The following is a 43,089-nucleotide window of genomic DNA, read 5'->3' as shown; positions in this document are numbered from 1 at the left end:
GAGCTATTCTTTGGTGATTTGTGGTGTGTGGTCTGGGGTTATGGTGGCATGCGGACACACTTTTCTTTACTTAACCCCTTGTTCTTATAGCGGCGGCTTGGGAGCTTGCTGCATTTTTGGTCCTGGTGTTGGGGTTTTGGGCCATAAAGGTGGCGCCGCTGTTGCCTAAAGCGGGCTTGCGCTTCACCAGAAGTAGTTTGCTGCACAGTAACCGGCTACTGGCGAAGCGCAAGCCGTCCTAATGGCCCTAATGACTCTAATGCCCCGGTGGTCCTGTCGATTTTGGTGGCTCTGGCGGTCTTTACTGCCGTTGACAGCCTATCTTTCTGCCCATATGATTGGTGACATGACAACAAAGAATCAGGCTAATCACGTAGAGGATTCCGCACACTCCGCCGGTGGGGTGTACTCCCAGAAGGGCAAGGACTTTAACCGCGACACCCGCTATATCAATGACCGGGTTGTTAAGGACGGTCGCGAAGTAGGCGAGGGGATTAAGACGTGGCCCGTTGAAGCCGGTCGCTACCGCCTTGTTGCAGCTCGCGCCTGCCCGTGGGCGCATCGCACGCTTATCGTTCGCAGGCTGCTCGGCTTGGAAGATGCAATTTCAGTCGGAATTCCAGGGCCAGTGCACGATGCCCGCTCCTGGACATTCGACAAAGGGCCAGGTGGTCGCGACGAAGTACTCGGCTACGAGCGCCTGCAGGAGGCATTCCTCAAGCGTTTCCCGGACTACCAGCGCGGTATTACTGTTCCGGCCATCGTCGAGATCGAGTCGGGCGAGGTCGTGACCAATGACTTCCCCCGGATCACCTTGGACTTCATTACCGAGTGGACCGAGTTTCACCGTGACGGCGCCCCGGATCTCTACCCGGAGGAGCTGCGTGCGGAAATGGATGAGCTTATGCAGTTCATCTACACCGAGATCAATAACGGTGTCTACCGCTGCGGCTTCGCAGGCTCGCAGGACTCCTACGACAAAGCTTACGACCGGCTGTTCAATGCCCTAGACAAGGTTTCTGAGCGCTTGGAGACCCGCCGTTACCTCATGGGCGACCACATCACTGAGGCCGACATTCGCCTTTACACAACCCTCATCCGCTTCGATGCTGTCTACCACGGCCACTTCAAGTGCAACCGGAGCAAGATTTCCGAGATGCCGGTTCTATACAACTACCTGCGTGATCTCTTCCAGACTCCGGGCTTCGGCGACACCACTGACCTCGTCGATATCAAGCGCCACTACTACGAAGTCCATCGCGACCTCAATCCTTTAGGGATTGTCCCGAAGGGGCCGGAGCTCTCTGACCTGCTCCAGCCGCACGGCCGTGAGGCCCTTGGTGGCAGCCCATTCGGTAACGGCACCGCCCCGGCCCCAGTCAACCCAGATCCCGTTGAAGAGGGTCACCGCATCGAGGATCTCGTCGTAAAGCACTAACGTGCGGGGGCGTGTCCACGTACCCTTAGAGACATGCTCAAAGTAGGACTAACCGGTGGCATGGGCAGTGGGAAATCTACGGTCGCCCGTAGGTTTGCCGAGCTCGGTGCCGTCATCATCGATGCTGATCAGATTGCTCGCGATGTCGTCGAACCCGGCGAGCCGGCGCTCACCGAACTCGCCGAAGCTTTCGGCGAGGGCATTTTGCTTGACGACGGCTCCCTCAACCGCGGCGAGCTTGCGAAGCGAGCCTTCGTATCCGCGGAGAAGACGGAGCTGCTGAACTCCATTACCCACCCGCGTATTGAGCAGCGCACCGAAGAGCAGTTCAACGCGGCAGGTGACGCCATCATTGTTTTTGACTCTCCGCTGCTGATTGAAATGGGGCAGTCGGAAGCGCAGGACCTCGTCGTAGTTGTGCATACCCCGGTGGAGGTCCGTCTCGACCGTCTGGTGGAAAGCCGCGGTGTAGACCGAGAGGATGCGAAGCAGCGCATCGCTAAGCAAATCAGCGATGACAAGCGCCTGCAGTGCGCCGACGTGGTTATGGAAAACTCAGGCACCGAGGAGGACCTCGTGCGCCAGGTCGACCGGATTTGGGAGCGGATTATTCAGCCGCTGAATCAGATTCGTCAGCTGCAGGCCGGGCAGCAAGATAATCCCGCAGCCGCGCGATAGCCTCCTCAATCACCTCGGCGCGCTTGCAGAAAGCGAACCGCACCAGGTAGCGGTACTTTTCTGACTCCGGGTCATCCACAAAAGCGGTGACGGGGATGGCTGCGACGCGGCATTCCTTGACCAGCAGGGTGCAGGTCTCCAGGGCGTCGCCAAGCCCCCAGCTCGAGACATCAGCGACGACAAAATACCCTGCCTGCGGCGTGAAGACGTCAGCGCCCAGGCCCTCCAATCCATCGGCGAGGAGCCGCATGTTGCCCTCGAGCTGACCTGCCAGCTCGTCCACCCATGGGGCACATTCCTGCAGGCCACGGGCGACTGCGGGCTGAAGGGGAGTGGCGCCGACATAGCTCAAGAACTGCTTGGCCTTGACGACGCCATCGAGTAGTTCGGTCGGGGTGAGCGCCCAGCCAATCTTCCAGCCGGTGACGTTGAATGTTTTTGCGGCACTGGACACGACAATGGTCCGCTCGCGCATGCCGGGCAGAGCGCTGATGGAAGAGTGTGACAATCCGTTGAAGTACAGGCGTTCGTAGACTTCGTCGGCAAGCACGAGCAGATCGTTTGTGATGGCGACATCGGCGATGGCCTGCAATTCCTCGTCCGTGAGGACGGTGCCGGTGGGGTTGTGCGGCGAATTGATGATGATCATGGCCGTTTTAGCGGTGACGGCATCGGCAAGCGCGCTGCGGTCGAGCGACCAGGAGCGCGCCGTACTGGAAGCTGCGGGGATGAGCGGCACCGCGGTATATGTGCAGTTAGCCAGTGCGATGGCGGCTTTGTACGAGTCGTAGTACGGCTCGATGACGATGACGTGGCTGCCGGGTTCGAGATGCCCCAAGGCGGTGGCGGCAATCGACTCCGTGGCGCCGACCGTGACGAGGCATTCGGCGTCGGCGTCGTAGACCTGCCCCGTGCGGCGGGCGCGATCGGCGACGATAGCCTCGCGGAGCACCTTCATGCCGCGGCCGGGGCCGTACTGGTTGTTTCCTCCAGCTATCTGATGTCGCGCCTCCGCGAGCACCTCCGCCGGCCCATCCCAGTCGGGGAAGCCCTGTCCAAGATTGATTGCCTCGTGCTCGGTAGCGAGGCGGGACATGGTGGCGAAGATGGTCTCGCCGAAGGGGCGCAAGCGGGAAACGGTCATGGTTTCACTGTAGGCGGGAGTTTTGCGGGCTTGTTGCGATTCCCCATCGGCGAATCGCGGCTGGCGGCCAGCAGTTGCACCGACTGCCGACCGCCACCTGGTGCGCTAGTACATGTAAATCTTCGCGTTGTTGCCGCCGGTGCACACGACAACGTCGTCTTGTGTGCTGCAGCTGAGGTCGTAGGTCTTCCCGGTCGCGGGACTCTTGGCCTTGATGTTTGGCTGCAGGTGGTCGCGGATATTGTCCTCCGAGGCGTTAAGCCCCTCGGTCTGCTGGTTGAAAACGGCCTTCGCAAAGTCGCAGCTGGTATTCGGGCCCGCCGCGATGAGGTTGAGGCCGTACCCATCGCCGTAGATGCAGGTGGTTGCCTGTTCGCCGGCCGCCATGAAGGTAGATCCCGGCGAGGGGTTGTTGTAGATTTCAGCGGTCATGTCCTGACGAAGCCGGCTCCCGTCGCCGTTGTCGCCTCTTTCGCTTGACGACGTCGACGCGCCACCAGTCTCCGCCGTCGATGTATCGCCTCCCTGGTCCGGTGCAGAACCGGTTGGGTTTGGCGTGTTGCCCGAACTCTTGTCAGACACGCCATCCTCGGTCTGAGTAACGGTAGTGGTTTCAACCGGAGCAGCAGATTCGGGCGCTGCTTCAGTTTCCTGTGTTGAGCAGGCGGTGAAAGCCAATGCGGTGGTAGCGAGGATGCCGGCCACAAGGGCTCGGTGTGAGGTTGCTTTTCGAGTGGTGGAACCTGGGCGAGTCGTAGCGGGCGTGTGGACTGGTGTGCGGCGCGAAGTGTTCATAGGCGCCAGGCTAGTTGCTGTGCGGGCAGTTTTCATTACAAAATAAATAACAATTGGGCAAGTGGATGGCTGTTTATCTCGCGATATCGGCTGTTTATCGCTGCTTATTGGCGTAGCCAACCGTTGGATTCCACTCCCAAACTTTCTGGCAGGCAGGCCATCCTGGTTTATAGTCCACGCGGGGACGGCGCTTTTGTACCCATCGGATTGCCTGCTCGATCTCGTCGAGGACGCTGTCGAGATTCCAATTGATGCATGAGTCCGTGAACCGCAGGACTATCCAGCCGTGCAGCGTGCCGGAGTTGGTCTTCCAGCGATCTGTGATGAACGAGTCCTCGTTGGCGTGGTACTTCTCTGAGTCAACTTCGATGGCTATTTTCCACTGGTCAAGCAGGATGTCGAAGCAGTAGGGGCCGATGAGTTGGTTCATTCGTATGCGGTACCCACGCTTGATTAGTGGGCGGGCCAGCTTGCGTTCGAGTTCGCTGCATGAGCCAATCGGCGTGGTGGCGATGGTTTCACGCAGCCAGGCGGGAACTTTCCGCATCCGGCTGAGGTCGTGGTTGAGTCGCTTCTCGCCGCCCCGGCCGGCGTAGTGTGTTTCCAGGATTCTGCGTGCGAAGTCTTTTGAAGCTCGTGCTGCCCAGAGTGCTTCGACAACTGGTATGCCATCGATTCTGGTGCAGGCCGGCAGGCGGCTGTGCCTAATGGAGAAGGTCTCGGCCTGAACTGATCCCGCGCCCTCTGCCTGGATAGGAAGTGTCAGGGGAAGTCTCAAGTGGATTTGAGCTGCGCTTTTACCGCTTAGCGCAATGCTTTTGTAATGCCCCGTGATTGCTCGGGCGACTGAGGCGGGAGAGTGGTCGTCAATGTAGAGGCCCCGTACCAATTTAGTTAGCCTGCCTTGTTGTAGGAGGGCTCTGGTCTTTTTCTCTCCGATGCCGAGTGCACGTAACTCGGCCGTGGTGAAGCTTCCCATGGTCGGGACTCTAAGCTTTTGCGGCCCAGGGGATTTTCTGTGAGAGAGGCTCCGCGTCCAATCTGTGGACAACTTTCAGGATGTGGATAACTCAGGCCTCCCGCAGCCTTGCAGCCTCGCAGCCTCGCAGCCGCAGCCGCGGACCATCGATAAGACGGCTTGCGCTTCACCAGGAGTCAGTCCATGCGCACTAAGGGCCAGCTGGTGAAGCGGAACCCGCCTTTGCTGGCCTGGCACCGACTTTATGCCAGCCTTGTCCAAATCTGTACCGATTTTAATGTTGGTCCGGAACTCGACAGCCGCTCCTAGGCTCTGGACCCTAGCCCTGGACAGCCCAAAGCCCCAGGAAGTAACGTAACCAGCCGCTTTCAAGACAGCCTTCGCTACGCTGGGAACTATGGCATTTGCAGCAGAGCAACCCGTCCTCGCACACTCGGAGTTCCGTCCCGTCGGTGAAGTCGAGCGCGCTGAGGGAACCTTCGAGGTCATCAGCGAGTTCGAGCCCTCGGGCGACCAGCCGCAGGCAATCGCGGAACTGTCGGAGCGCCTAGATAGAGGCGAGCGCGAGGTAGTCCTGATGGGTGCCACGGGCACCGGTAAGTCAGCCACCGCAGCGTGGTTGATCGAAAAGGTGCAGCGGCCAACCCTCGTCATGGCACCGAACAAGACGCTTGCGGCCCAGCTGGCCAATGAGCTCCGCAGCCTGCTGCCAAACAACGCGGTCGAGTACTTCGTTTCGTACTACGACTACTACCAACCCGAGGCCTACATCGCGCAGACCGATACCTATATTGAAAAGGATTCCTCCATCAACGAGGACGTGGAGCGCCTGCGCCACTCGGCTACTTCAGCGCTGCTGTCGCGTCGCGACGTAGTCGTCGTCAGCTCTGTTTCTTGCATCTATGGCCTGGGTACCCCGCAGTCATACCTCGACCGTTCGGTGTGGCTGAAGGAGGGCGAGGAAGTCGACCGCGACCAGTTCCTGCGCCTTTTGGTGGACATTCAGTACGCCCGCAATGACATTGCCTTTACCCGCGGCACCTTCCGAGTAAAAGGTGACGTGGTCGATATCATCCCGGCCTACGAAGAAAAGGCCGTGCGGGTGGAGTTCTTCGGCGACGAGATTGATTCGCTGTACTACCTCAATCCAGTCACAGGCGACGTCATCGACCAAGTCCCTGAGCTGCGCATCTTCCCAGCTACGCACTACGTCGCAGGCCCGGAGCGGATGGAACGGGCCGTCGCGGACATCAAGGCCGAACTCGCCGAACGCCTGGCGGATCTGGAAAACCGGGGCAAGTTGCTGGAAGCACAGCGTCTGCGCATGCGCACGGAGTACGACCTCGAAATGATTGAACAGGTCGGCTTCTGCTCCGGCATTGAGAACTACTCGCGCCACATCGATGGTCGCGCGCCGGGCTCGGCCCCCGCGACGCTCATCGACTATTTCCCGGAGGACTTCCTCACCATCATCGATGAGTCGCACGTCACCGTGCCGCAGATTGGCGGCATGTTCGAGGGCGATGCCTCCCGTAAGCGCAACCTCGTCGACTTCGGTTTCCGCCTCCCATCGGCGTTGGATAACCGCCCGCTGACGTTCGACGAATTCGATGCCCGAGTGGGCCAGGTCGTGTTTATGTCCGCAACGCCGGGTGACTATGAGCTCGAAAAGACCGGTGGCGAGTATGTGGAGCAGGTTATTCGTCCGACTGGGCTGGTGGACCCCAAGATCGTCGTTAAGCCTACTGAGGGGCAGATCGATGATTTGATCGGCGAGATCCGAAAGCGCACCGAGCGTGACGAGCGCGTTCTTGTGACCACCCTGACGAAGAAGATGGCGGAGGATCTGACCGACTACCTGCTCGAAAATGGTGTGCAGGTGCGGTACATGCACTCGGATGTTGATACGCTCAAGCGCGTTGAGTTGCTGCGGCAGTTGCGTCTCGGCGAGTACGACGTGCTGGTCGGTATTAACCTGCTGCGCGAGGGGCTGGACTTGCCCGAGGTTTCGCTGGTGGCAATCCTCGACGCCGACAAGGAGGGGTTCCTGCGTTCGGAGCGCTCGTTGATTCAGACGATTGGTCGTGCCGCGCGAAACGTCTCCGGCGAGGTGCACATGTACGCCGACAAGATCACCGATTCCATGCGGTTCGCCATCGACGAGACGGAGCGCCGCCGCGAAAAGCAGATTGCTTACAACACTGAGCATGGCATCGATCCGCAGCCGCTGCGCAAGAAGATCGCGGACATTCTGGATCAGGTCTACGACAACGCTGACACCGATTACGAAGGCAAGACCGGTGCGGCCGCTGATGCACTGCTCTCGCGTGCCGACGGCTCGGGCGCGGCCGATGGTGCCAGCGGTAAGCAGATGCCGAGGGCTGAGCTCGAGGCGCTTATCGCGGACCTGTCGGAGCAGATGGCCGCGGCTGCGCGAGAGTTGAAGTTCGAGCTCGCGGGGCGCTTGCGCGATGAGATTTTCGACCTCAAGAAGGAACTTAAGGGGATGATTGAGGCCGGTGTCGAGTAGTTTTTTGCTACTGTTGTGGGAAGTAAAACAGTGTATTCGCGAAAGTGGCTCTGGCCAGTGGGTTCAGGGCAACGACGGCGTTACGCACGATGAACTGTTTTAATGCAACTTCCACAGTGAGGGATAGTTTTCATGAGTGATTACAAGACCATTGTTGTCGGCACGGATGGTTCTAAGTCGTCGCTGCTCGCAGTAGAGCGCGCTGCCTCGATTGCCGCTGCTTTCGATGCCACCCTGGTTATCGGCTGCGCTTACTACGAGACTGCAGAGGATGCGTCCAAAACCCTGCGCCAGGATTCGGTTCAGGTCCTCGGTGATGATCCGGCTCAGAAGAACCTGGCTGCTGCTAAGGAGGCCGCAGAGGCCGTCGGCGCTACCAAGGTTGAGACTGAGGTTCGTTCCGGCTCCCCGGTTGAGGCTCTGATGTCTCTGGTCACTGACCGTCGCGCTGACCTGCTGGTGGTCGGTAACCGCGGCATTAACTCGCTGACTGGTCGTCTGCTGGGCTCCGTGCCGGCTGATGTTGCTCGTCAGTCGGACTGTGACGTCATGATCGTTCACACTGTGAGCTAATTAAACGGCGAGCTAACAAAACCGTGAGCTAAGAAGCTGAATCAGCTTTCGCGTTAAACCGGCACCTTTGGGTTGAGGTGCCGGTTTTTCTTTTGTTGCGCGGGCTAGGCCCGATCCAGCTCTGGCAGATGCTTCATAGGGGGAAAGCAGAGTGGGCGAAGGTCGGAACCCTAGTGGATTACGTTGAGACTCACTTGGGCAAGAAGATGAGCGCGAAATGGAAACACGCGGCACCGATGTTTGTCGTGAAAACCTGTCGATTACTATCCATGCGCGGAGCTGACCTGTCGCCTCGCACGTGAGGCGATTCCTGTACGCAGGAACACGCCACATATTTGGTCGGTGCCGCGCCAACTACGACGTCTCAGCATGCCCCGCGCCAGGCTAACTCACTCGCTGCCAGCCGCCACACGACTTACTAATGAAAGCCCCGTCGGACGGTAGTATCTCAACGGTAATCGTTTGACCAAAGTTGACGAAATTGTTGTCGATGATGTTGCCGGCTCCATCATTACGCTCGTAGTAACAATCAGAAACAGTCGCTCCCTTTGTTTCCCATAGACCCGGCTGAACGACACGGATTCCCTTTTCAGGCTGCTGCTTAACGATGTAGTTTCCGTCAATTAAATCTGTTTGTTTTGCGTCACCCGACAAAGCTTCATCGACGAGGTGTTGCTGATCCGGGCAAAGAATTGGAACCATCAGCTGAACACGTCGAGCGTTTTCATCATCTGGAGTCGAAAGCCTTTCAAGGTCGGCTAAATCCCAAGCCGTTTTCTCTCCGCTGCGCATTGCCTCGCACATCTTGACATCAACGTCGTACGTGCCTGTGCTTCCGCTGCGTACTTCGATACCAGCATTAGTCATGGTCTTCAGATACTTGTCATGCTTTGGATTCCCCGTTGAGGTAGGAGCAGCTGGACTTGCTTCCTTCTCCTCTCTCGCGACCGGGTAAACCGTTTTTCCCTCGGCTGGCTCACAGCGAGCCAGGAGCTGGTCGTTGATAGTCAGCTCGACTGATTTCAGGGAATCACTCTCGGTGATAATCCCCTTCGGAAGGGGCAACGACAATAGCCCGCGAGAGCCACCAATTCGATAAGGAATCGAGTCGGTTACGTCTTCCTTCGTTCCACCTTTAGAGAGCGTAACTTTTACGTCCTGTTCGTCGTCGCCCGAATCCTCATGCTCATAGTCCAATACAACTCCGTTTTGAGTCTCGACGGTCATCACAGCATGAGGATCGAAGGAATCCACACCATGCGAATCATTGGGGGCCATATGGAATTCGAACTCATCGCCATCCTGGCCAGAATCTAGGAGTTCAGCGCCGATGAGAGCCATATCGAACTCCTCGGTCGAGACAATGGTGTTGTTGCTGAAATCGTGCTGAACACCGGTGATGATATTTGTCCTGCACGAAAGTCCAGTTACTTCCGGAGAATACGATTGCTGGCTCTCATTCCAGTCCTCAGGCTGGGTTGGAAGATTCGGGTCAGTTGAGTCGTACTCGAATTTATCTAAAGGAGAACAGCCTGCCAAAAAGGCTAGCGCAAGGAGAGAAGCAGCCAACGCAGCATGGGGTTTAGGTGTCATAAGGTTAATACTATCAAGCGCTTCAGCCAACTAATTGCCTTAGTAGTGTTTCAGCCAAAACAAATTAGGAGGAATCAGTTCTTAAGGCGCGACGCGTTTTGAGCGATAAACTCTGAGGTGTTACGTAATCCACTCACAGGCATTGCAGTTGTGTCCACCCCGTAAGCTCCAGTAATCAGCGGCGCGGTGAGCGCTAGCTTTATTCCTTTGTGAATTCCTTGTTATCACGGCAGCGGTTCTTTCTATTCAGGGTTCGCGGATGATTGATTGCCCGCTCGAACTTCAAAAAGCTCCCGAGAATGCTCAGGAGCAGATTCGTGTTCGAATTATTGCTGACACTGGATGTCATTCTTTTCCGCTACGACGAGAGCAATACTAGCGCGCAACTAGGTCAGCAAATATCCAGGTCTGAGTGCTCAAACGGGGCAGTTCCTCCATAGGAAGCCAATTGATTACTGGGAAAGCTAGATTCTTCACCGATAGATAGCAGGACTCTCGTGCTGCGGTCTTGACGCAAATCCAAGATCGTAGAGACGGGGAAATCTTTCAGTAAGTTATCGTCCTGGTAAGCGATAGTATTGCGTTGGGGCTTTCGTGCTTCGATGTTGGTTGCCAGTTCTTTTTTTGATGGCGATAGTCGATGTGGCAACCATGCTGGCTAGCTACGGCATCGGGTGGTGCACCGATGGAGGTAGCGGGCTGCTGGTAAACGACGTGAATATGCCAGTCGCAGATGTTTCTGCATTTGTGGCGCACGCCCACGATACAAGAACACCTGGAGATTCTTGCGGTGTTTCTATTAGCTGTAATCGAATGGTCTGGTGCCGGACACCACTCCTGATTACTGAAATATACAGGGCGATTAAGTTCTACTTCGACCGGTGGTCATCCTCCATAACTGGAGTTAACCGCAACTTGATGGCCTAAGCCCAATCCAGCTCGGGCAGATGCTCGGGGCGCTGCTTATCGACGATCACGAGTCCCTGGGTCGCACGAGTCAGTGCAACATACAGGTCCTGTAGCCCCTGCGGCGATTGCGCCACGATTTGGTCGGGCGCAACGACGATGACCTCGTCGAATTCCAGGCCCTTTGAGGTCGTGATGTCGTAGACCGCGCAGTTGGTGAGCTTGCTGGCGCGAGTAGTGGGGGTGGCATCTGCGCTAGTCGCGCCGACTGCACCGGCGATATCAGTCGAAGTTCTAGCGTCGCCAGCTCCGCCAGCGCCACCAGCATCACCAGCCCCACCACCGAGAAACTCCCGCACCTCCGCGCGCGTGGCTTCGAGCAACTCGGCGGGCGCGATCACAGCGACCAGGCGGTCCGGCTGCGCAACCTGCTCCACATGCGTCAGAGCTTCCGTCACAGTGTGGGCCTGAACAGGCTTGCGGCCGGTGGCGCGGATCGACTGCGGCGCCTCCAGCTCCGGATCAATCTCAGCCAGGACGCTGGCGGCGACCTCCATCACCTCAGCTGGGGTGCGGTAGTTGACGGTCAGCTCGTGGAGATGCCACCTCGAGCCGATGATGGGTTCCAGCACATCGTGCCAGGTCGCGGCACCTGCGGGGGAGCCCGTCTGGGCCACGTCGCCGACGAGGGTCATCCAGCCGTTGGGGCTGCGGCGGCGCAGCATTCGCCAGGCCATCGCGGAGAGTTCCTGAGCCTCGTCGACGATGACATGGCCGTAGGCCCACAGGCGATCCGCCGCCGCCCGCTCGGCGGTGGATCGCAGGTCGCGCTCACGGTGGCGTTCGGCCAGTGCCTCGGCATCGATGACGTCATACGCTGACAAAATCTCGGCCTCGAAGCCGTCGTCAAGATCCTGGGACGCAGAACTGGACAGGGTATCCAACGCGCCCTGCGCCTCCTCGACGCGGGCCTGCCAATCCTCTTCATCGGCCTCCGATTCACCAACTGGGCCGAGGAGTTCCGACAGCTCGTCGAGAAGCGGGGCGTCGGAAGGCATCCAGTCGGTGCCTTCCGGCCGGTAGAGAGCCTCGCGCGTCAGCTCGTCGTAATCGCTGGCGGCGTAGTCGATGGCCTCGCGAGAGCTCAGCAGTTCCGACAGCACCCGCTCGGGTGTGAGTGCGGGCCACAGCTCGTCGAGGATGTCGGCGACTGCTCCGGATTCGTCGATTTCGTCGCGCAGGTCGGCAACGTCGGTCACGGACAGCAAGTTCTCGCCGCCCAGCGGGTCGGCGCCGATGACCTCGGCCATCTGCGCGGCCAGGAGCTCCACCACGTGATTGCGGAAAATCGGCCGGGCCAGATTGTGGGGTTTCCGAGTCCGCCGCGCACGCGTGCGTGCAGCTTTCACCATGTCAGGTGTGATCGTCAGGGTGATGTTGTCGTTCCGGACTTCAAGAGCTTCCGCGGGGAGCTCCTGGTAGGCCCGCACGGCTTCGCGCAGGATAGTGAGCATCTCAATCGAGCCCTTAACTTCCTGCGCAACCAGGGGTTCGGGGTTGTGTCCGTCGATAAGCGCGTTGGAACCGCGCACGCCGGGGTAGAGATCGGCGATGGTGGTCAGCACCACGCCCGTTTCGCCGAGGCTCGGCAGCACGCGGGAGATGTAGTCGAGGAAGGTTGTGTTCGGGCCGATGATGAGGACACCGGTTTTCGCCAGTTGATCGCGGTAGGTATAGAGAAGCCATGCGACGCGATGCAGCGCCACTGCCGTCTTGCCTGTGCCGGGACCGCCCTGGACGACCAGGGTGCCGCGGGTGGAGTCGCGGATGATGAGGTCCTGCTCGCGCTGAATGGTCTCCACAATGCCGCGCATATGGCCGGTGCGCGCTTGATTCATGACCTCCCGCAGGACCGATTCGCCACCGACGCCCGCTTCAACTTCGGTCTCGTGTGCGCTGTCGGCTTCCTCGCCGGAGAGCCATTCGTCGTCAATGCTGCGGACCTTCCGGCCGTGAGTGCGCAGGTGTCGGCGCAGACTGACTCCCTCGGGATGCGCGGTCGTGGCCAGGTAAAACGGGCGCGCACCGTCGGCACGCCAATCCATGATGACCGTGCGGTAGTCGTCGTTTTCATCGGACAGGCCGATTCGCCCGATGTATCGCTTATCGACGGTCGCCCCCGGCCCTTCCTCTGCCAAAGGATTGTCGGGGTCTGTGTCATCGATATCGATTCGACCAAAGACCAGGCCAATCTCGGCTGAGCGGTAGCGGTCCAGATTAGCCTGTAGTCGGTGGTATTCCACCTCGCGTTCAACGCGGGCTTGCGGGTCTGGGTCGTCGATGAGCATGACCTGGCGCAGGTACTCTTGGTCGCGCTCGCGTGCCCGGTCGAGGAAGCTGAACGCACGATCGACGTAGGCCTGTTCGGCAGCGAGGGTACTCTCTTCTTCTCGCTGTGGTGCTGAACTTGCCTGGTCCGGCAGACCTGCCTGGCCAGTGCGGCCAATGCGGCCTGTCTGGTCCTGCCCGGGCTCGGATGCGCGCGACGCCAACCTGGTCTCCTCAACGAATCGCAAAATTAGTGCTAACTGATGTGCTGAATGAATATAAAAATATGAAAACGCTCCCGCACGCGTAGTGGCGTGGGGAGCGTTTAAGTATACCGCTTTAACTGCGGCAGCAAACTTACTGCAGGCGCTTCTGCGCCTTCTTTGCGGACTTCTTGGCCTCCTTGGAAGCCTTGGCTGCGCGCTTGCGCAGTTCCTTGCGCTGCTTGCGAGTGTCCTTCTTGAGATCCTTGCCCAGGTCCTCGGCGTAGTCGCGCGCGTCCTCAGCGAGCTCGGTAGCCTTGGCAATCCAGTCGTCCTTGTTGTCCTCGACGTAGCTCTTAGCGGTGTCGAAGGCGTCGGTGAGCTGCTCGCGCCAGCCGTCCTTGTTGTCCTCGACGTATTCACGAGCGCCATCGGTGGCCTCAGAAGCGCGGTCGCGGAGCAGGCCGGCCTTTTCGCGGACGTTCTCGCCGGCGGAAGCGAAGGCTGCGCTGATTTCCTCAGTGCGCTGCTCGGTTTCAGACTTGGTCGGCAGGGCAGCCTGAACCTTCTTGTTCAGCTGCTTGCCTGCCTTCTCAGCGCGCCAAGCGACACCCGGCTTGCCGTCGGTGTCAGCAGTAGCCAGGAAGAGGCCGCCCAGCAAACCGATGTCGGTCAGGAAACCAGTGCGGCGAGCCGCCTTCTCCTTCGAATCCTGGGTTTCCCAGAATGCGTGGCGAGCGAGCATCGTCGGAACTTGTGCAGCGACCAGAGCGGTGGCGGACAGGCGTGGGGCCTTACCCAGAGCGTAGAGGGAACCCGCAGCAACCTTGGTGCCAGCGACGACCTGGACAACCAGCTTCTCGCTATTTGGCACGTACTTGTTGTACTGGTTCGGGGTTACGGAGCGGACGCGGGCAATCAGGTCGCGTGCGCCCTCTTCATGATCCTTCTGGTTCATCAGCGTGTCGACACCGTCGGCAACGAAAACCGAGGCCAGCATTGGTCGGGCAAACTTGCGAATCATCTAAATTCCATCTCCTTTGTCGTCCAGGTGAAACCGTGTTTTTGGCCATCTGGTCGCTGTAATTCACTATTAATCCTACGCAGCCCTGCCTATTTATGTCGCGGGAATGACAAGTTTTTCAGAAGCTGCGGCACCATCCAGCACTGCCAACGACGCTCATCCAGCACTGCCAACGACGCTCATCCAGCGCTACCAACCGCGCTGGCGCCAGTTCTCCACCTCGGGGCTCTCGACACCAACAGTGGTGTCCTTGCCGTGGCCGGGGTGAATCACCGAGTCGGCGGGGTAGACGTGGAAGACGCGGCTCTCGACATCGTCGATAAGCTGCGTGAAATCCTCGGGCGAGTACGTTTTGCCGACACCGCCTGGGAAGATGCTGTCACCGACGAAGAGGTGGTGTGACGGGGTGTCGTCGGAAAGCGCGCCGGCTTCTTTGGCGGACAGGTCGAGGCAGAGACCGCCTTTGGTGTGTCCGCGCAGGATGAACGTGGGCAGCGTGATGTCCTCGCCGAACGTGATGGTCTCGCCGCCGTCGAGCTGCTGGTCGGCGGGCTTGGGAATGTCGGCAGCGTCGAGGCTGGACGTGATGTGGCGGGCCGGGAATGACTGCAGGAGCTCGCCGAGCGCCTGAACGTGATCGCCGTGGGAGTGCGTGGTGACAATCGTGCGGACCTGCGCGCCGACGTGCTCAACCAGGCGGATTAGGTGGTCGGCGTCGGTGGCGGCGTCGATAAGTAGGGAATTGTCGGGCTCGCGGGAGTCGACCAAAAGGTAGACGTTGTTGTCCATCGGTCCGACGGAGGTCTTATAAATCGTGACATTGCCGTAGTCAATGCGCTCAACGCCGCGCGTGCTCGGCGAGTTGGAGTAGGGGCTGATTGTAATGTCGTCGTTCATGCGCCCCAGGGTAATGAGGTGTCTGTCGGCGCGCTAGGAACGCAACGTAACCGCGAATCTCTGAACACATGTGCGAAAAATTGGTTGTGGACTGTAGACTAGTCGGCAGTGAATCGTCGACGAATTGAGGTTTCCCACTGTGGCTGAACGTCTAGTGGTCAGAGGCGCCCGCGAGCATAACCTGCAGGGTGTTGACATCGATTTGCCCAGAGACAAGATGGTGGTTTTCACCGGTCTGTCCGGGTCGGGTAAATCGTCACTGGCATTTGACACAATTTTCGCCGAGGGCCAGCGCCGTTACGTGGAGTCGCTGAGCTCCTATGCGCGCATGTTCCTGGGGCAGATGGAAAAGCCCGATGTAGAGATGATTGAGGGGCTCTCGCCGGCGGTGTCAATCGACCAGAAGTCGACGAACCGCAACCCTCGCTCGACCGTCGGAACCATCACTGAAGTGTATGACTACCTGCGTCTGCTCTACGCGCGCACCGGTACTCCGCACTGTCCGACCTGTGGGGAAGTGATCTCCTCACAGACTCCACAGCAGATCGTCGATCAGGTCATGGAGATGCCGGAGGGCACCAAATTCCAGGTCCTCGCACCCGTCGTGCGCACGCGCAAGGGTGAATTCGTCGACCTGTTTGAACGCCTCGCATCCGAGGGCTACGCGCGTGTCATCGTCGATGGTGAAATGCACCGTCTAACGGATCCGCCGAAGCTGAAGAAGCAGGTCAAGCATGACATTGACGTGGTCATTGACCGTCTCCAGGTGAAGGAGTCGCAGCAGCGCAGGCTCACCGATTCCGTCGAAACGGCGCTTCTGCTTGCCGACGGCGTCGTGGTCATCGACGCCGTCGGGCTAGAGGCGGACGACCCGCGTCGAACCCAGCGGTTCTCGGAGAAGATGGCCTGCCCGAATGGGCACCGTATTGCTATCGATGAGTTGGAGCCACGGTCGTTTTCCTTTAACTCGCCGTATGGTGCGTGCCCGGAGTGTGACGGTATCGGTACCAAGCTGGAGGTGGACACGGACCTGGTGATTCCAGATCCGTCGCTGCCGACGATTGAGGCGATTGCGCCGTGGCGGCAGACGCTGAACAAGAAGTACTTTGAAAAGCTGGTTGAAGGCCTCGCCACCGAGATGAGCTTCGACCCGACCACGCCTTTCGAAGACCTCACAGCGCCGCAGCGCAAGGCCCTGCTGCATGGTTCCAGCCACAAGGTCACGGTGCGTTACCGCAATCGCTACGGCCGTACTCGCCAGTACACCGCACCTTTCGAAGGCGTGATGCCGTACCTGCACCGCAAGCTGTCACAGGCGGAGAGCGACTCTCAGAAGGAGCGTTTCCAGGGGTACATGCGTGAGGTGCCGTGCCCGGCATGTAGCGGTACTCGTTTGCGTCCGGAGATTCTTTCGGTGACGTTGGATTCGGCGGAGTTCGGGCAGAAGAATATTGCCGAGCTGACAGAGCTATCGGTTCACGATGGCTCGGCATTCCTGAATTCGCTGACTCTGGGCAAGCGCGAGGAAATGATTGCCGGGCGTGTTCTGCGTGAGGTGCAGGCTCGTCTGAAATTCCTGCTTGACGTTGGCCTGGATTATCTGTCCCTGTCTCGTTCGGCAGGCACGCTGTCCGGTGGTGAAGCGCAGCGAATTCGTCTGGCCACACAGATTGGTTCGGGGCTCGCTGGCGTGCTCTACGTCTTGGATGAGCCCTCGATTGGTCTTCACCAGCGTGATAACAACCGTCTAATCAAGACTCTGAAAAACCTGCGCGACCTGGGCAATACCCTGATTGTGGTCGAGCATGATGAGGACACGATTCGCGAGGCCGATTGGCTGGTCGACATTGGGCCAAAGGCCGGTGAATACGGTGGACAAATCGTCTACCAGGGTGAACCGTCTGGCATCGTTGACTGCGAGGAATCACTGACAGGTGCGTATCTCTCGGGTCGTCGGGTATTGGCGGTGCCGGAGAACCGTCGTGCGATTGATAAGTCGCGCATGGTGACGGTCAAGGGCGCTCGCGAAAACAACCTGAAGAAGATTGACGTGAAGTTCCCCCTCGGCGTGTTGACCTGCGTTACGGGTGTTTCCGGGTCCGGCAAGTCCACCTTGGTCAACGAAATCCTGGCCAAGGTGATGAGCAACGAGCTCAACGGTGCTCGTCAGGTGCCGGGTCGACACAGCCGCGTGGAGGGGTTGGATCAGCTGGACAAGCTGGTGCAAGTTGATCAGTCGCCGATTGGTCGCACCCCGCGTTCCAACCCAGCGACGTACACCGGTGTGTTCGACAAGATCCGCAACCTCTTCGCCGAGACGCAAGAGGCCAAGGTTCGTGGCTATAAGCCCGGTCGATTCAGCTTCAACGTCAAGGGCGGCCGCTGTGAGGCGTGTAAGGGCGACGGCACCATCAAGATTGAGATGAACTTCCTGCCGGACGTCTATGTGCCTTGCGAGGTTTGCCACGGCGCGCGCTACAACCGCGAAACGCTGGAGGTTCGTTACAAGGGCAAGACCATCGCTGAGGTTCTGGACATGCCCATCTCCGAGGCAGCGGAGTTCTTCGAGCCGATTCAGTCGATTGCGCGTTATCTCAATACGCTTGTCGACGTCGGCCTGGGCTATGTCCGTCTCGGGCAGGCGGCAACCACGCTCTCGGGTGGTGAGGCTCAGCGCGTGAAGTTGGCCAGTGAGCTGCAGAAGCGCTCCAATGGCCGGACGGTCTACATCTTGGATGAGCCGACCACGGGGCTGCATTTTGAGGACATCCGCAAGCTCATGTTGGTGTTGCAGGGCCTGGTGGACAAGGGCAACACCGTCATTGTCATTGAGCACAATTTGGATGTCATCAAGTCTGCGGATTGGATCATCGACATGGGGCCGGAAGGCGGCTCCGGCGGTGGCACCGTGGTTGTAGAGGGCACGCCGGAGGATGTCGCGAACTGTTCCGGCTCCCACACCGGGCAGTACCTGAAGCCGCTGCTTAAGTAGCTTAGGTAGTCGGCTCGTTTCCGTCGGAAATTCCAGGACCGTCGGTGCGGGTGATGCCTTCCATTCTGTCAGCAGCGGGGTCGGCATCTGCTGCGCCGCTCGCACCGGCAGCGTCGGCAGCAGCGCCGGCAGCGTCAGTATCGCTGGCGGTGCCGTCACGCTCCGGTGCCGCCGGCTCCTCGGCACTCTTCTGCTTCGCCCCGGAGACCGCCATGGCCAGCAGAATCAGACCACAGCCGAGGAACGCCAAGGCGCGGATAACGCCATCGAGCGTTGCCATGTCGTAGAAGATCAGCTTGACGATAGACAGCGCCGCAATCGTCAAACCCGCTGCCAGTCGCGCCGGAATGTGGTGGAACCTCTTCGATAGCACCAGCATGCCGGCAATCGTGGCCCAGAAAATACTCAGCAACATGTGTGCGGCGTTGAAGCTCACGCCAATAGTCGTGAGCAGCACGATAAATGGCATACCCAGTGCAGCCAGGCCAATCAGTGCAAAAGCTGGCGGTAGCTGCGACCTCGCTGCCGTCACGGCCAGGCCGACATCGGCGCACAGCAGGAACAACAGCGAAAGCGTTTCTGCCCACGTTGCCGAGTAATCAGCTGCGGCACCGGCATTCAACGCTGCGGGCAGGATGTAGAGGTGTACTACCGTTGCGCCGAGCAGCCAGGTCAGTGCCGCAATCTTTGTATATGGTGCCACGGCATCCTGGGTTGGTTCAGGAGCCTGTAGTCGTGCGCCAATCGCGCCGTGCTTCGGTGCTGTGGCCAGCGCCCAGACAAAGAGCGCGGCACCGATGGAGATTGGGATGAGACCCCAAGTGTGGGTTCCAGTATCGGCTCCTGAGCTCCTTTCCGGGCCTGCCACCGCGAGCGCTAGCCAGGGCAGAATTGCCGTGGCCAAGGCCATTGGGGCGAGATAGCGGAAGATGGCACGGTTCCAAAGGAATACTGCAGCAATTGCGATGAACAGCACGAATCCGCCGTAGAACAGCAGCCAGAGGCTGGAGGCGGACTGTGTGGCGTTGACCATTGGGACTGCAGCTACAACCGGAGTCGAGAAGGCAACTACTGACGTGATGGTGACCAGATCGTCTTCCCAGGTGCTGGTTTCCGAAGGCTCGTCGTCAAGCTCGGGAGTGAGTTGGCGAGCCATCGCCAGCGGGCCGAACTGGGCAAACACGAAAAGGGCAATGGTGAGTGCGGCGATTGCGGGCATCACCAGTGCATTGTTGGTCGTGATTACGCCGATGAGAACGTTTGCGCCGAGCAGGAATGCGACTACGTACTTCCGGAAGGGGACGTTCAGGGGGCAGACGATAGCGGCGATGACCATCAGTTGAAGGGTGATTTGCGCGAGCGAGGAGCTCAGCGGGCGGGCGTGGAAGTCGAGGCCGATCGTCGCCCACAGCATTAATCCGGTGTTGATTGTGATTGTCCACGCCGCGGTTGCACTCGACTTCGTCCACCGCGCGCCGTATAGACCGACTGCAGCGAAAGGCAACATGATGACCAGCGTCGCCGCCACCGGAATCCAGTCGAGGAGGTAGGACATCGACATCGTTGTCAGGTGCGCAGCGGCTAGTGATGTCGCAATCAACGCCGTCACGCCAGCAGGCGGTGCTTGACGACGGTGCGCTCGCACAGCCGCGATCGCGAGCACGGCGGCCAACAAGTAAGCCAGGACCACACGACCGGCCGGTCCAATCAGGCCGGATTGGATTGCGACCGCGACGAAAAACGCGATACCGGCAGCGGTGATGAGACCACCGAAGATGGCGATGATTCTGATGATTGACTTCTCGTTGCGCCACCAGGGCTCGCGAGGTTCGCGCGATGCCTCTGGCAGCTTCGGTGGCGGGGTGGAGTCTGTGGGAGAAGACTGTGGCGACTTTGAATCCCGCCGCCATTGGTGGGCAGAGGGGAATCCGAACATCGGCTGCGCAGCTGCGTCGCTCTGTGGCAGGGGAGCTGGTTGATTCCGCCAGTCCGCTTGTGTTGGCGGTGGTGGCACCTGCATCTGCTGAGGCTGCTGGGGATACTGCGGTGTGGTCAGTGCCTGCTCAGCCTGCGATTCCCAACGGGGAGGAGGTGCCTGGTCTAGTGATGGAGTAGACGCTGGCGGTGGTTGCGGGCTGTGTTGATGTGCCCCTTGGGGTGCAGCATGGGGCGGCGCTTGAGGTGCTGGCGCAGATTCCGCTCCCGTAGTGTGAGGCGCGTGCGGTCCAGTCGGCGCTTGCCCGCTTTCCTGAGAAAGGCGCACCTGCCAAGTACGGGTGAGCTGAGCCAGCCGAAGCGAGCTAGCCTCGAGATCTGCCAGAGCATGGGAAAGCTCTGAGACGGAGTCGCCGGTCAGGACAAAATCGCCGGTCGGTGGCTTGCCGTATCGGGCGGAATGCTGATTAGGATTGGTGTTCTCGGCTTTAGGGCCAAAGCCGTTGGAGCCAGTATTCATGGTGACGACTTTAATCGTGTTTGGCCTAAAAACTATGGAGAGAATCTACCAATCTGATTACAATTCGGATTGCACTTTTTTTGACGCTTGGTATCGCGTCGGGTACCGATGGTGAATAACCCGGAGTGAGAGCCGGTTTTGGTATGCGAGAACAGCTGTGTTAACATCTCGTCTACGACCGCCAGAATGCGATGCTTGCTGCCTTCGGGGAGCATTTAGTTGCATTCGGCAGCGAAGAGGATTTAAGTCCCACCCTAGGTGCGCCAAAGAATTACGGTAGCGCCGGGGTCCACCCTAATCGGTGATGTCACATCGCACGATTGGAAGGCGTCCTTATACAGTGTGTAGTAATCCGCTGTGGACGCGTGGCTTTTCTTCCTTTCCCGCTTGCTATCGCGGTTTGAAACGAAGATTGTTCAGGTTCAACCTAGGAGGCCACATCAGCGCTGAAGCTCGTATTAACGAGGATATTCGAGTACCGGAAGTCCGCCTTGTAGGACCGAATGGTGAGCAGGTGGGCGTTGTCCGCACCGGTGACGCACTCAAGCTCGCTTACGAAGCAGACCTTGACCTGGTTGAGGTTGCTCCGCGAGCAAAGCCGCCGGTCGCCAAGATTATGGACTACGGCAAGTTCAAGTACGAACAAGCCCAGAAGGCACGCGAGGCTCGAAAGAACCAGCAGCAGACTGTGGTCAAGGAGCAGAAGTTCCGTCCGAAGATTGATGACCACGACTACGAAACCAAGAAGAACAACGTTGTTCGTTTCTTGGAGAAGGGTTCGAAGGTCAAGGTCACGATTATGTTCCGTGGCCGTGAACAGTCTCGTCCAGAACTGGGATTCCGCCTGTTGGAGCGTCTGGCCGCCGATGTCGAAGAGTACGGCATTGTCGAGTCTCGCCCGAAGCAGGACGGTCGCAACATGACTATGGTCCTGGGGCCGGTTCGGAATAAGGGTAAGAAGTAACCGACCTGACCAGAAATGGTTGTAAACGAGATTTTTGCGCCACGAGCGTCAAAGATCGGTAGGGGAGAGTTTTAACATGAAGCAGAAGACCCACAAGGGCACCGCAAAGCGCATCAAGGTTACCGGTTCCGGCAAGCTGCGCCGCGAGCAGGCTAACCGCCGCCACCTCCTGGAGGGCAAGCCGTCCACTCGTACCCGTCGCCTGAAGGGCACCACGGACGTTGCTAAGTCGGACGTCAAGCGCGTCAAGCGTCTGCTGGGCAAGGCTTAGTTTTTCAAGCCTCGTCCCAGGGCAATCGCCCTCTTAATTTCACTAGTTCTTAAAGACAACGAAAAGGAAGTATCACCGTGGCACGTGTGAAGCGGTCTGTTAACGCTAAGAAGAAGCGTCGCGAAGTTCTCGATTCCGCAAAGGGCTACCGTGGTCAGCGCTCCCGCCTGTACCGCAAGGCCAAGGAGCAGATGCTCCACTCCAAGACCTACGAGTTCCGCGATCGCCGCCACCGTAAGGGTCAGTTCCGTCGTCTGTGGATTCAGCGTATCAACGCTGCTGCCCGCGCTAACGACATCACCTACAACCGCTTCGTCCAGGGTCTGAACCTGGCTGGCGTTGAGGTTGACCGTAAGAACCTGGCTGAGATGGCTGTCAACGACCCACAGGCATTCGCTGCTCTGGTCAAGGTCGCTAAGGACGCTCTGCCGGAGGACGTCAACGCTCCTGCTGCTAAGTAAAGCAGTTACGAGGTAACTCGTACGTAGCGTCGGCAAGCGCCTGCGACTGGCAGTGTGCCTGCCAACATCTTTGAAAAACCACCGTCGATTGGGTTAACGAATAACCTCGGCGGTGGTTTTTCGTATCCGCACTGGCTTGCTGGCGGTTATGAATCCCGAGCCGCATCACTAGGATTAATCACTATGAACTCTGCGCTGTACTTCAACGACGAGCCGTTTACTCCTCGCACTCCGCGAGTCTCGGCGGCTATTCAGCTCCACCGTGCGGCCAAGCGGAAGAAGACCGGTCGCTTCCTCATTGAGGGCTTCAATTCCGTCGATGCAGCTATCCGCGCAGAGGCTGTCGTGGAAATCTTCGTCACCGCTGCCGCCGCCGAGCAGTTCCGCGAGCTGCTCACGGGGTATCTCGAATCGGGGACGCAGCGTAAGTCTGTTTCGCTTATCGACGACTCCGCCGCCCGCTCTTTGAGCGAAACTGTCACCACCACCGGACTCTTCGCCGTCTGCGACACAGGTGCGGTGTCCACTTCGTTGGAAGAGGCGATTGAGGTTGGAAAGCAGTCCGGCTGTTTGGTGATTCCGGTGGAGTGCAATGACCCGGGTAATGTCGGCACGATTGTGCGTATGACTGATGCTCTCGGAGCTGGCGCGGTTATCCTTGCTGGCGATTCGGTCGATCCTTTGAACTCGAAGGCTGTGCGTTCCTCGGCAGGTTCTGTTTTTCATACCCCTGTCGCACGCGAGCGCGATATTGACGTCGTTATGGAGAGAGTTAGGGAAGCGGGCTTTACCGCCCTCGCCACGGCGATGGATGGCGCTCTCACTCTCGGCGTTGATGCGCTTCCCGACGGTCCCGTCGCCTGGCTTTTCGGCAACGAAGCACATGGCCTGTCGGAGGAGATTACGGCCTCGGCGGGGGCAAGTGTGTCCATCCCTATTAAGGGCGAGGCGGAGTCGTTGAACCTCGCCACCGCAGCGGCCATGTGCCTGTGGGAGACGGTCCGGGGTAAGTAGGAAACCTCGATGGTGAGGTGCGTGCACGTGTGCAGTTATCCTCGACTATGATTGTTCCATCACAAGAACTGATAGTCCTATATAGAAGTGGTTGACACGTGAGCGATTCGCCAAATCCTATCGATCTTTCCGAGGACGCCCTCCAGGCGGCTGCGCAGAAGGCCACGGATGCCTTTGATGCTGCCGGCAACCTGGATGAGCTTTCTGCCGCCCGCCGTGAGCACTTGGGGGATGAAGGCTACATTCCGCAGGCTCGCCGCGCGCTGGGCTCCATTCCGAAGGCTGAGCGCAAGGATGCTGGTCGTCGCGTAAATGTTGTTCGCGGAGCCGTCGAAAAGCACTATGCTGAGCGTCTTGCAGTGCTGGAGGAAGAGGAAAACGCGCGTCGCCTGGTCGCGGAGCGTATCGACGTGTCGGTGGACACCACGCAGAGTCAGCGTGGCGGTATGCACCCAATTACCATCCTGTCCGAGCAGATTGGTGACATCTTCGTGGGCATGGGCTGGGAAATCGCCGAGGGCCCAGAGGTCGAAGCCGAGTACTTCAACTTTGACGCGCTGAACTTCCTGCCGGATCACCCGGCTCGTACTCTGCAGGATACTTTCCACATTGCGCCGGAAGGATCCAAGCAGGTGCTGCGTACGCACACCTCGCCGGTCCAGGTTCGCACTCTGCAGTCACGTGACCTGCCGATTTACGTTATCTGCCCGGGCCGTACCTTCCGCACCGATGAGCTCGACGCCACCCACACCCCGGTCTTCCACCAGGTGGAGGGACTCGCTGTGGACAAGGGGCTGACCATGGGGCACCTGCGCGGCACGCTGGATCACATGGCAAAGGCGCTGTTCGGTCCGGAGACCAAGACCCGCATGCGCACCAACTACTTCCCGTTCACTGAACCGTCCGCTGAGGTTGACGTCTGGTTCCCGAATAAAAAGGGTGGCGCTGGCTGGATCGAGTGGGGCGGCTGCGGCATGGTCAACCCGAACGTGCTGCGGGCCTCTGGCATTGACCCGGAGGTGTACTCGGGCTTCGCGTTCGGCATGGGCCTGGAGCGCACCCTGCAGTTCCGCAATGGCCTGACTGACATGCGCGACATGGTCGAAGGCGACGTCCGCTTCACGCAGCCGTTCGGTATCCGCGGCTAATTCACTGACCTACAGATAGGAGTTTTACTTACATGTTCATTCCACAGTCGTGGGTCACTGAAATCGTTCGCGGCCCAGAGAACACCATCAACCCGGACTGGTCCGTTACCCCGGACGAGTTGGATGAGGGCTTTGTCCGCGTTGGTTTTGAAACCGAGGGGCACGAGCCGCTGGAGAAGGTCGAGGGGCCGCTGGTTTTCGGTCGCGTCGACCACATTGAGGAGCTCGAGGGCTTTAAGAAGCCAATTCGCTTCTGTCAGGTCAATGTCGGTGATGCCAATGGCACCGGCGAGCTGCAGGAGATCATCTGTGGTGCCCGCAACTTCGAAGAGGGCTCCATTGTTATCGTCGCGCTGCCGGGCTGCGTGCTGCCGGGTGGGTTCGAGATTTCCGCACGGAAGACTTACGGCAAGGTTTCCAACGGCATGCTCTGCTCCGAAGCTGAGCTGGGTATGACCGATTCCTCCGCCGGTATTCTGACGCTGCCGTCGGCCCCAGCTGAGCTGGGTTCGTGCGCCAAGGAATTCATCGGTCTCGATGACGAGAAGTTCGAGGTCAACATCACCCCGGACCGCGGTTACGCGCTGTCGGCCCGCGGTCTGGGCCGCGAGATCTGCTCCGCCTTCAACCTCGACTTCGCCGATCCAGCCAAGGTCAACGAGCTGCCGGTCGAAGGTGAGGTCCTGAACGTCACTATCGACGAGGACACCGACACCCGCCGCTTTGGTCTGCGCCGAGTCACCGGCATCGACCCGAACGCCGAGACCCCGTGGTGGATGCGTCGCCGCCTGCTGCTGGCTGGTCAGCGTCCGGTCAACGTGGCCACGGACGTCACCAACTATGTGATGCTACTGCTCGGTCAGCCGATGCACGCTTTCGACGGTTCCAAGATCGCTGGTGGCCTGCACATCCGCAACGCTAAGGCCGGCGAGACTCTGACCACTCTCGACCACGTGGACCGCAAGCTCGACACGGCAGACGTTGTCATCTGCGACGACAATGGTATTCAGTCGCTGGCCGGCATCATGGGTGGTCTCACCTCCGAGATCGCCGACGACACCACCGATGTGGTCTTCGAGGCCGCCAACTGGTCGCCGCTGCATGTCTTCCGCAGTGGTCGCCGCCACAAGCTGAGCTCCGAGGCTTCACGACGTTTCGAGCGCGGCGTGGACACCGCTCTGGTCGAGCCGGCTCTGGATCTGGCCTGCCAGCTGCTCGCTGACATCGCCGGCGGCACTATCGACACTGGTCGCACCCTGCTCGGTGAGGTTGCCACCATGCCGACTATTGACTTTGCCGTCAACCGCGCCAGCGAAGTTGCGGGCGTTGATTACCCGCGTGAGACCGTCATTGGACGCCTGCGCGAGGTCGGCTGCGAGGTCGTCGACAACGGTGACCGCCTGGCTGTCACTCCGCCGACCTGGCGCTCGGACCTGACCATGTCCGCTGACCTGGTTGAGGAAATCCTGCGACTGGAGGGCCTGGAAGACATTCCGGTTATCCTCCCAATCGCCCCGGCCGGTCGCGGTCTGACCGAGCGTCAGCTGCGTCGCCGCTTCGTCGGCCACGCGCTGGCTCACAATGGCTACCTGGAGATTCTGCCGACACCGTTCATTGCCAACGATGTCTTCGACGTCTGGGGCCTGGACGCTGATGACCCGCGTCGTAACACCGTCAAGGTCATCAACCCGTTGGAGTCCGACCACGCTCAGCTGGGCACGACTCTGCTGCCGTCCATGCTTGAATCGCTGAAGCGCAATGTTGCTCGCGGCCAGGTCGACCTATCGCTCTACGGTGTGGAGCAGGTATCCATCGAGCGCGGTAACGGTGTCTCGCCGATGCCGTCTACCGCGGGTCTGCCGAGCGAGGCCGAGCGCGCCGAGCTGCTGGAGTCGCTGCCGGAGCAGCCGCTGCACGTCGCCACTGTCGCCTGCGGTCGTATCCGCCTGGATAGCCCGTGGGGTGACGAGGCCGCGTACACCGTCGCCGACGCCATCGAAGCCGCGCGCATTGTTGCCCGCGCTGCCAACGTCGAGCTGGAGATCCGTAACGCTGAGGTGCTGCCGTGGCACCCGGGCCGCTGCGCTGAGCTGCTTGTCGACGGCGAGGTCGTCGGCCACGCCGGTGAGCTGCACCCGAAGGTGTGCAAGGACGCTGGTCTGCCGGAGCGCACCTGCGCGATGGAGATTAATCTCGATGCACTGCCAGTGACGGAGCACCTGCCGGCGCCGGTACTCAGCCCGTTCCCGGCTGTCCACCAGGACGTCGCGCTTGTTGTCAGCGATGAGGTCTCCGCCGCAGAGGTGGAGAAGACTCTGGTGGAAGGTGCCGGTGAGCTCCTCGAATCCATTCGTATCTTCGATGTTTACCGTTCCGAGCAGATGGGCGAAGGCGTTCGCTCACTGGCGTACTCCCTGCGTTTCCGCGCGCCGGACCGTACGCTGAAGGAAGAGGAAGCTTCCGCAGCTCGCGAGGCGGCCATTGAGCTGGCCACTACCCGTCACGGCGCTCAGCTGCGCGGCTAAAAGGGGAGACCCCGGGGAGAGATACCCATGATTGGCAACTTGCGGCACCGCGACAACAGGCTGGATAGCGCAGAGGTGCGAGAGCAGCGCGTTGGGGCGTGCGCGGTGAGCAGCGCGAAGTCTGCGGCGACTGTGGCGGCAGCTGCTGTCACGGCAGGTCTGTTGCTCACCGGCGTGCCGAGTGCGGCTGCGCTGGTTGGCGGGGAGGCTGCTGCGCCTAGTGTGGCGGCGGACTCCGTGGTGTCAATCATGGTCCAGACCAGTCCCCATACCGGAAACTTTTGCACGGGAACTGCAATCGCCCCGCAGTGGGTAATGACCGCAGCCCACTGCGTGCGTGATGTCCCGCAGCAGGTTGGGGAAGTCGAGGTCGGTTTCGGTCCGGATGCCCGGCGTGTACCGATTGATCGCTGGGAGATTGCACCCACCGGTGACGTAGCGCTTGTTCACCTTGCGGGCGACGCAGCTCTTCCGGAGTATCCCGCAATGGAACGTCGTCAAGCGTTTTCGGAGCAAGAAACGGCAGGCACGGTCTATGGGCGATCGCTGCTCGGCGATGTTGCGGACGGCACGCTGCCGTCGGCGACCGTCACCGCTTCGATGTGTCCGGTGAAGTATCAACAATGCGTGCGGGAAGACTCCGTGTTGGCGCGCATGGAGCGCCCCGCGGCGTTGCAGGTGGGCGATTCGGGCGGACCGCTTTTTATCGACGGCCAGCTAGCGGCGGTGTTCTCGGGCGCGGTGGCTTTTGATGGCAGCGTGGCACCGGAGGAGTCGGGTTACTATCTCTACACCACGACGTCATCGGTGGCGCAGTGGGCAGATGGCGTGATGAGTCAGGTGCCAAGCGTCGTAGTTGAATAGTCCGGCGTTGAGTAATCCGGCGCGCTGATTGAATGGCCGGCTCGGCGAACCAGATGTATGTACCGACGACGGCGTTATATTCATAATTCACTCACGTCACATCGATAGAATTCCAGCACTTTGGCAACGAATTCTATGAATATCTTGCAACGCAGTGAATAAAAGTGTTGAATGTTTGGCATGAGTATTTCCGTTGCCATTGCTGGTGCGACCGGTTACGCAGGAGGAGAGATCCTCCGCCTCCTGTTGTCGCACCCGGCGTATCTTTCCGGCGAACTGACCATCGGCGCACTAACGGGAGCATCCAACGCGGGTGCTCGTGTGGGCGATATTATGCCTCATGTGGCACCTTTGGCTGACCGCCGTATTGAGCCGACTAATGGTGACACACTCGCTGGGCATGACGTGGTGTTCCTCGGTCTGCCCCACGGTCATTCGGCTGCGATTGCAGAGCAGTTGGGCGATGACACGGTGATTATTGACTGCGGCGCGGATTTCCGCCTGCAGGATGCCGACGAGTGGGAGCACTACTACGGCTCGGAGCACGCCGGTACCTGGACTTACGGTATTCCGGAGCTGCCGGGCAACAGGGAAGTAGTGGCTGCTTCCAAGCGTATTGCTGTGCCGGGTTGTTTCCCCACTGGCGGGACTATTACGGCACTGCCGGCAGTTGCAAAGGGCCTGGTCGAGCCGGATCTGTCCGTTGTTTCTATCACCGGTACCTCTGGTGCGGGCAAGAAGGCAGCTGTGCCCCTGCTCGGGTCCGAGGTCATGGGCAATCTCCGCGCCTACAACACTGCGGGCAAGCACCGCCACACCGCAGAGTTCCTACAAAACCTCAAGCCGTACGCAGAGGCTCTCACCGTCAGCTTCACGCCGGTGCTCGCTCCGACGTCGCGCGGCATTCTCACCACCATCACCGCTCCGCTTGTCGACGGGGTGACGGAGGCAACCGCACGGGAGGCCTACCTCGAGTTCTACAAGGGTGAGCCGTTTGTGCAGGTGTTGGCCGAAGGGCTGCAGCCGCAGACGCAGTCGGTAATTGGCTCTAACTTGGTTCAGATTCAGGTTGAGGTAGATGAACGCGCCAAGCGTCTGGTGCTGACCTCGGCGATTGACAATCTGACAAAGGGCACCGGTGGTGCCGCAGTTCAGTGCATGAATTTGGTTACTGGACAGAATGAAACTGCAGGACTTCCATTGGTAGGAGTTGCCCCATGATGAAGGAAGAAAAAGAAGGTCTCGTCAACGTCGCTGGTGACGAAGGCGGCGTATGTGCACCTCAGGGGTTCGTGGCCAGTGGTGTCATTGCAGGCATCAAGGTCAGCGGAAACCCGGACATGGCGCTCATCGTAAACCAGGGGCCGGAGAAGACTGCCGCGGCTGTCTTTACTACCAACCGTGTCCAGGCTGCGCCGGTGACGGTATCCAAGAAGCACATCGCTGACGGCAAGCTGTCCGCTGTGGTGCTGAACTCGGGCAATGCCAACGCCTGCAATGGTCAGCCGGGTATTTCCGACGCCCTCGAAGTCTGCCAGAAGGTCGCAGATGAGCTCGGCGTCGATGTTACCGAGATTGGTACCTGCTCCACCGGCTTGATTGGTGACCGGCTGCCGATGGACATTGTTCTGGCAGGTGTGCCGAAGCTTTGTGAGAATCTGGGCAGCGATGCCGCCGCAGGTACGGCTGCAGCAGAAGCCATCTTGACCACTGACTTGGTGGCAAAGCAGGCCGTTGCGCATGGTGACGGATTCACTGTCGGCGCTATGGGCAAGGGTGTTGGCATGATTAGCCCGTCGATGGCCACGATGCTCGGTGTGATTACGACGGATGCGTCGGTAAGCGCAGAAATGGCGCACGAGGCTATTGCCAAGGCGAGCGAGGTTACGTTTAACCGCCTAGATATTGATGGCTCCACATCCACCAATGACACCGTCATCATCTTGGCTAACGGCGCCTCTGGTGTGAAGCCCTCGCAGGAGGAGCTCGACCAGGCAGTGCTCAGTGTGTGTGATTCCATCGCACGCCAGATGCAGTCGGACGCCGAAGGTGTGACCAAGCGTGTGTCCGTGACCGTGCGTGGCACCGGTGGCGCGGAAGATGCCCTGGTAGCTGCTCGAATCATCGGCCGCGACAACCTCTTCAAGTGTGCGATGTTCGGTTCGGACCCGAACTGGGGTCGTGTGCTGGCGGCTGTCGGCACTGCACCGGTGGATATGGATCCGGAGCACATCACTGTTTCCTTCAACGGTCATGTAGTCTGTCGCGATACCGGTGGCACGCCTGATGCTCGTGAAGTGGATCTCTCCGGCAAGGACATTGCCGTGGAGGTTGACCTCGGTACTGGTAATCCGGAAGAGGCCACGATTCGTACGACTGACCTTTCCCACGACTACGTTCACATCAACTCGGCATATTCGTCGTAAAGGTTTTGAGGAGACTCTGCAATGGTTCACCAGTTGACCGAAGGGCTGTCCTTCGAACAGCGGGCACATGTGCTGGCGGAAGCACTGCCGTGGCTGCAGCACCACCGCGACAAGATTGTGGTGGTCAAGTACGGCGGTAACGCGATGACCGACCTGAAACTGAAGAAGGCCTTCGCGCAGGACATGGTTTTTCTGCGCACCGTGGGGGTGAAGCCGGTGGTTGTCCACGGTGGCGGCCCCCAAATTTCGTCGATGCTCAAGCGCCTGGGGCTGGAAGGAGAGTTCCGAGGCGGTTTCCGCGTCACGACTCCGGAGGTCATGGAAATTGTCCGCATGGTGCTCTTCGGGCAGGTCGGCCGCGAACTGGTGAACCTCATCAACGCCTACGGCCCCTATGCAGTGGGTACCTCTGGTGAGGACGGTGGCCTGTTCACTGGTACTCGACGCACGGTAAATGTCGGTGGCAAGGAGACAGATATCGGGCTGGTTGGCAATATCACCGAGGTGCACTCGGAAACGCTGTTGGACCTGATTGATGCAGGACGTATCCCGGTGGTCTCCACGATTGCGCCGTCCGCTGACGGCAAAGAGGTTTACAACATCAACGCCGACACGGCAGCAGGTGCACTGGCATCGGCAATTAACGCGAACCGTTTGGTGATTCTGACTAATGTCGAGGGTCTCTACACGGATTGGCCGAACCGCGATTCGCTGGTGTCAAGGATTTCCACTTCTCATCTGCGAGAAATCCTTCCGACGCTGGATTCCGGAATGATTCCGAAGATGGAGTCCTGCCTGAACGCAGTGGATCAGGGAGTGCCTGCGGCCCACGTTATCGACGGCCGCCAGCCGCACTCGGTGCTGCTGGAGCTGATGACTTCCGGCGGTATCGGCACAATGGTAGAGCCCGGATAAGGCAGAAAAGACGGACAAGAATTTACCGACATACATGTTAGGCAGGTCGAAAGACGACATGAGCGACTTCAAGCAGCAGTGGCAACACACGATGATGAACAATTACGGCACGCCGCGCATTGAGCTTGTGCAGGGTAAGGGCGCTATTGTCACGGATTCCGAGGGCAAGGAATACCTGGACCTGCTCGCCGGTATTGCAGTCAACGCGTTGGGGCACGCACATCCGGCAATCGTGGAAGCTGTGTCCAAGCAGATTTCCACGATGGGGCACGTGTCCAACATTTTCGCCTCTGAGCCGCCGCTGGCACTGGGCGAGAAGCTCATCGAGCTGACTGGCTGGGACACTGATGACACCCGGATTATGTTCTGCAACTCCGGCACCGAGGCCAATGAGGCCGCGTTCAAGCTGGCACGTTTGACGGGACGCAACCGCATTATCGCGACCCACCACGGGTTCCATGGCCGCACCATGGGCGCACTTGCCATGACCGGTCAGCCGGACAAGCGCACCCCGTTCGAACCGATGCCGGGTGGAGTCGAGTTCGTGCCGTACGGTGACATTGACTTCCTCACCAAGACCATCGAATCCGATCCGTTGGGTGTCGCTGCGGTGATTCTGGAACCAATTCAGGGTGAGACCGGTGTGGTCGCACCGCCAGAGGGATACCTCGCTGCCGTCCGCGAACTGACCAAGCGCTTCGACGTTCTCATGATTGTCGACGAAGTACAGACCGGCATCGGCCGTACCGGCCAGTGGTTTGCCCACCAGCACGATGGCATCGTGCCGGATGTCATGACCCTGGCGAAGGGGCTCGGCGGCGGCCTGCCGCTGGGTGCTGTCATCGCCAACGGCCGCGCAGCGGAACTGTTTACTCCTGGTGCGCACGGCACCACCTTTGGTGGCAATCCGGTCTGTGCCGCTGCCGGCCTGGCCGTCATCGAGACGCTGGAAGAAGAAAAGCTGCTCAATCGAGTCACCGAGAAGGGCAAGGTCCTGGCTCGCAAGCTCGCGTCGTTAAGCCATGTCGATCACGTGCGTGGTCGCGGCTTCATGCTTGGACTGGTGCTGCGCGAGAACCTGGCGAAGGAAGCGGTTAACGCCGGTTATGAACGTGGTGTCATTCTGAACGCTCCGCAGGCGAATGTGCTGCGTATTGTGCCGCCGTTGAACCTCAGCGATGAGGAAGTCAACCGCGCCGTCGAGTTGATTGATGCCTGCCTGAACGACGCCGTTGAGGCTGTCGCCAACAAAGGAAGGAATTAGAAACTGATGCTCCGTCATTTTCTCGCCGATGATGACCTGACTCCACAGGAGCAGGCTGAGGTGCTGCAGTTGGCTGCAGAGCTGAAGGTAGCGCCGTACTCCCGACGTCCGTTTGAGGGGCCACAGTCGGTTGCGGTGCTGTTCGACAAGACGTCGACTCGTACCCGTTTCTCCTTCGACGCTGGTATTGCGGCTCTGGGCGGCAACGCGATTGTGGTCGAAACCGGAAACTCCCAGATGGGCAAGGGCGAAACCTACCAGGACACCGCTGCTGTGCTCAGCCGCTTTGTCTCGGCAATTGTCTGGCGCACCTACGCACAGTCAGGGCTGGAGGCCATGTCTGAGACCGCGACGGTGCCGATTGTCAATGCGCTTTCCGACGAGTTCCACCCGTGCCAGATTCTCGCTGACCTGCAGACCATCATCGAGCACAAGTGCCCGGAGGAAGGCCAGGCGGGACTGCGTGGCAAGAAGGCTGTGTACTTCGGCGATGGTGCCAACAACATGGCCAACTCCTACCTCGTGGGCTTCGCCACCGCAGGTCTGGACGTCACCATCTGTGCACCGGAGGACTTCCAGCCGGAGCAGGTCTACGTCGACCGCGCCAAGAAGGTCGCGGAGCAGACCGGTGCGGCCGTGTCCGTGACCGCGGACGTCGATGAGGCCATTGCCGGTGCCGACGTTGTCATCACCGATACCTGGGTCAGCATGGGGCAGGAGAACGACGGCCTGGATCGGCGTACTCCGTTCCTGCCGTACCAGGTCAACGCTGAGCTGATGGCCAAGGCAAATGAGGATGCCATCTTCCTGCACTGCCTGCCGGCATACCGTGGCAACGAAGTTACTGCCGAGGTCATCGATGGCCCGCAGTCGGTAGTCTTCGACGAGGCGGAAAACCGCATGCACGCTCAGAAGGCGTTGCTGACCTGGCTGGTGGAGAGGCAGTAAGGTCATGACCGCAGCACAACCAGGATCTCGCACAGCTCGGCAGACGCGCATCGCTGACCTGCTGGCGCAGCATCACGTGTCCAGTCAGGTTCAGCTCGTCGAGCTGCTTGCCGACGAAGGCATTGAGATTGCGCAAGCGACGTTGTCCAGAGACCTCGATGAGCTGGGCGCCCGAAAGATTCGCGATGGAGCCAACGGTTCGCGTTATTCCATCGTCGAAGATGCACTCGCTGTCTCCAGCGGGGCAGTGGCCAGGATGCGGCGCGTTTTAGACGAGCTGCTGGTCTCTATTGATCATTCGGGCACCATCGCGGTTGTGCGTACACCACCGGGAGCCGCACAGTATCTAGCCAGTGTGATTGACCGTGCGGGACTCAAAGAAATCGTTGGCACAATTGCGGGAGATGACACCGTAATGTGCCTGGCTAGAGAACCACTTTCCGGCGCTGACCTAGCCCAGCGTCTAGCCGCCGGAACGAACCAGTAAACTATTCCACGAAATGCTTTAAAGCACCGATTAAAGGAGCGCTTACCCTATGACCAACCGGGTTATTCTTGCTTACTCTGGTGGCCTCGACACCACCGTTGCTATTCCGTACCTCAAGGAAATGACCGACGGCGAGGTCGTCGCAGTTTCCATCGATGTCGGACAGGGCGGCGAGGACATGGAGTCCGTGCGTCAGCGCGCTCTGGACGCCGGCGCTGTCGAAGCTGTCGTTGTCGACGCTAAGGACGAGTTCGCCGAGGAGTACTGCCTGCCGACCATTAAGGCCAATGGTCTCTACATGAAGCAGTACCCGCTGGTTTCTGCACTGTCTCGCCCGCTAATTGTTAAGCACATGGCGAAGGCTGCAGAGGAGTTCGGTGGCACTCACGTCGCACACGGCTGCACCGGTAAGGGCAATGACCAGGTCCGTTTCGAGGTTGGTTTCGCCAACACCGCCCCGGATCTGAAGATTATTGCTCCGGCTCGTGACTTCGCTTGGACCCGTGACAAGGCTATTGCCTTCGCTGAGGAGAAGGGTCTGCCAATTGAGCAGTCCAAGTCCTCTCCGTTCTCCATTGACCAGAACCTCTTCGGTCGTGCCATTGAGACCGGCTACCTGGAGGACCTGTGGAACGCACCGACCAAGGATGTCTACGCGTACACCGAGGATCCGACCCTGAACTTCAGCTCCCCGGACGAGGTCATCATCTCCTTCGAGGATGGTAAGCCGACTGCCATCGACGGCAAGATGGTTTCCGTGCTTGAGGCCATCGAAGAGATGAACCGCCGCGCTGGTGCTCAGGGCATCGGTCGTCTGGACATGGTTGAAGACCGCCTGGTCGGCATTAAGTCCCGCGAGATCTACGAGGCTCCGGGCGCAATTGCCATCATGGCCGCACACGCAGCGCTCGAGGACGTCACCGTTGAGCGTGAGCTGGCTCGTTACAAGCGCCAGGTCGAGGGCGAGTGGGCCAACCTGGTCTACGACGGCCTGTGGTTCTCGCCGCTGAAGCGCGCGCTGGATGCCTTCATCGAGGAGTCCCAGAAGGGCGTTTCCGGTGACATCCGCATGGTCATGCACGCAGGTCACTGCAACGTCAACGGTCGTCGCTCGAACACCTCGCTGTACGACTTCAACCTGGCTACCTACGACGAGGGCGACACCTTCGACCAGACCCTGGCTCGCGGTTTTGTCGAGCTGCACGGCCTGTCCTCGAAGATGGCCGCAAAGCGCGACTTCAAACTGTAAAGATTCTCCAGAGCGACTAGAGCGAAAGGCCTATTGGAAAAGACAATGGTCGAAAAGCACGGTACCAACGAAGGCTCCCTGTGGGGCGGCCGCTTTGCCGGTGGCCCGTCCGAGGCGATGGCCGCATTGAGCAAGTCCACCCATTTTGACTGGGTGCTCGCGCCTTACGACGTTCTTGCGTCCAAGGCTCACGCCCGAGTTCTGCATGCCCGTGGGCTGCTCAGCGATGCCGACTTTGACACCATGATCGAAGGCCTTGATCAGCTCGGTCGCGACGTTGCCTCCGGCGAATTTGGTCCGGAGCCGACGGATGAGGACGTCCACGGTGCCATGGAGCGCGGTCTGATTGATCGCGTCGGCCCGGAGGTCGGCGGTCGCCTGCGCGCTGGTCGTTCCCGCAATGACCAGGTGGCAACTCTGTTCCGCATGTGGCTGCGCGATGCCGTGCGCGGCGTCGCACTGGATGTCACTGACCTGGTTGCCGCCCTGGTGGCTCAGTCCAAGGCACATCCGGATGCCATCATGCCGGGCAAGACCCACTCCCAGGCAGCGCAGCCGGTATTGCTGGCCCACCAGTTGCTGGCTCACGCGCATCCGCTGCTGCGCGATCTGGACCGCATCCGCGATCTCGACCGTCGACTGGCTGTGTCCCCGTACGGTTCTGGTGCGCTCGCAGGGTCCTCGCTGCACTTGGATCCGGAAGCCATTGCTGAAGAGCTCGGCTTCGACTCTGCCACGGACAACTCCATTGACGGCACTTCTTCGCGTGACTTCGCCTCTGAGGCGGCATTCGTCTTCGCCCAGATTGCCGTGGACATGTCTCGCCTGGCAGAGGAAATCATCTACTGGGCCACCCCGGAGTACGGTTACGTCACTCTGGCTGATGCCTGGTCGACTGGATCCTCCATCATGCCGCAGAAGAAGAACCCGGACGTGGCAGAGCTGACCCGCGGTAAGACCGGTCGCCTGATCGGTAATCTTGCAGGGCTCATGGCCACGCTGAAGGCTCAGCCGCTGGCCTACAACCGCGACCTCCAGGAGGACAAGGAGCCTCTGGTGGACTCGGTCGAGCAGCTAACCCTACTGCTTCCGGCTTTGACCGGTCTAGTGGCAACGCTGACCTTCCACGAAGACCGTCTGCGCGAGCTCGCTCCGGCTGGCTACACCCTGGCCACGGACTTGGCTGAGTGGCTGGTCCGCGAGGGCGTACCGTTCCGCGACGCTCACGAGGCATCCGGCCAGTGTGTCCGCATCGCAGAGTCCAAGGGCGGTATCGGTCTGGACGAGCTTTCCGACGAGGACCTCGCCGGTGTCCACCCGGCACTGACTCCGAAGGTCCGTGAAGTGCTGACTATCGACGGCGCTGTGGCTTCCCGCGATACTCGCGGCGGCACTGCGGGTGTCCGTGTTGCAGAGCAGCTCGCTCGCGTCGACGAGAAGAACACTGAGCTAAAGCAGTGGGCTGAAAAGCCGGTTCGCGGCTAAAACTGGCAAAGCTGGCAACCTGCTAGCTCAGCTAACGCGGCTAATTAATCGGTGTGCGGTCAATCGACCGCACGCCGATTTTTTACAGCCCGGGGAGAAAGTAGAAAAACCAGCAACCCGACAACTGATGACCCGACAACTGGCAACCTCGGTAACTGGCAACCCGAAAAATTACGGGCTCCACGTGCGAATACGGGCTGCAAATGTGAAACTGTGTAAGTTTATGACACTTTCAGGCCATTTTTCAGGCCATTTTTGTCATAAACGTAGTCAGTAACTCGGATTGACCCGCCGCCGCCAGTCATAAACGTAGTCAGTAACTCGGATCGACCCGCCGCCGTCAGTAACCCAGTAATGCCAGGGTGCCCCTGAAGTGACGCAGATTACTGATTATTTCTATATCTGTTGCCAGGTTTGTCCGGGTCTCTTACCATAATTTCATGGTGGAAAGTACGCGGTCGAGCGGTGGAAATCGCAGCTCACGAGATAAAAATAAAAATCAGAGTGGTAGCAAGAAAGGGTGCATGGGCCCGGGGGCAATTCTTGCAGTCATTTTGATTGTCATCGCGGCTGTTGCAGTCTATGTCGGTCGTGGCGGTAGTATTCCAGGTTTTTCTGGTGGCAGCTCCGGAGGAAACCGTGATTTCTTCGGTGGTGAAAAGACCGTCGTCAAGGCGATTGTTGGCTCTGAGAAAAAGCCCTTCTTCGAAGACAAAGAGGTCCAGAAAGCTCTTGCCTCTCACGGCTATGTGGTGGAAGTAAAGACGGCGGGTTCGCGTCGGATGGCCACGGATGTGGATCTGGATTCCTTCGACTTGGCGTTCCCGTCGTCGGCACCGGCAGCGGAGAAAATTGCCGAGAAGATGAGCGGCGCTGAGCGGTACGACGTCTTCTATACGCCGATGGCGATCGCTACTTTCGACAACATCTTGCAGGCGCTGGAGCGGGAAAATGTTGCTCGTCAACAGGGCAATACGTGGCAGGTAGATATGGCAGCACTGGCCACGATGCAGCACGACAATGTCCGCTGGCGTGACTTCGCGGAGAACGATTATCCGTCGCCACGCACGGTGCAGATGTCCACGACGGACATTCGTTCGTCGAACTCGGCCGCGATGTACTTGTCGCTCATGTCTTGGATTACCAATGAAGGCCGGATTGTGTCCGACAATGGGCAGGTCAATGCGGTCTTGCCAGAGCTCACCCCGCTGTTCACCGGCCAGGGGTACACGGAATCCTCGTCGGCTGCGCCATTCTCGGACTACCTCTCGCAGGGCGTCGGTTCGAAGCCAATGGTGATGGTCTACGAGTCGCAATTCCTGGGGGAGGATGGTGCCCAGAACAGCCGATTGAAGCCGGAAATGCGCTTGGCGTATCCATCGCCGACGATTCTGAGTACTCACGTGGCATTGGGCTTTAACGACAACGGTGCTGCGGTCGCGCGACTTCTCGCTGAAGACCCTGAGCTTCAGAAGCTGGCGGCAAAGCACGGTTACCGATCCAGCCAGCCTGAGGCAATGGAGGAGTTCCAGACGCAGTTGAAGACGGGGCAGGAGGTCTCCACCGATTTTGTGGACTCCATTGACCCGCCGAGTTTCGACATCCTCGAGCAGCTCATTGAGGGTGTTTCCCGCGGATACCAGGGCCCGCCGAGGCCGGAAACGGAAGAGGGGTAAAGCAGAATGTTCATGTACAAGGCACCAACTGCCCTCCGCAAAATGCTTCTTGCCCTCGTCGGTGTGCTCGGCATCTTCACTGTCGCGGCCTGCTCCGACGGTGGCTTGAACCTGTCGCTGGGCTCCGACGATGAGAAGACGAACAAGGTCAATGTCGATTCGGACCTCAAGGGCTCGACTATGCGCATCGCCGGGGCCACGGAGCTTGCAGAGCTCCAGCCGCTGATGCAAAAGGCTTCCGACGACCTCGGCTTTACTATCAACCTCGAGCTTCTCGACGGCACTGTGAAGAACAGCCACGCTCTTGTCGACGGTGACTTCGACAACCAATTTGATGCCACCTGGTTTGCTACCAACCGGTACGTTGATCTTCTCGGCGGGGCTGACAAGCTCGGTGAAGCCAAGAAAGTCGCCACTTCACCGGTAGCATTTGGCATCCATTCGTCCAAGGCGCGGGAACTCGGTTGGGATACCAAGCAGCCGACGTGGGGTGAGATCGCGGAGGCTGCGTCGTCAGGCAAATTGACCTACGGCATGACCAACCCCACGGAATCGAACTCGGGCTTTTCCGGTGTGGTGTCGGTTGCGACCGCGTTCGCCGACACCGGATCGGCGCTGACTACGGGGGATATCAACCGCACCACGCCTGAACTGCAGAAGTTCTTCGAGGGGCAGAAGATGACTTCGGGTTCGTCGGGGTGGCTGCGCGATAAATTCCTGGGCGAGCCGGACTCCGTCGACGCTCTCATCAACTATGAAGCTGTGTTGCAGCAAATGAACAAAGAGGGCGCTGACCTGGAAGTTGTTGTTCCGAGTGACGGCGTCATCAGTGCGGATTACCCGCTGACGCCGCTAGCTCAGCCGGCCAACGACCTCGCCGCGCGGCAGACGGAAGCACTCGGACAGTGGTTGGAAGCCAACTCACAGATTCTCGCCGATCACTTTCTACGTCCGGTCTCCGATGACGCCAACCTGCCGGAAAGCATGACCAACAACGTGATTATCGAGCTGCCTTTCCCGGGCGATCGCACAGTCACGGACCGCCTCATTGAGGCATACGACAATGACCTGCGCGTGCCCGGCGAGTCGGTCTTCGTTCTCGACACCTCCGGCTCAATGTTCGGTGACCGCATCGCGGACTTGCAGGCGACGATGCGCGCCATCGTCGACGGCAGCGCGCGCACCGAGACGGGAAGTGTGGGGTTGCGAAACCGGGAGATCGCGACGATTCTGCCGTTCAGTACGTCCGTCGGCGAGCCCACGACCACGACAATCGACGGTCCGGAATCGCGCGCTCAGCTCACCGCCGCGGTTGATGGACTGCTTGCCGAAGGTGAAACCGCGCTTTACGACGCCCTGATCCAAGCCTTCGACCTTCTCGGCAGCTCGGATAAGAACTCCATCCCGTCCATTGTGGTTCTGACCGATGGTCAGGTGACGTCGGGCAAGAGCTTTGCGGAGTTCCGCGACTTCTACCAGTCCAAGGGCGGGAATCTGCCACCGGTATTCGTCATCCGTTATGGCGAAGCGGACCCGAGAGAAATGCAGGAACTTGCGAACCTGACTGGTGGTAAGGTCTTTGAATCCCGTGAGACCGAGCTTGCTGATGTGTTCAAGGAGATTCGTGGCTACCAGTAAATCCTCCGGCACTTCCTCCGGCGGTGGCTTTCTTAACAGCCCCGCCAACATTGTCGGGCTCGTCCTTGCCATCGCCGTCGTGCTGCTGCACCTGATCGTTGGGCTTGGTTTCCTGTGGCCGGTTGTTGCGATTGCCGCGTGGGGCGCGTCGGTTGCTTTGTTGCCGAGGCAGAGCAAGGGAGCTCAGAAGTCCGTTAGCTCGGCGCCGAAGCCTGCGGTTGCTCAGCGCCGTCCGCTCAATCCGGTTGAGCTGCGCAGGAGCCTCCACCGGACATTGGGAACACTCTTTGAGCAGGAGCCTGGCGAAGAGCTGGGAGAAGCCGCATATGAGCTTGGCGTGACGCTCGAGTCTGTGCTTAGCGAGTGGAAGTATCTCAACAACTATCCCGAGCAGAAAGTGGTCATCGACGGCATCATCGAGGAGTACTTGCCACAGACGGTCAACTCTTACCTCGCAGTCCCGGAGCGCCTGCGTCATAAGGCCGAGGATCCGGCTCGGGAGTCCATCGAGCTGCTGCATTCCGCAGTGCGGAAGATTCAGGATGCCATCGGTCAGGACAACCTGATTGCCTTGGAAGGTCAGCGTGACACCCTGGCAATTCAGTTCGGTAAGGTAGTGGACTATGAGCCTTGATCCGAAACTCCTTGATATCCTCGCTTGCCCGCGTGACAAGGGGCCGCTTGAATACCTCGAAGACGAGCAGGTGCTGGTCAACCCCCGTCTGAAGATCGCCTACCGCATCGACGAAGGTATTCCCGTCATGCTTTCCGACGAAGCTATCGCCTGGGACAAGTAATTGCCTTTCTCGCTTCCCGACGGCTACAGCGTCCTCGACCGCACTGTGCTGTCGGGAGCTCCGATTGAGGCTGCGAAGACGCTGCTCGGCTGCGTAATTGTCATCCCCGCCGAGCATGTTATCGCCACCATCACGGAGGTCGAGGCCTATGGTGGCCCAGTTGACCAGCGCTATCCTGACCCGGCCGCGCACTGCTTCATGGGGCCAACCGCACGCAATCGCGCCATGTTTGGCCCGGCGGGGCATTGGTATATCTACCGCTCCTATGGCATCCACTTTTGCGCCAACATCACCAGCGCTACGGACGGCACGGGCGGGGGAGTATTAGTCCGCTCCGTACGCATTGAGCAGGGCCTGGATGCGGTGCGCCGTCGCCGCGGTGAAAAACCTGCGGTTGCGGGTCTCGGACGTGGTCCGGGCAATGTTGGTCAGGCGCTTGGCCTTGACTTAAATGACTATGGGGCAGATGCGCTGGATCCGTCGTCACGCGTGTTCGTGGCGCAGCCAGAGAGCATCAACCCGGATAAAGACATCCACGCGGGCCCGCGTGTGGGCGTTCGGCGAGCGGCGAATCGGCCTTGGCGGCTGTGGCTTCCGGACGATTCCGTCTCAGCCTATCGGCGCCACAAGAAGGCCGTTGAGGAGTTCTAGGTCACCCTCGCGGTGAACGTCGGCAAGCGAGACGTTACGATAGGGGACGTGACTGAACAGAACATTATCGACGAACTACAGTGGCGTGGCCTGATTAATCAGTCCACCGATGTTGACGCGCTGCGTGAGGCGTGCGAAAACCCCATTACTCTGTATTGCGGTTTTGACCCAACGGGCGATTCGCTGCACGCGGGCCACCTGGTTCCGATGATTATGTTGCGTCGTTTCCAGCTGGCCGGTCACCACCCAATTGCGCTGGCCGGTGGCGCCACGGGCTTCATTGGCGATCCGCGTGATGTCGGTGAGCGTTCGATGCTCAGCCAGGACACTATTGAGCACAACCTGGAGGCCATCAAGGGCCAGCTGCGTCGTTTCATTGACTTTGAGGGCGAGGCCCCGGCGACAATGGTCAATAATGCGGACTGGACTATGAACATGTCCGTCATTGACTTCCTTCGCGATGTCGGCAAGAACTTCTCCCTCAACACCATGCTCGACCGCGACACTGTGAAGCGTCGCCTCGAGTCTGACGGTATCTCCTACACCGAGTTTTCCTACATGCTGCTGCAGTCCAACGACTACGTGCAGCTGCGCCGCAACTACGATTGCGTGCTGCAGATTGGCGGCGGCGATCAGTGGGGCAACATCGTCTCTGGCGTCGATTTGAACAGGCGTATCGACGGTGCCAAGGTGCACGGCCTGACGGTGCCGCTGGTGACCGATGCGCAAGGTCAGAAGTTCGGTAAGTCCACCGGTGGTGGCAAGTTGTGGCTGGATGCTGAGAAGACCTCGCCGTACTCCTGGTACCAGTACTTCCTCAATGCCGGTGACTCGGTTGTTATTGACTACCTGCGTTGGTTCACCTTCCTGACTCAGGAGGAAATTGCGGAGTACGAGGTCGCTGTTGCGGAGCGTCCATTCAAGCGTGAAGCGCAGCGTCGTCTGGCGCAGGAGATGACCAACCTGGTTCACGGCGAAGAGGCCACCAAGGCTGTCGAGTTGGCGGCGCAGGCGCTGTTTGGACGCGCGGAGCTGACCGAGTTGGATGAGGCCACTCTGGCAGGTGCCGTTTCCGAGACCGAGGTTGCGGAGATTGCCGAAGGCGAGCCACGTACTGCTGTTGACCTTCTCGTTGCTGCGGGTCTTGCCAAGTCGAAGGGCGAGGCACGCCGCACCATTAAGGAAGGTGGCGCCTACGCCAATAACCAGCGCATCGAGGACGAAGCGTGGGAGCCGGCTGCCGAGGACATGCTGCATGGCAAGTGGATTGTGCTGCGCCGCGGTAAGAAGAACTTCGCTGGTGTGAAGTTCGTGTAAGCGCTGGTTGGTCTCCGTGTAGGTGCGTTGTTGGCCTCTAGATCAATTGGTGTTTATGCAGCTTGATTCTTTTTAGGTAGCTGGGCTAAGGCTCCGGGCAAGCTAGGAGAATGATGATTTCAGAATCATTGACTCCTGGTCAGTCCGGAGTCTTGGTTGTTTTAGGGGAGCGTAGAAACCGGCGCCAAGGTGGTAGTGATGAGCGAAATCTACCGGCTTTCGTCACGGTGTGGGGACTGTCGGTCCTAATGAATCGTTCTACTCCACAGGCAAAACGCTAGTTCATATCCATCTACCTGGGGTTTTGTGTCTTTGGTGGGGTGTGTGTAATGTATTCGGGGGTCAGCGCGGCCAGGCAGTTTATGTGTTTGGTTGGCTGATGTGGGGGAAATGTTTTCGTGCGGTTAGCCGCTGGGAGTCGTTGGTTTGACTTTCTGGTTAATTGTTTGTTAAT

At 59.4% G+C, this 43,089-nt stretch carries 34 protein-coding genes; 26 read left to right on the top strand and 8 right to left on the bottom strand.

Features of this window, described 5'->3' with window-relative positions; genetic code table 11:
- Positions 1-346: 346 nt before the first annotated feature.
- Positions 347-1,438 carry a glutathione S-transferase family protein gene (locus QP978_RS09805; protein ID WP_502870682.1) on the top strand — a complete coding sequence of 364 codons (1,092 nt, stop codon included), beginning with the start codon at positions 347-349 and terminating at the stop codon, positions 1,436-1,438.
- Between the two features lie 33 nt (positions 1,439-1,471).
- On the top strand, positions 1,472-2,116 hold the full coding sequence (gene coaE, locus QP978_RS09800) for a dephospho-CoA kinase (RefSeq protein WP_284857127.1): 645 nt from the start codon (positions 1,472-1,474) through the stop codon (positions 2,114-2,116).
- Here the strand turns inward: coaE and QP978_RS09795 are convergent.
- The 3 genes from QP978_RS09795 to QP978_RS09785 all read right to left on the bottom strand — a co-directional run bounded on the left by QP978_RS09795 (position 2,046) and on the right by QP978_RS09785 (position 5,034).
- Entirely contained in the window at positions 2,046-3,260 is a 1,215-nt protein-coding gene (locus QP978_RS09795; protein WP_284857126.1) for an aminotransferase class I/II-fold pyridoxal phosphate-dependent enzyme, read from the bottom strand. The two genes, coaE and QP978_RS09795, sit on opposite strands and share 71 nt — an antisense overlap.
- Positions 3,261-3,365: 105 nt before the next feature.
- On the bottom strand, positions 3,366-4,055 hold the full coding sequence (locus tag QP978_RS09790) for a hypothetical protein (RefSeq protein ID WP_240593373.1): 690 nt from the start codon (positions 4,053-4,055) through the stop codon (positions 3,366-3,368).
- A gap of 94 nt (positions 4,056-4,149) precedes the next feature.
- Complete coding sequence (locus QP978_RS09785; RefSeq protein WP_187401589.1) at positions 4,150-5,034, bottom strand: type IV toxin-antitoxin system AbiEi family antitoxin domain-containing protein; 885 nt, start codon at positions 5,032-5,034, stop codon at positions 4,150-4,152.
- A gap of 397 nt (positions 5,035-5,431) precedes the next feature.
- Between QP978_RS09785 and uvrB the strand changes: the two genes are divergently transcribed.
- Both uvrB and QP978_RS09775 read left to right on the top strand, forming a co-directional pair.
- Entirely contained in the window at positions 5,432-7,564 is a 2,133-nt protein-coding gene (gene uvrB / locus QP978_RS09780) for an excinuclease ABC subunit UvrB (protein WP_070605592.1), read from the top strand.
- A gap of 132 nt (positions 7,565-7,696) precedes the next feature.
- Entirely contained in the window at positions 7,697-8,137 is a 441-nt protein-coding gene (locus tag QP978_RS09775; protein ID WP_005511992.1) for a universal stress protein, read from the top strand.
- Between the two features lie 384 nt (positions 8,138-8,521).
- Here QP978_RS09775 and QP978_RS09770 read toward each other — a convergent pair whose 3' ends face one another.
- From QP978_RS09770 to QP978_RS09755, 4 genes are all read right to left on the bottom strand, one after another.
- Positions 8,522-9,730 (bottom strand): Rv1352/Rv1906c domain-containing protein, encoded by a 1,209-nt coding sequence (locus QP978_RS09770; protein WP_284857125.1) that lies wholly within the window; start codon positions 9,728-9,730, stop codon positions 8,522-8,524.
- Positions 9,731-10,653: 923 nt separating this feature from the next.
- Positions 10,654-13,188 (bottom strand): HelD family protein, encoded by a 2,535-nt coding sequence (locus tag QP978_RS09765; RefSeq protein ID WP_284857124.1) that lies wholly within the window; start codon positions 13,186-13,188, stop codon positions 10,654-10,656.
- Between the two features lie 133 nt (positions 13,189-13,321).
- On the bottom strand, positions 13,322-14,191 hold the full coding sequence (locus QP978_RS09760) for a DoxX family protein (RefSeq protein WP_016422909.1): 870 nt from the start codon (positions 14,189-14,191) through the stop codon (positions 13,322-13,324).
- 189 nt (positions 14,192-14,380) lie between these two features.
- The gene (locus QP978_RS09755) at positions 14,381-15,088 is read right to left on the bottom strand and encodes an MBL fold metallo-hydrolase (RefSeq protein ID WP_187401595.1); all 708 of its coding nucleotides are present in this window, start codon (positions 15,086-15,088) and stop codon (positions 14,381-14,383) included.
- Between the two features lie 139 nt (positions 15,089-15,227).
- Between QP978_RS09755 and uvrA the strand changes: the two genes are divergently transcribed.
- Positions 15,228-18,080 (top strand): excinuclease ABC subunit UvrA, encoded by a 2,853-nt coding sequence (gene uvrA / locus QP978_RS09750; RefSeq protein ID WP_070437626.1) that lies wholly within the window; start codon positions 15,228-15,230, stop codon positions 18,078-18,080.
- 1 nt (position 18,081) lies between these two features.
- On the opposite strand, the gene QP978_RS09745 is transcribed toward uvrA, so the two are convergent.
- Positions 18,082-20,535, bottom strand: a complete 2,454-nt coding sequence (locus QP978_RS09745; protein ID WP_284857123.1) for a DUF2339 domain-containing protein — start codon at positions 20,533-20,535, stop codon at positions 18,082-18,084.
- Positions 20,536-20,947: 412 nt separating this feature from the next.
- Here QP978_RS09745 and infC point away from each other — a divergent pair, with 412 nt between their 5' ends.
- From infC to tyrS, 21 genes are all read left to right on the top strand, one after another.
- Positions 20,948-21,499, top strand: coding sequence for a translation initiation factor IF-3 (infC, locus tag QP978_RS09740; RefSeq protein ID WP_172954614.1), 552 nt, complete (start codon positions 20,948-20,950; stop codon positions 21,497-21,499).
- 76 nt (positions 21,500-21,575) lie between these two features.
- Positions 21,576-21,770, top strand: a complete 195-nt coding sequence (gene rpmI, locus QP978_RS09735) for a 50S ribosomal protein L35 (RefSeq protein WP_005511726.1) — start codon at positions 21,576-21,578, stop codon at positions 21,768-21,770.
- Positions 21,771-21,847: 77 nt separating this feature from the next.
- Positions 21,848-22,231 carry a 50S ribosomal protein L20 gene (gene rplT / locus QP978_RS09730; RefSeq protein WP_016422904.1) on the top strand — a complete coding sequence of 128 codons (384 nt, stop codon included), beginning with the start codon at positions 21,848-21,850 and terminating at the stop codon, positions 22,229-22,231.
- A gap of 183 nt (positions 22,232-22,414) precedes the next feature.
- On the top strand, positions 22,415-23,245 hold the full coding sequence (locus QP978_RS09725; RefSeq protein ID WP_284857122.1) for a TrmH family RNA methyltransferase: 831 nt from the start codon (positions 22,415-22,417) through the stop codon (positions 23,243-23,245).
- 98 nt (positions 23,246-23,343) lie between these two features.
- Positions 23,344-24,393, top strand: a complete 1,050-nt coding sequence (pheS, locus tag QP978_RS09720; protein ID WP_016422902.1) for a phenylalanine--tRNA ligase subunit alpha — start codon at positions 23,344-23,346, stop codon at positions 24,391-24,393.
- A gap of 32 nt (positions 24,394-24,425) precedes the next feature.
- On the top strand, positions 24,426-26,918 hold the full coding sequence (gene pheT, locus QP978_RS09715; protein ID WP_284857121.1) for a phenylalanine--tRNA ligase subunit beta: 2,493 nt from the start codon (positions 24,426-24,428) through the stop codon (positions 26,916-26,918).
- 27 nt (positions 26,919-26,945) lie between these two features.
- Entirely contained in the window at positions 26,946-27,782 is an 837-nt protein-coding gene (locus QP978_RS09710) for a trypsin-like serine protease (RefSeq protein ID WP_049193942.1), read from the top strand.
- A gap of 180 nt (positions 27,783-27,962) precedes the next feature.
- Positions 27,963-29,003 (top strand): N-acetyl-gamma-glutamyl-phosphate reductase, encoded by a 1,041-nt coding sequence (gene argC, locus QP978_RS09705; protein ID WP_176719137.1) that lies wholly within the window; start codon positions 27,963-27,965, stop codon positions 29,001-29,003.
- The gene (gene argJ / locus QP978_RS09700; protein WP_016422898.1) at positions 29,000-30,208 is read left to right on the top strand and encodes a bifunctional glutamate N-acetyltransferase/amino-acid acetyltransferase ArgJ; all 1,209 of its coding nucleotides are present in this window, start codon (positions 29,000-29,002) and stop codon (positions 30,206-30,208) included. Before argC ends, argJ begins: the two co-directional genes overlap by 4 nt.
- A gap of 21 nt (positions 30,209-30,229) precedes the next feature.
- On the top strand, positions 30,230-31,123 hold the full coding sequence (argB, locus tag QP978_RS09695) for an acetylglutamate kinase (protein WP_016422897.1): 894 nt from the start codon (positions 30,230-30,232) through the stop codon (positions 31,121-31,123).
- A gap of 58 nt (positions 31,124-31,181) precedes the next feature.
- Positions 31,182-32,387: an acetylornithine transaminase gene (locus tag QP978_RS09690; protein ID WP_070605568.1), complete on the top strand. Its 1,206-nt coding sequence runs from the start codon at positions 31,182-31,184 to the stop codon at positions 32,385-32,387.
- Between the two features lie 6 nt (positions 32,388-32,393).
- Positions 32,394-33,335: an ornithine carbamoyltransferase gene (argF, locus tag QP978_RS09685; protein WP_284857120.1), complete on the top strand. Its 942-nt coding sequence runs from the start codon at positions 32,394-32,396 to the stop codon at positions 33,333-33,335.
- 4 nt (positions 33,336-33,339) lie between these two features.
- The gene (locus QP978_RS09680; RefSeq protein ID WP_005511719.1) at positions 33,340-33,822 is read left to right on the top strand and encodes an arginine repressor; all 483 of its coding nucleotides are present in this window, start codon (positions 33,340-33,342) and stop codon (positions 33,820-33,822) included.
- Between the two features lie 49 nt (positions 33,823-33,871).
- Positions 33,872-35,071 carry an argininosuccinate synthase gene (locus QP978_RS09675; RefSeq protein ID WP_070566256.1) on the top strand — a complete coding sequence of 400 codons (1,200 nt, stop codon included), beginning with the start codon at positions 33,872-33,874 and terminating at the stop codon, positions 35,069-35,071.
- A 45-nt stretch (positions 35,072-35,116) separates the two neighbouring features.
- The gene (argH, locus tag QP978_RS09670) at positions 35,117-36,556 is read left to right on the top strand and encodes an argininosuccinate lyase (protein ID WP_016422893.1); all 1,440 of its coding nucleotides are present in this window, start codon (positions 35,117-35,119) and stop codon (positions 36,554-36,556) included.
- Positions 36,557-37,080: 524 nt separating this feature from the next.
- On the top strand, positions 37,081-38,232 hold the full coding sequence (locus QP978_RS09665; RefSeq protein WP_284857119.1) for a hypothetical protein: 1,152 nt from the start codon (positions 37,081-37,083) through the stop codon (positions 38,230-38,232).
- Positions 38,233-38,244: 12 nt separating this feature from the next.
- Positions 38,245-39,870 (top strand): VWA domain-containing protein, encoded by a 1,626-nt coding sequence (locus QP978_RS09660; RefSeq protein WP_284857118.1) that lies wholly within the window; start codon positions 38,245-38,247, stop codon positions 39,868-39,870.
- Positions 39,857-40,504 carry a hypothetical protein gene (locus QP978_RS09655; protein WP_070607839.1) on the top strand — a complete coding sequence of 216 codons (648 nt, stop codon included), beginning with the start codon at positions 39,857-39,859 and terminating at the stop codon, positions 40,502-40,504. The genes QP978_RS09660 and QP978_RS09655 overlap by 14 nt, the downstream gene beginning before the upstream one ends.
- Positions 40,494-40,667: a Trm112 family protein gene (locus tag QP978_RS09650; protein WP_005511714.1), complete on the top strand. Its 174-nt coding sequence runs from the start codon at positions 40,494-40,496 to the stop codon at positions 40,665-40,667. The genes QP978_RS09655 and QP978_RS09650 overlap by 11 nt, the downstream gene beginning before the upstream one ends.
- Positions 40,668-41,318, top strand: a complete 651-nt coding sequence (locus QP978_RS09645) for a DNA-3-methyladenine glycosylase (RefSeq protein WP_284857117.1) — start codon at positions 40,668-40,670, stop codon at positions 41,316-41,318.
- Between the two features lie 48 nt (positions 41,319-41,366).
- A complete protein-coding gene (gene tyrS / locus QP978_RS09640; RefSeq protein WP_284857116.1) occupies positions 41,367-42,635 on the top strand; it encodes a tyrosine--tRNA ligase in 1,269 nt (422 codons plus the stop codon).
- Positions 42,636-43,089 lie beyond the last annotated feature (454 nt).

The organism is Corynebacterium sp. MSK035, from assembly GCF_030232615.1.
GTDB lineage: Bacteria > Actinomycetota > Actinomycetes > Mycobacteriales > Mycobacteriaceae > Corynebacterium > Corynebacterium jeikeium_D.
The sequence above is the reverse complement of the archived record's forward strand: the minus strand, read 5'-3'. Positions and strand labels throughout refer to the sequence as shown.

What these genes read in the sequence shown, in the direction of transcription:
- QP978_RS09805 (WP_502870682.1), top strand. Translation starts at nt 347, where the DNA reads ATGACAACAAAGAATCAGGCTAATCACGTAGAGGATTCCGCACACTCC.
- coaE (WP_284857127.1), top strand. Translation starts at nt 1,472, where the DNA reads ATGCTCAAAGTAGGACTAACCGGTGGCATGGGCAGTGGGAAATCTACG.
- QP978_RS09795 (WP_284857126.1), bottom strand. Translation starts at nt 3,260, where the DNA reads ATGACCGTTTCCCGCTTGCGCCCCTTCGGCGAGACCATCTTCGCCACC.
- QP978_RS09790 (WP_240593373.1), bottom strand. Translation starts at nt 4,055, where the DNA reads ATGAACACTTCGCGCCGCACACCAGTCCACACGCCCGCTACGACTCGC.
- QP978_RS09785 (WP_187401589.1), bottom strand. Translation starts at nt 5,034, where the DNA reads ATGGGAAGCTTCACCACGGCCGAGTTACGTGCACTCGGCATCGGAGAG.
- uvrB (WP_070605592.1), top strand. Translation starts at nt 5,432, where the DNA reads ATGGCATTTGCAGCAGAGCAACCCGTCCTCGCACACTCGGAGTTCCGT.
- QP978_RS09775 (WP_005511992.1), top strand. Translation starts at nt 7,697, where the DNA reads ATGAGTGATTACAAGACCATTGTTGTCGGCACGGATGGTTCTAAGTCG.
- QP978_RS09770 (WP_284857125.1), bottom strand. Translation starts at nt 9,730, where the DNA reads ATGACACCTAAACCCCATGCTGCGTTGGCTGCTTCTCTCCTTGCGCTA.
- QP978_RS09760 (WP_016422909.1), bottom strand. Translation starts at nt 14,191, where the DNA reads ATGATTCGCAAGTTTGCCCGACCAATGCTGGCCTCGGTTTTCGTTGCC.
- QP978_RS09755 (WP_187401595.1), bottom strand. Translation starts at nt 15,088, where the DNA reads ATGAACGACGACATTACAATCAGCCCCTACTCCAACTCGCCGAGCACG.
- QP978_RS09745 (WP_284857123.1), bottom strand. Translation starts at nt 20,535, where the DNA reads ATGAATACTGGCTCCAACGGCTTTGGCCCTAAAGCCGAGAACACCAAT.
- rpmI (WP_005511726.1), top strand. Translation starts at nt 21,576, where the DNA reads ATGAAGCAGAAGACCCACAAGGGCACCGCAAAGCGCATCAAGGTTACC.
- QP978_RS09725 (WP_284857122.1), top strand. Translation starts at nt 22,415, where the DNA reads ATGAACTCTGCGCTGTACTTCAACGACGAGCCGTTTACTCCTCGCACT.
- pheT (WP_284857121.1), top strand. Translation starts at nt 24,426, where the DNA reads ATGTTCATTCCACAGTCGTGGGTCACTGAAATCGTTCGCGGCCCAGAG.
- QP978_RS09710 (WP_049193942.1), top strand. Translation starts at nt 26,946, where the DNA reads ATGATTGGCAACTTGCGGCACCGCGACAACAGGCTGGATAGCGCAGAG.
- argC (WP_176719137.1), top strand. Translation starts at nt 27,963, where the DNA reads ATGAGTATTTCCGTTGCCATTGCTGGTGCGACCGGTTACGCAGGAGGA.
- argJ (WP_016422898.1), top strand. Translation starts at nt 29,000, where the DNA reads ATGATGAAGGAAGAAAAAGAAGGTCTCGTCAACGTCGCTGGTGACGAA.
- argB (WP_016422897.1), top strand. Translation starts at nt 30,230, where the DNA reads ATGGTTCACCAGTTGACCGAAGGGCTGTCCTTCGAACAGCGGGCACAT.
- QP978_RS09690 (WP_070605568.1), top strand. Translation starts at nt 31,182, where the DNA reads ATGAGCGACTTCAAGCAGCAGTGGCAACACACGATGATGAACAATTAC.
- argF (WP_284857120.1), top strand. Translation starts at nt 32,394, where the DNA reads ATGCTCCGTCATTTTCTCGCCGATGATGACCTGACTCCACAGGAGCAG.
- QP978_RS09680 (WP_005511719.1), top strand. Translation starts at nt 33,340, where the DNA reads ATGACCGCAGCACAACCAGGATCTCGCACAGCTCGGCAGACGCGCATC.
- QP978_RS09675 (WP_070566256.1), top strand. Translation starts at nt 33,872, where the DNA reads ATGACCAACCGGGTTATTCTTGCTTACTCTGGTGGCCTCGACACCACC.
- argH (WP_016422893.1), top strand. Translation starts at nt 35,117, where the DNA reads ATGGTCGAAAAGCACGGTACCAACGAAGGCTCCCTGTGGGGCGGCCGC.
- QP978_RS09665 (WP_284857119.1), top strand. Translation starts at nt 37,081, where the DNA reads ATGGGCCCGGGGGCAATTCTTGCAGTCATTTTGATTGTCATCGCGGCT.
- QP978_RS09660 (WP_284857118.1), top strand. Translation starts at nt 38,245, where the DNA reads ATGTACAAGGCACCAACTGCCCTCCGCAAAATGCTTCTTGCCCTCGTC.
- QP978_RS09650 (WP_005511714.1), top strand. Translation starts at nt 40,494, where the DNA reads ATGAGCCTTGATCCGAAACTCCTTGATATCCTCGCTTGCCCGCGTGAC.